Source organism: Dactylosporangium sp. NPDC006015 (assembly GCF_040614215.1).
GTDB lineage: Bacteria > Actinomycetota > Actinomycetes > Mycobacteriales > Micromonosporaceae > Dactylosporangium > Dactylosporangium maewongense.
In genome coordinates, this window is the sequence record NZ_JBEXUD010000001.1 from 649,184 (window position 1) to 706,854 (window position 57,671).

Sequence of the window (57,671 nt, forward strand, 5' to 3'; positions counted from 1 at the left end):
CGTTGGTGAGGACGGACTCGAGGAGGGCGGCGGCGGACTTCCAGCCGAGGGCCTCGATGTCCAGGGCGTTGCGGCTGGCGAGGGCAAAGAGGCGCTCGCGGAGCTGGCCCGGGCAGACCCGCGAGTTGGGGCAGCGGATGTCCTTGTCGCTCTCCTTCTCGGGAGCGAGGGCCGTGCCGCACGACGGGCAGTGCGTCGGCATGACGAAGGCGACCTCGGATCCGTCGCGGCGGTCGGCGACCGGACCGAGGACCTCGGGGATGACGTCGCCGGCGCGGCGGATGACGACGGTGTCGCCGATGAGGATGCCCTTGCGGACGACCTCCTGCGCGTTGTGCAACGTCGCCTGCGCGACCTTGACGCCGCCCACGGCGACGGGCTCCATCACGGCGAACGGGGTGACGCGGCCCGTGCGCCCGACGTTGACCTCGATGCCGAGCAGCTTGGTCATCGCCTCCTCGGGCGGATACTTGAAGGCGATCGCCCAGCGGGGCGCCTTGCTGGTGGAGCCGAGGCGGCGCTGGATGGACATCTGGTCGACCTTGACGACCACGCCGTCGATCTCGTGCTCGATGGTGTGGCGGCGCTTGCCGTAGTCGGCGATATAGGCGCGGACGCCGTCGAGGTCGTCGAGGACCTTCCATCGGGGTGAGGTCGGCAGCCCCCAGGCGTGCATCAGCTCATAGGCCTCGGACTGGGTGGCCGGATTGAACCCCTCGCGGGCGCCGAAGCCGTGGACCAGCATCTGCATCGGGCGGGACGCGGTGATCCGTGGATCCTTCTGGCGGAGGCTGCCGCTGGCCGCGTTGCGCGGGTTGGCGAACGGCGGCTCACCGGCGGCGACCTGGGCCGCATTGACCTCCTCGAAGCCGGCCAGGGTGAAGAACACCTCGCCGCGGACCTCCAGCAGATCGGGCAGGTCGGTGCCGGTGAGGTGCTCCGGGATGCCCGCGATGGTCCGCACGTTGAGCGTGATGTCCTCGCCGGTGCGGCCGTCGCCGCGGGTGGCGGCGCGCACCAGGCGCCCGCGCTCATACGTGAGGTTGACGGCGAGGCCGTCGATCTTCAGCTCGCACAGGTAGCGGGGAGCGCTGCCGGCGTCGCGCTCGATGCGCTGGACCCAGGCGGCGAGCGCCTCGTCGTTGAGCGCGTTGTCGAGGCTGAGCATGCGCTCGGCGTGCTGCACGGCCGCGAAGTCGGTGGAGAAGGTGCCGCCGACCCGCTGGCTGGGCGAGTCGGGCGTGACGAGCGCCGGGAACTCGGCCTCGATCGCCTCCAGCTCCCGCATCAGCGTGTCATAGACCGAGTCGTCGACGGCCGGCGACTGCAGGATGTAATACCGATACTGATGCTCGTCCAGCTCGCGGGACAGCTCGGTGTGCCGCTCGCGCGCTTCGAGGGTGGGCTCGGTCCCTGCGTCGTTCATGCCACGAACTTACCGCCCGGGTACGACAAAAAATGGCTACAGATGATCCGTGAGCCGCCGGCCGGCGTCGCGCAGCGACCGCAGCACCTTCACCGGCGGCGCCGAGATCCCGCACGGTGGCGTGACGACGACCTGCGCCGGCAGCGAGCTGAGCGGGAAGCCCAGCTTGCGCCACAGATCCGTCACGGTCGAAGCGGGCGACGGCCCGGACACGCCGGCGAAGAGCCCCGCGCCGCCGTCGAGGAGCTCGCCGAGCGCGTCCAGGTCGGCGACCAGCGACAGGTCCACGGCGACCGCCACCGCCCCGGCCTCGCGCAGGAGCGCGAAGGGGACGCCGGGGGCGCAGCAGTGCACGACCACCGGCACGCCGGCCGCCGAGACCACCGACGACAGCGCGGACCGCGCGACGGAGACGTCCACGGCGCGCAGCGTGCCGTACCCGCTCTCCGAGGGCACCCGGCCGGCCAGCACCGCGGGCAGGGACGGCTCGTCGACCTGCAGCAGGATCGTGGCGTGCGGCAGCCGGGCCCGCACCGACGCGACATGCGCGGCCACGCCGTCCGCGAGGGACCCGGCGAGGTCGCGCGCGGCACCGTGGTCGCGCAGGACCGCCCCGCCGATCGGCAGCTGCAGCGACGCCGCGAGCGTCCACGGGCCGGGCACCTGGACCTTGAACGTGCCGGCGAACGAGGACGCCTGCTCGGTCATCGTGTCGAGATCGCGCTCGAGGAAGTCCAGGGCCACCCGCAGGTCGTGGCCGGGCCGGGAGGCCACGCGCCAGCGCCCCGCGTACAGCTCGATCGGCAGCTCCGTCAGCAGCGCCCCGCCCCTGCCGATCATGTCGGCGCCGGGGCCGCGGCCGGGCAGCTCCGGCAGGTGGGGCAGGTCCGGCAGCTCGCCGAGCACGATCCTCTGCGCCTCGGCGATGTCGGTGCCCGGCATGGAGCCGATCCCGGTGGCGGACCCCACCGGCCAGGGAAATGTCATGAGGTTTCCGAAATAGTCGCCGAACCGAGCACGATGTCGCCTTCGTCAGATGGCTGGTAGCAGACGATCGCCTGCCCGGCGGCAACGCCACGGGCGGGCGAATGCAGTGCGGCCGTCAGGGACGAACCGTCGAGCACCACCGAGGCGGGGAACACGGACCCGTGCGCCCGGAGCTGTACGGAGCAGTCCAGGGCCGACGCCGATCCGTGCCACACCGGCCGCGCACCCACCACGGTGGACACCTCGAGCGCGGACGCCGGCCCCACCGTCACCGTGTTGGTGGCGGGCGTGATCGAGAGCACGTAGCGAGGGTTGCGGTCGGGCGCCGAGACCCGCAGGTCGAGCCCGCGGCGCTGGCCCACGGTGTACGCGAACGCCCCCTCGTGCCGCCCGACGACCGCCCCGGTGGTGGCCTCCACGATGTCGCCGGGCTGCGACCCCAGCCGGTCGGCGAGGAACTTCCGCGTGTCACCGTCGGCGATGAAGCAGATGTCGTGGCTGTCCGGCTTGTCCGCCACGGCCAGGCCGCGCGCGGCGGCCTCCTCGCGGACGGCGGCCTTCGTGGAGTCGCCCAGCGGGAACATCGCCCGGGACAGCTGCGCGGCCGTCAGCACCGCCAGCACGTAGGACTGGTCCTTCGCGTAGTCGACGCTGCGCCGCAGCAGCCCGTCGGCGCCGAGCCGCGCGTGGTGACCGGTGACGACCGCGTCGAACCCCAGCGCCACGGCCCGGTCCAGCACCGCCTCGAACTTGATCTTCTCGTTGCACCGCAGGCACGGGTTCGGCGTCCGCCCGGCCGCGTACTCGGCGACGAAGTCGTCCACGACCGAGTCGTGGAACTGCTCGGCCATGTCCCACACGTAGAACGGGATCCCGATCACGTCGGCGGCGCGCCGCGCGTCGCGGGCGTCCTCCAGGGTGCAGCAGCCGCGGGCGCCGCTGCGATACGTCTGCGGGTTGCGCGCCAGGGCGAGGTGGACCCCGGTCACGTCGTGACCGGCCTCGGCCGCCCGCGCGGCCGCGACCGCCGAGTCGACCCCACCTGACATCGCCGCGAGCACTCTCACAACGAAAGCCTACCTAGAGGCGCGACTTGACCGCGCCGGCCCGGCGCGCCCGCTCCACGACGGCGGGCAGCGCGGCGACGAGCGCGTCGACGTCGGCCTCGGTCGACGTGTGCCCGAGGGTGAACCGCAGCGACGAGCGGGCCTCGGCGTCACCGGCGCCCATCGCGATCAGTACATGCGACGGCTGCGCCACACCGGCGGAGCAGGCCGAGCCGGTCGAGCACGCGATGCCCTGCGCGTCGAGCAGGAGCAGCAGCGCGTCGCCCTCGCAGCCCGGGAACGAGAAGTGCGCGTTGCCCGGCAGCCGGTCCGCGGGGTCGCCGTTGAGGATCGCGCCGGGCACGGCGTCGCGGACCCGGGCGACGAGGTCGTCGCGCAGGCGCCCGATCCGCTCCGCGGTCTCGCGCTGGGTCTTGACCGACAGCTCGACCGCGACGGCGAGCGCGACGATCCCGGGCACGTCCAGGGTGCCGGAGCGCACGTCGCGCTCCTGGCCGCCGCCGTGCAGCAGCGGCGTGCAGGCGACCTCGCGGCCGAGCAGGAGCGCACCGACGCCGATCGGGCCGCCGAGCTTGTGCCCGCTGACCGTGAGCGCGGCGGCGCCGCTGGCGGCGAAGTCGACGGGGACCTGCCCGACGGCCTGCACCGCGTCGGTGTGGAACGGCACCCCCGCGGAGGCCGCGAGGGCCGCCAGCTCGGCGACCGGCTGGATCGTGCCGACCTCGTTGTTGGCCCACATCACGGTGGCAACCGCCACGTCGTCGCCGGACACGGCCTGCGCGAAGTCGTCGACCGAGACCCGGCCCGACGAGGAGACCGGCAGCCACGTGACCGCCGCGCCCTCGTGCCGCTCCAGCCAGGTGACCGCGTCGAGCACCGCGTGGTGCTCGACGGAGCTGGCCACGATCCGGTTGCGCCGCGGGTCCGCGGCCCGCCGGGCCCAGAAGATGCCCTTGGTGGCGAGGTTGTCGCTCTCGGTGCCGCCCCCGGTGAAGATCACCTCGGACGGCCTGGCGGCGAGCGCGGCGGCGATCTGCTCGCGCGACTCCTCCACCCGGCGGCGGGCCTGGCGGCCGGAAGCGTGCAGCGACGAGGCGTTGCCGACTGCACGCGCCGCGACGACGAAGGCGTCGAGCGCCTCCGGGAGCATCGGCGTAGTGGCGGCATGGTCGAGGTACGACATCGGACCCAAGCCTAACGGCCGTCCGCTCCTTACCGCGCCGCCGGTTGCGCGGTGATCACCACGGGGTCCCGGCGGTGGCGTCTTCGCGTCGGACCGGGCCACCGCACGTGATCAGGAGCCGCCGCCCCGCGCGGGGCATCGCTCCAGCGGGACGGCGGTCTCGACGGCGTGCACCCGTCGCGTCCCGTCACTGCCGGTGACGGTCAGCGGGTCGCGCGGAGCCAATTCGCGCAGTATGAAAAAACGCGCTCTTGCCCCTGCACTGCATCCAACACCCCCTCCCGCGCCGAACACGTAGACGGAAGTCCCCTGTGAGATGCGATAACTTCAGGACGTGCCTGTGCGACGGCGACAACCACGGCGAGCCCGGTGAGTGCCGGGCACCCGGCGGACGGCGAGGACGGCTTCGCCGAGCTGTTCCGCGCCGGTGACGAGCGCGCGCTGCGGCAGGCGTACGAGCGGTTCGGGCCGGCCGTGTTCCACCTCGCCGCCCGTGGGCTGGCGAGCACGACGGACGCCGAGGACGTCACGCAGGCCACGTTCGTGGCGGCGTGGCTGGGCCGGGAGAGCTTCGACCCCGCCCGCGGGTCGATGCTCGGCTGGCTGCTCGGGATCGCCCGGCGCAAGGTCGTCGACCAGATCCGGGCGGCGGCCCGCGACGACCGGATCGCCGACTCGGTCCGCCGGCTCGCGCCCGCCGTCGAGGTCGAGGCGCCGCCGGACCGGGTCGTCGACCGGCTGGTCGTCGCCGACGAGATGGCCCAGCTGCCCGGCGAGCAGCGGCGGGTGCTGGAGCTGGCGTTCTACGACGACCTGACCCACCCGCAGATCGCGGCGGTGACGGGCCTGCCGCTGGGCACGGTGAAGAGCCACCTGCGGCGCGGGATGGCGAGACTTCGCAGTCGATGGGAGGTGGACGGTGTCACATTTGGAGCCCGAGCGGCTGGTGCTTCTGGCGCTCGGTGAGGAGACCCTCGACCAGCACGAGACCGGCCACCTCGACACCTGCGGGCGGTGCCGCACCGAGGTGGACGAGCTGCGCGACGTCGCCGGCCTCGGCCGTCAGACGCAGCGGCTGCGCGACCTGCCGCCCCCGCCGGAGCACGTCTGGCAGCGGATCCGGGCGGAGCTGGCGACGACCGACCGGGCCACGCCCCCACCCGCCGTGACGCTGCACACCGACCCACCCCCGACCGCAACACGTCCTCGTGTCGCTTCAGCGGCTGCGGTACTGCCTGCTGACGTCACCGTCCGTCGTCGGCACGGCTGGCGGGTCACCGCCGCTGTCGCGGCGGCGGCGGCCGTCGTGGCCGCGATCGCCGCCGCGGCCGGGACCGCGCTGGTGCTGCGGGACGGGCCCGCGGCCCCCGCCGTCGCCTCCTGCCCGGCCGGCTCGCCCCGGGTGTCGCTGGAGGCGCTGCCGGGCGCGCCGGCCGGGGCGGGCGGCTACGCCTGCCTGGTCAGCGTCGACGGGGAACGGAAGCTGTTCGTGCACGCCGAGGGGATGCCGGACCAGCCGGACGGCGACTACGAGGCCTGGCTGCTCGACTCGACCAGCCTGGACGCCCCCGCGCTGCGCATGCAGGCCCTCGGCGTGATGGGCGCGAAGCCCGACCAGCAGCTGACCGTGCCCGGCACGCTCGACCTGCGCAAGTTCAACATCGTCGACATCTCCGCCGAGCCGCACGACGGCGACGCCACCCACTCCGGCAAGAGCCTGCTCCGCGGCACGCTCCCGTAGCTCCAGTACTCCGGAGCACGAAAAGCGCCGCCCGCCGGAGACGGCGGGCGGCGCATTCGTCGGCGCGGGGTTACTTGCGCTTGCGGATCTCCTCGGCGGCCTGCGGGACGACCTTGAACAGGTCGCCGACCACGCCGAAGTCGGCCAGCTCGAAGATCGGCGCCTCGGGGTCCTTGTTGACCGCGACGATCGTCTTCGACGTCTGCATGCCGGCCCGGTGCTGGATCGCGCCGGAGATGCCGAGCGCCACGTACAGCTGCGGCGACACCGTCTTGCCGGTCTGGCCGACCTGGAACTGGTGCGGGTAGAAGCCCGAGTCGACCGCCGCCCGGGACGCGCCCACGGCGGCGCCGAGCAGGTCGGCCAGCTCCTCGACGAGCTTGAAGTTGTCGGCGCTGCCGACGCCGCGACCGCCGGAGACGACGATCGAGGCCTCGGCGAGCTCCGGGCGGGCGCCCTTCGCCTCGACCTTGCGCTCGACGACCTGCGCCAGCTTGTCCTTGTCGGTCAGCGCGACCTCGACCTGCTCGACCGACGGGGTGGCCGGCGAGGGGGTGGGGGTGAGCGAGTTGGGCCGGACCGTGACGATCGGCAGGCCCTTGCTGACCTTCGACTTCACGATCGTCGAGCCGGCGAAGACGACCTGCGTGGCGACACCCTCGGCGTCGAGGGCGACGATGTCGGTGAGCAGCCCGTTGTCGAGCTTGACGGCGACCCGTCCGGCGATCTCCTTGCCCTCCTGGCTGGAGGCGACGAGCACCGCGGCGGGCGACACGCGCTGGATCAGCGACGCGAGGACGGTGGCCTTGCCGGCCACGAGGTAACCGTCGAGGTCCTCGCTCTCGGCGGCGTAGATCTTCGAGGCGCCGAACTCGCCGAGCTTGTCGGCGACCGCCGAGGCGGAGCCGCCGAGGACGACGGCGGACACGTCGCCGAGGGTCCGGGCCAGGGTCAGCATCTCGAGGGTGACCTTCTTGACGGCGCCCTGGGAGGCCTCGACGACGACCAGTACTTCAGCCATGGTTCCGAACTCCCTTAGACGAACTTCTCGGAGGCCAGGTACTCGACGAGCTTGCTGCCGCCGTCGTCACCCGCGTCGATCTTGTTGCCGGCCTGGCGGGGCGGGCGCTTGCTGTGCTCGACGACGGCGCTGGTCGCGCCCTCGAAGCCGACCTCGCCCGCGGCGATGCCCAGGTCGCCCAGCGACAGGGTCTGCAGCGGCTTCTTCTTGGCCGCCATGATGCCCTTGAACGACGGGTAGCGCGGGTCGTTGATCGTGTCCCACACGCTGACCAGGGCGGGGGTGGAAGCGGTGACGACCTCGTAGCCCTCGTCGGTCTGCCGCTCGATGGTGACCGAGGACTTCTCGACGGTGAGCTTGCGGGCACCGGTCAAGGCCGCGATCCCGAGCCGCTCGGCGATCATGTGCGGCATGACCTGCACGCGGCCGTCGGTCGACTCGGCGCCGCAGATGACCAGGTCGGCCTGCTGCTGCGCGATGGCGGCGGCGAGCACCTTCGAGGTGGCGACGGCACACGAGCCGTGCAGCGCGTCGTCGACGACGTGGACGGCGGAGTCCGGGCCCATCGACAGGGCCTTGCGGATCGACTCCGTGGCACGGTCGGGGCCGACGGTCAGGACGACCACCTCGCCGCCGTGCGCCTCCTGGAGCCTCAGCGCCTCCTCGATGGCGTATTCGTCCATCTCGTTGATCACGTTGCTGGCCGACGCGCGGTCGACGGTGTTGTCGTCACTGCGCAGGTTGCGGTCCGCGCCGGAGTCCGGCACCTGCTTGACGAGTACGACGATCTTCATCGTGGTCCGAGGTCCTCCTGCTTGACAGTCACCGCGCCATCGCGGCCGACTTGCGCCCCACGTTACGGCTCATCCTGGTCGCGAACAGGTTCGCCTCTCGTACGTTACTCAAGAGTAGGTTCGAAAGTGTCGTGAAAAGTGTCACCGGAGCGCTCACCCTGAATCGGGGGGTGGGTGAAATGTCACAGAACACCGCGCTTGTCGAGCCGGCGCGTGAGCTCTCCGCGGCGGTCGCCAAGCACGCTGCGGAAAAGGTCACACACCGTCGCTGCGAGCCACCGGATGAGCACCGGTGCACGTGCGGTCACCCCCGCGAACGCTGCGTGACCGAGACCATCCGTGCGCTCTGGCACATGCCGGTCTAGCCCTCCGGCCGGCGCCTTCCCGCGGCTTTAGTCGTCGACCATGACCGCTGCGACCTCGGTGCGCGCCGCCCGCCGGGCGGGCAGCAGCGCGGCCACCGCACCGGCGGCCGCGGCGATGACGACGTAGAGCAGCAGCTGGCCGTACGGCACGACGGGGTACCCATGGCCGAACTGCCGGATCAGCCCCACCGACGCGGCCACGCCGACCAGCACGCCGAACCCGACGCCGACCACCGCGCCGACGAAGGCCATGAGCATCGCCTCGAGCACCAGCATCCCGCGCAGTTGGCCGCGGGACAGCCCGAGCGCCCGCAGCAGGGCCGACTCCCGGGTGCGCTCCAGCACCGACAGGGCGAGGGTGTTGGCGATGCCCGTCAGGCCGATCACGATCGACATGCCCAGCAGCGCGGAGAACACGCCGAGCTGCTCGTCGAGCGTGCCGGTGATCCGGGCCCGCCACTCGGCCTGGCTGCTGACCTGGGTGAGCGGCGCCTCCTTCAGCGCCGCGTCGACCGCCGCCCGCGAGTCGACCGGCGCGACCCCCTCGGCGGCCTTGACCAGCACCTGGTCGGGGTCGCCGGCACCGAACACGGTCGCGTAGTCGCTCCAGTCCAGCAGCGCCTGCCCGTCGGTCGGCGCGTCGTCGTACAGTGCGGCGACGGTCAACGTGAGGGTGCGGACCTGCACGGAGGAGCCGACGCGGGCCCCGATCTCGTCGGCGAAGAACCGGTTGAGCGCGACCGTGCCGGGCTTGAGCGCGCCGGCCGAGCCCGCGGTGATCTCGGGGCGCAGGACGGTGTCGAGGGCGCCGGGCTCCATCGTCCAGATCTGGGTGAACCGGCCGCCGACGTCGCCCTCGCGGCTGCGGGACGCGGCGACCGCGGCCAGCTCGCCGTGCGAGCGCAGGGTCGTCGTCACGGCCAGGGGCACCTTGCGGCTCTGCCCGTTGGGCGTGTAGACGCCGCTGATGATGTAGTCGACCGCGAAGTTCTCGTCGAGCTCCTGCTCGGCCTGCGCCCGCGCGGTCGCCAGCAGCACGCTGAAGACGCTCATCAGCGCCAGGCCGACCATGAGGGCGCTCGTGGTGGCCGCGACCCGCTTCGGGTTGCGCAGGGCGTTGGTGACCGCGAGCCGGCCGGCGGCGCCGAACACCTTCGCCGGCGCCCAGCCCGCCCACGCCGTCAGCCGCGACACGATCAGCGGCGCCGCGATCACGATGCCGGTGAACACGAAGATGGCGCCCAGGAACACGATGGGCACGCCGCTGAACCCCGGCACCCTCGTGCCGGCGAGCATCAGCAGCGCACCGCCGGCCGCGGGCACCCCGGCCAGGACGATCCGCAGCAGCCGCCGGCCGGGCGCGACCTCGGCCAGGGCCGTGGTGCGCAGCGCCGCGATCGGCGGGATGCGGCTCGCGGTCGCGGCCGGCAGCAGCGACGCGATCACCGTGAAGAGCGTGCCGGCGAAGACGCCGACCAGCACGGTGGTGGGTGTGACGATCAGCCGGTCGACGCGGACCCCGCTGCCGACGGTGTTGCGCCCGATGAGCAGCCCCTCGCCGACGACGGTGCTCACCAGCAGGCCGCCGAGGGAGGCGACGACGCCGACGACCACCGCCTCCAGGATCACCGAGCCGAACAGCTGCCGCCTGGACGCGCCGACGCAGCGCAGCAGCGCCAGCTCCCGGATCCGCTGCGCGACCAGGATCGCGAACGTGTTGTAGATGACGAACACGGAGACGGCGAGCGCGATCAGTCCGAAGCCGAAGATCACGATCAGGAAGCCGTCGACGTACTTGGCGGCGGCCACGGCGTACTCGGCGCGCATCTGCGCACCCGTCATCACCCAGGCCCGGCCGCCGAGGGCCGACCCCAGGCGGCCGGCGAGCTCGTCCTGCGACACGCCCGGCTGCGCGGACACGACGACCTGCGCGTAGCCGTCGGCGCCGGTCAGCGTGCGCATGTCCGCCGGGGTGAGCGCGGCGACGGTGAAGCCCGCGAAGCGCTTGTTGGCGCCGAGATCCATGATGCCGACGAGGGTCAGCGCGACCGGCTTCTGGTCGAGGCCGACCACCGACACCTGCTCGCCGACCTTGAAGCCGTAGATCTCCGCGGTGGTGTCGTCGACCGCGATCTCGCCGGGCCGCTGCGGCTGCCGGCCGGTGCCGACGTCGTACATCGACAGGTGCTCGTCGCCGGGGGTCGACAGCGCCCAGCCGATCCGGCCCAGGTAGGAGATCAGTCGGCCGTTCCGGTCGAGCATGGGCAGCCGCTCGGCCATCCTGCCGTCGGCGTGCGCGACGCCGGGCACGGCCTTGACCTCCTCGACGATGCCGGTCTCGAAGCGCTGCCCCGACTCGCTGAACCCGGACGAGCCCACGGACGCGTCGACGTGCTTCGCGGCGCGCGCGAGATCGTCGTAGAAGGCGGCCTTGGCCGTGTCGCCATAGACCAGGGTGCCGGCGAGGAAACCGACACCGATCATGATGGCCGTAGCGGTCAGCAGTAGCCGGAGCTTGTGCGCCCGGAGCCCGGCGAGAGTTGTACGCAGCATCGGCCGCGACTGTACCCAGAGCAGCTGAGGGGAGTCTGACAATGGTGTCGATGTGGGCACTCATCCGGCGCTGGTTCGACCCCGACGAGGTGCGCTCGGTCGGCGCCACGCCCGACTACCGGTTCTCCCTGGCCAACGAGCGCACGTTCCTGGCCTGGCTGCGCACGGCGCTCGCGCTGGTCGGCGGCGGGCTGGCGGTCGCACAGTTCCTGCCCGGACACCGGCTGCGGATCGTCATCGCCGTGTCACTCTTCGCGCTCGGCGGGCTGGTCGCGATCCGCGCGGTCGACCACTGGGCCCGCAGCGAACGGGCGATGCGGCTGGGTGAGGCGCTGCCACCGTCGCGCTTCCCCGGCATCCTGGCGCTGATCGTCGCGGTGGGGGCGGTCGCGCTGCTGGTGGCGACGTTCCTGTGACGCCCTCCGGCCCGCCCGCGAGACCGCCCGAACCCTCCGACGACGGCCCACACACGGTGCAGCCCTCGGACGACGGGCCGCCGGGCGCGCAGCTGGAGCGCACCATGCTCTCGTGGCGCCGCACGACCGTGTCCTTCACCGCCGTGGCGCTGCTCCTGGCGAGGTTCGCCGTGATCGAGGCACCCCGGCCGGTCGCCCTCGCCGCGGTCGCCGCCGTCGGCCTCACCTGGGCCGTCGCGATTCACCTGATCAGGATGAGAATCGCCGGGCTCACCCGCCCTGTGCGCCGCACACTGCCCCTCGTCGTCACGCTCATCCTCCTGTACAGCCTGACGGGCACCCTCTTGCTGGTGTCATAGGGCGCCCCACTGCGTCATGATGGCGAAATGGGACGTGCGCTGCCCTTTCTCATCGTTCTCGTCGCGACGCTGGTCGCGTTGATCGACTGCCTGTCCACGGACCGCGACGACGTCCGGGGACTGCCCAAGACCGTCTGGTGTCTCGTCATCCTGCTGCTGCCCGTCGTGGGCGTGATCGCCTGGTTCTTCGCGGGCCGACCCTTCACGACCGAACAGCACGCCGGCGTCGCCGCCGCGGGCGGGACCCGTCGCCGGCCGTCGAGGCCCGTCGCCCCCGACGACGACCCCGACTTCCTGCGCAACATCGACACCACCCGGGCCCGCAACGACGCCGAGCTCCTGCGCCGCTGGGAGGAAGACCTCAAGCGCCGCGAGGACGAGTAACCCGCGCCGCCTCCGGTGCTGCCGGCGACTCCGGTGGCTCCGGCGGCGCGGGCGTCCTCGGTACACACAGTGTCAGCGCGGCGGGCGCGATCCGGGCCACGAGCATGCGGGCCGGCGCGACCACGTCGCCGTCCAGCTCGCGGGCCTGGTCCTGGCCGGTGTGCACCTCGACCTTCCGCGCCCGGAAGGTCTCCAGCTGCCGGGTCCCGCCCCGGCGCATGACCACGCCCCAGCCGAGCATGATCCAGTCGGTGAGGTCGCGCGGGGTCAGGACCGCCACGTCGAGCCAGCCGTCGTCCGGCCGCGCGTCCGGCAGCAGCGGGATCCCGCCCTGCAGGCGGCCCACGTTGGCGACGAGGACGCTGCGGGCCCGGCGGCGGATCCAGCGGCCGCCGTCCAGCCGGATCCGCATCAGGACCCGCTTGCGGCTCAGCCTCCGGGCGCCCGCCGCGACGTACGCCAGCCAGCCGAAGCGGCGCTTCGCGGTGTCGGGGGTGGCGTCGAGCATCTCCGCGTCGAAGCCCATGCCCGCCATGACGGTGAACGTGCCGGGGTGCCCGGTGCTGGTGTCGGCGCCGTCCACGATGCCGACGTCGATGCGGCGCCGGTCCCCGTGGATCGCGACCTCGACCGCGGCCCGCACGTCGCGGGTGATGCCCAGGTTGGTGGCGAGCAGGTTCCCGGTGCCGGACGGGACGAGCGCCAGGGCGACGTCCGTGCCGGCGAGCACCGAAGCGACCGCCATCACGGTGCCGTCGCCGCCGCAGACGAACGCCACGTCGACGCCGGCCTCCACCGCCTGGACCGCCATCCCGCAGCCGGGGTCCTCGGGGGTGGTGGTGAGCCACAGCGGCTCCGGCCAGCCCGCCTCGCCGAGCAGGTCGCAGATCTCCCTGCGCCGCTCGTCCAGGTCGAGGACCTTCGACGGGTTGACGATGACCGCGCTGCTGGTCACGCCGCCGCCTCCGCTGCGCTCCGGCGTCGGCCCGACCCGACCTGCAATACCGGTGAGCGGCCCGAGCCGCTCCGCTGGCCGCTCACGCCGCCACCCCCGCCGCGCTCCGCTGGCCGCTCACGTACCCACCTTGCGGAAGCGTGCCTGGAAGAAGCAGTACACCCCGAACGCCGCGACGCCGACAGCGACGGCGAGCAGGAGGAACTTGCCGAACGGCTGGGCGACGAGGGTGTGCAGCGCCGCGTCGAGCCCGCGGGACTTGGCGGGGTCGTTGGTGATCGCGGCCTGGAGCAGCAGGACACCCACGATGCCGAATGCGACCCCCTTGGCGATGTAGCCGATCTGGCCCGCCCTGGTCGCCGACTTGCGGGTCTTCGGGTTCGCCGCGCCGAAGTTCAGCTTCCGCTCGAACTTGCGCTTCCACCCGTACCAGAGCATCCCGGCACCGAAGGCGAGCACACCCAGCCCGATCAGCCCCACCAGCCAGACCCCGGCAGGCTTCGCCATGATCCCGGCGGTGAACTGCTGCTGCTGGCTGGCGCTGGAGGACGGCGCGCCGGTGATGACCTTGCCGGCGGTCCACGCGAGTGCGGCGTAGATCACGACCCGCCCGGCCGAGGCGACCCGCTCCCAGATCCGCTCCTTGCCCTGCACGTCGCGGTGACCCCAGATCGCGAGGGCGACCTGCCAGAGCGCGAGCGCGACCAGGCAGATGAGCACGAACCACAGCAGCAGCTTGCCGAACGGCTGCTCCGCGAGCTTCTGGAAGGCGCCGGACTGGTCGCCCTCCTGCCCGGCCTCGCCGAACGCGATCTGTGCCGCCACCCAGGCGAGCGCGAGGTGCAGCAGGCCGTACCCGACGAACCCGACCTTGGTCAAATTCTTGAACAGGTCACTCTGCGTGGCGCGGTGTGCTGTATCGGCGGGGGTCATGTTCTCGTTCTCCCCCGACTGGGCATGTTGGCAAACGTGAGGACGCAGAGATCCGCTCTTTGGCGCATGGCCGGCTTCGGTGCCGCCGCGCTGCTGTTCAGCTTCCTGATCATCGCCGTGCGCGTACGCTGGGTGCCGCTGGAGTCGGTCGACCGCGGCGTCGCCGAGAGCCTCAACGAGGCCGTCGCCCCGAGTGACTTCCTGGTGACGCTCATGGGCGGTATCAGCAGGATCGGCAGCTTCGGCGTGATGGCCTGGCTGGTCGCGATCGGCACGACGCTCGTGCTGGTCCGCAAGCAGTACAAGCTCGCCGCGTTCCTGGTGGCGACCACCGTCGGCGGGCTCATCCTCGACCCGACGCTGAAGCTGGCCGTCGGCCGGCTGCGGCCGGTCGTCGAGCAGCCCGTCGCGCACGGCGGCGGCAACAGCTTCCCCAGCGGCCACTCGCTCAACTCGCTGATCTGCTACACGGCGCTGCTGCTGGTGTTCCTGCCCGCGCTGCGGCCCCGCTGGCGCAGGCCGGCGGTCATCGCGGTGGGCTTCGTCGTCGCGCTCGTCGGGTTCAGCCGGCTGGCGCTCGGCGTGCACTTCCTGTCCGACGTGATCGGCGGCTGGTCGCTGGGCATCGCCTGGCTCGGGCTGTGCGCCACCGCGTTCGAGCTGATCCGGCACCACGAGGGCCTGCGGGTCACCGAGCCGCTCGAGGAGGGCCTGGAGCCGGAGGCCGCCGACGACCTGCGCCCCACGGAGCCGCACGTGCACCGGCCGGGCACCGCGCGGACCCTCGCCCTGGGCGCCGTCGCCTGGGTCTTCACGTTCGGCACGCTCGTCGCGCTCGGTCTGCCCCTCGCGCGGTACCGCGACGGCAACGGCAACGTCCTGTGGGACTCGACGATCCCGCACTGGTTCGCCGCGCACCGCAGCGACGTCCTCGGCCACGTGTCGATCGTCGGCAGCGAGGTCGGCAACACCCACGCGATCCTCGCGATCGGCCTCGTCATCGGCGCCGTGTCCCTCGCCGCGATCCGCCGCTGGCGGCCGGTGATCTTCCTGGTGGCGGTCATGTTCGGCGAGCTGAGCCTGTTCCTGGCCAGTGCCGCGATCGTCGGCCGGGCCCGGCCCGACGTGGAGAACATGGACGGGCCGATGCCGACGTCGAGCTTCCCGTCCGGGCACGTCGCCGCCACGATCATGATCTGGGCGACCGCGGCCCTGCTGGTCTTCCCGCGGACCCGCGCCTGGTGGCGGTGGGTGCTGCCGGTGCTGGCGGTCGCGATGCCGCTGTGGGTCGCGGTTTCTCGCATGTACCGCGGAATGCACCACCCGACCGACATCGTCGGCAGCGTCCTGCTGGCAGCGCTGTGGCTTTCGGCGATGTACTGGCTGGTCACGCCCAACTGCGACCTCGCCGAGCAGCCGTGCGAGGAGGACCTGGCGGAGCCGGCCGGCGACTTACAGGACGCTCCACCAGCCCGATCCGGCCCACCCGCTCCACCCGCTTCCGGCGCCTCCGTCTCCAAGGCGGCGGGTGCGTCACGATGAAGTCGGACTGGTTCCTCACGGAGGAGGAGCGGGGCAACCCGCACACCAGGATCACAGCGTGGACCGACGGCAACGCCGTCCGGCCGCTGATCGACGGCAAGGCGTACTTCGCCGAGCTGTACACCGCGATCGAACGGATGGAGCGCGGCGACCTGCTGCTGTTCACCGACTGGCGCGGCGACGTCAGCCAGAGGGTCACCAGGAACGGCCCGTCGATCGGCGACGTGCTGTGCGACGCCGCCCGCCGCGGCGTGCGCGTCAAGGGGCTCATCTGGCGCTCGCACTGGAACGCGCTGCAGTTCAGCGCGGCGGAGAACCGGCGCTTCGCCCGGAAGATCGAGGCCGCGGGCGGCGAGTGCCTGCGCGACATGCGGGTCCTCGTCGGCGGCTCGCACCACCAGAAGCTGGTCGTCCTGCGCCACCCCGGCCGGCCGGAGCTGGACCGCGCGTACGTCGGCGGCATCGACCTCTGCCATGGCCGCCGCGACACCCAGTCCCACGAGGGCGACCCGCAGGCGGTCGAGATCACCCCGAAGTACGGCAAGCGCCCACCGTGGCACGACGTGCAGCTGGAGCTGCGCGGCCCGGTGGTCGGCCAGGTCGAGGCCACGTTCCGGGAACGCTGGGAGGACCCGTCGGCGCTGTCGCGCAACCCGCTGCACTGGTTCCAGGGCAAGGTCGAGGACGAGAACCTGGACCCGGACCGGCTGCCGCCGCAGCTTCCCGACCCGCCGCCGGCCGGCTCGCTGAGCGTGCAGCTGCTCCGGACGTACCCCTACCGGCGCGGCGGCTACCCGTTCGCCCCCGAGGGCGAGTTCAGCGTCGCGCGCGGCTACGGCAAGGCGGTCCGGCGCGCGCGGCGGCTGATCTACCTGGAGGACCAGTACCTCTGGTCCCCGAAGGTCGCCAGCTGCTTCGCCGACGCACTGCGGGAGCACCCGGAGCTGCACCTGATCGCCGTCGTCCCGCGCCATCCGGACCGGCCCGACAAACTCGGCAGCATGCCGCAGCTGTACGGCCGGGAGCGCGCCCTCGCCATGCTCCGTGAGGCGGGCGGCGACCGGCTGCACGTCTTCAGCCCGGAGAACGCCGCCGGCACCCCCATCTACGTGCACGCCAAGGTCTGCGTCGTGGACGACACCTGGGCCACCACCGGCTCCGACAACGTGTCGCTGCGCTCCTGGACCCACGACTCGGAGCTGACCTGCGCGGTCCTCGACCCCGCCGGCAGCTACGCCCGGGACCTGCGCGAACGGCTGTGCCGGGAGCACCTGGAGCTCGACGAGCTGCCCGAGGGCCCGATCGAGGAGGTCTTCGACGCCTCCGCGAAGGCGCTGCAGGCGTGGCACGACAGCGGCCGGATCGGTCCCCGCCCACCCGGGCGGCTGCTGCCGTACCGCCCACCCACGGTTCCGCGCCGTACCGTCACCTGGGCGCGTGTGGTGTACAACACCATCCACGACCCGGATGGCAGGCCACGGCGGCTGCGCCGGGAGGGTGCCTTCTGAGCGTTTTGCGCCGTTCACCAAGCCGTCTTGTCGGCATGCTCATATTGCGCGATGACAGCGTGGCAGCTCGCCTGCATCGACATGGCGGGGACGACGGTGCGGGACGACGGCCTGGTCGAGCAGGCCTTCACGGTCGCCTTCGCGGGCGAGGGCGTGGCCCCCGGCACCCCGCAGCACGAGCGGATGCTCGCCGTCGTCCGCAAGACGATGGGCCAGAGCCGCATCGAGGTCTTCCGCCTGCTCCTCGACGGTGACGAGAAGCGCGCTCAGGCCGCCAACGAGACCTTCGAGGAGGCCTACGGCCTGCTCGTCGACGAAGGCGCCGTGCTGCCCATCCCCGGCGCGCTGGAGGCCATCAAGACGCTCCGCACGGCGGGGATCAAGGTCGCCCTGACCACCGGCTTCGCCCGCGCCACCCAGGAAGCCATCATGGACGCCCTGGGCTGGTGGGGCCAGGTCGACCTGGTCCTCTCCCCCGCCGACGCCGGCCGCGGCCGCCCCTTCCCAGACTTCATGCTGGTCGCCGCCCTGAAGCTCGGCGTCGAGGACGTCCGCCGCATGCTCGTCGTCGGCGACACCCCGCTCGACCTCATCGCCGGCCGCCGCGCCGGCGCCGGCCTCCTCGTGGGCGTCCTCACCGGCGCCGGCGACCGCCAGGCCCTCCAGTCCTCCGGCGCGGACGAGGTGATCGGCTCGATCGGCTCCCTCCCCCGCCTCCTAGGCCTGGAGTAACCCCACCCCTCGCTTCCCCCATGATCCGGAAGACTTTTCGACGCCAGAGCGACAAATCTCTTCCGGATCACGGGAACAGCGCCGATCGACGCCCGCCTCACATGATCCGGAAGACCTTGTGCACCTATGACTGCACGAAGTCTTCCGGATCACGAGAACGGCAGACAGCGACACCCGCACCGCGACCCGCAGTCCGAACAAGGCCGGCACGCGTCCAGGAACGCGCAGCAGCAGATGCCGCCGGCACCGCACACCGCGACCGGCCGTGACCGCGCTGATCGACGCCTCCCAAACCCGTGATCCGGAAGACTTATTGACGCCAGAGCGACAAGAACTCTTCCGGATCATGAGGACTGCGCTGATCGGACGCCGGCGCCACGCGTGATCCCGAAGACCTTGTGCACCTATGACTGCACAAGGTCTTCGGGATCATGGCGGGCGCTAGGCGAGGTTGGACGAGCGGGGGTAGGCGTCCTCCGGGTCAGTGAGGACGTTGACCAGGTACGGCACTCCTGAGGCGAACGCCCGCTCGAAGGCGCCCGCGAGGTCGGCCGGCTTCTCGACGGTCTCGCCGGCGCCGCCGAGGGCCTTGACCACGTCGTCGTAGCGGAGGCCGGGCTGCAGGTCGGCGGCGACGTCGTAGCCGTAGATGTTGCGCATCGGGTGCTTCTCCAGGCCCCAGATGCCGTTGTTGCCGACCACGATCACGACGGGCAGCTGCTGGCGGACCAGCGACTCGACGTCCATCAGCGAGAAGCCCGCGGCGCCGTCGCCCATCAGGACGCAGATCTGGCGGTCCGGGTACGTCACCCGGGCGCCCATGGCGTAGCCCATGCCGGTGCCGAGGCAGCCATACGGCCCCGGGTCCAGCCACGTGCCCGGCTGCGACGGCTCGAGGTACTTGCCCGCGTAGGAGACGAAGTCGCCGCCGTCGCCGATCGTGACGGCGTCGTCGGCAAGGACCTTGCGGAGCTCGCCGTAGACCCGGCTCGGCTTGATCGGATCGGTGTCCGCCTCCAGGGCCTGCTGCTCCTTGACCCGGCCGGCGTCCTCCGCGGCCCGCAGCGCCTCGATCCACTCCTCGTGGTCGGCGACCGGTCCACCGTGCGCCGCGAACGCCCCCAGAATCGCGCGCAGGTCGCCCGACGGAGCGGCCGCCGGGGTGACGTGCCCGGCCCGCTGCGACGGCGCGTCGGTGACGTGCACGACCTGCGCCCCGCCGAAGTCGCCGAACCCGAGCCGGAAGTCGAGCGGGGTGCCGACGACGGCGATCACGTCCGCGCCGCCGAACGCCGCCTTGCGCGCCCGCGAGAACGCCAGCGCGTGCGACGGCGGCAGCGTGCCCCGGCCCATACCGTTGGCGAACACGGGGATCCGCAGCGCCTCGGCCGCCTCCCGCAGCGCGGCGGTCGCGTGCCCGGCCCACACGTCAGAGCCCGCGATGATCACGGGCCGCTGCGCGGCGGCGAGCAGCTGGACCGCCCGCGCGACCTCGTCCGGATCCGGTTCTTCAGCCGGTACCGCCGGCGCGGGCGCCAACTCGACGCCGTCCGCCTGCGAGAACACCACCTCCAGCGGCAGGTCCACGAAGACCGGGCCGCGGTGCGGGGTCAGCGCGGCGAGCGCCGCCGCCTGCATGCGGGCGTAGACCTCGTCGGTGGCGAAGATGGTCTCCGCGTGCTTCGTGACCGCGCGGACGATCGGCAGGTGGTCCATCTCCTGCAGGCTGCCCGAGCCCCAGCGGAACTGCGGCGCCCTGCCCCCGATCACGACGACCGGAGCGCCGTTGAACGACGCGCTGGTCAGCCCGGACACGCCGTTGGTGACGCCGGGGCCGGCGGTCAGGACGGCAAGGCCCGGACGGCGCTGGAGCTTGGCGACGGCCTCCGCGGCGAACACGGCGGACTGCTCGTGCCGGACGTCGACGATGCGCACGCCGGTCTTGTGGGCGGCGTCGTACAGCGGGAACACGTGCGCACCGGAGAGCGTGAACAGCTCCTCGACCCCGAACCCCCGCAGTGCCGCGAGAGCCAGGTCCCCGCCGTGCCCGTCGATCTGCGTCATGCACCCTCCTCGATCAGCTCCGACCGACGCGAATGTTACTCACTTTCGCCCGCCGACGGGGGCTTCACCGCACACTCGGGTCGAGCCACCCGGCGACCGGCGGCGGCCAGTGGTCGGTGGTCAGGTAGTAGGAGACATACCCGGCGACGACCGGGGTCACGATCAGCAGCACGAGCACCAGCAGGGTGAGCATCGCACGCGCGAACGGACCCCGCCGCTCACGCTGGCGCGGCCGCCGATCGTCGCGCGGCGTGGGGCGTGACTGCGCCTGCCGCTCCTGCACCGGGCGCTGGCCGCCGGAAGCCTGGCGGATCGGGCCGCCGTGCTCGTCATAGCGCGTCGCGGGCTCGGCCGACGCTCCCCCGGACACGAAGATCTGGCCACCGGCCCTGTTCGGGGGCGCCGACACCGGCGGCCCGCCATAGTTGGCCGGCGGCCCAGACATCGGCTGGTTGTAGTTGGCCGGCGGCGCTGAGGACGGCTGGTTGCGCCCGTACGTCGCGGGCGGCCCAGACATCGGCTGGTTGAAGGCCTGCTGGCCGCCCGCCGGCTGCCCATAGGTCGCCGGCGGCGCGGAGGACGGCTGGTTGCGCCCATACGTCGCGGGCGGCCCAGACATCGGCTGGTTGGTGTTGGCCGGCGGAGCCGACGCGGGCTGACCGTAGCCGGCCGGGGGCGCGGACACCGGCGGCCCGTAGTTGACCGGGGGCGCCGAGGCAGGCACGCCATAGCCGCCCTGCGTGCCCGTGGCCTGCCCACCCGCGTAGTTGCCCGGCGGCGCCGACGCCGGATACGCCGGATACCCACCACCGCCGGCCCCGGGCGGCGCCGAAACAGGCGGCGCCGACATCGGCACGCCAGACATCGGCGCGTTGCTCCCGGCCGGCTCCGTGGCGAACGTCCCCACCTCGGGCCACAACGGCGCATCCGCCCCCTGCAACCCACCGCCGCCCTGCCCACCGCCGGCCCCGCCGCCCTGACCGCTGCCGGCACCAGGCTGAACCCCACCGCCTTGACCCGGACCGCCCTGACCCGAACCGCCCTGGCCCGCACCGAACTGGCTGGCACCAGGCCCCCCGCCGGCAGGCTGCCCCGCACCGAACTGCCCCGCCCCGGCCGCACCCGACAGGCCCGCCGCGCCGAACTGCCCCGCGCCCGACGGCCCACCCGCCGCGCCGAACTGGCCCGCACCCGAGGGCCCGCCCGCCGCGCCGAACTGCGCACCCGCCTGCGGGCCGCCGGACGTCGGCGCCGGAGACTGCCAGTCGACGCCCTGCACCTGCGGGAACCTCCCGGTCGCCGGGCCGGGCGCGGGCGCCGCCGTCGCCTGGATCTCCGTCGAGCCGGTCAGCATGCTGCCCTCGGCGACCACCAGCTCGGGCTGCTCGATCACCACTGGGGCCGTGCCCAGCGCGCGGTGCAGCAGCGTGCCGACCAGGGGCATCCTGCTGGACCCGCCGACCAGGAACACGCCCGCGATGCTGCCCTCGCTCAGCTGGGCCCAGCGCATGACGCCCTGCGTGACGCGGACCGTCTGCTCGAGCAGCGGCTGCGCGAGGCGCTCCAGCTCGTCGCGGGTGAGGTGGACGTCGATGTTGAGCAGCGGCACCGTCAGGTCCGAGGCGGGCTGGCGGGACAGCCGCTCCTTCGCCACCCGCGCGTCGTCGAAGAGCAGCCGCCGGGCCCGGCGGTCCTCGACCGTCTGCGGGCTCATCAGCCGCTGCCACTCCTGCGGCGCCTGCGGCTCGCAGATGGAGGCGATGTGCGCCACGATCGCGTTGTCGACGTCGATGCCGCCGATGTCGTCGCGGCCGTCGACGGCGAGCACCTCGAAGCCACCCTGGGTGCGGGCGACGACGCTGGCGTCGAACGTGCCGGCGCCGAAGTCGTGCACGACGACGACCGAGCCGACGGGCACGTCCTTGCCGAGCACCTGGGTGAAGTAGGCCGCGGCCGCGACCGGCTCGGGCACCAGCCGCACCCGGCCCAGCCCCGCGGCCTGGGCGGCGTCGGAGACGGCGAGCCGGCGGGTGGCGCCCCACGACGCCGGGAAGGTCACGGTCACCTCGGACGCGACGTCGCCGACCGTGCGGGTCCACTCGTCGCGGACGCGCCGCAGGACGGTGGCGACGAGTTCGTTGACGGGGATCTCCCGGTCGCCGAGCAGGACCGTGCCCTCGTCGATGCGACGCTTCGGGTTGGGCTCGAACCGGGCCGGCTCCAGGCGGGCGCTGTGCACCGCGTCGCGACCGACGATGACGGTGCCGCCAGGCTCGGCATAGACGGCGGAGGGCAGCAGCGGAGAGCCGTCGAAGAGCAGCGCACGGGACCGGCCGTCTGGCCACCGCACCACGGCGACGGTGTTGGAGGTGCCGAAGTCGACACCGAGCCGAATCCCTGGCGTTGGCATGCCCCGAAGTCTAGGCGCCGGGTACGACGGTTCTCACTCCTCGGCGTCTGCCGTCGCGTTGCCGACTGAAGGCGCTGGTGGACGCAGCGGACGGACCCAGGTACGGGCGCTCGGCAGCAGGAGCAGCAGCGCCGATCCCAGGTACACACCAGTGACCGCCAGCCAGGCGGGCTGGTGCGCCCCCGAGGCGGTGTACGCGCCACCGAACGCGAGCAGCACGCACAGCGCGATCGGATACCACAGGTGCCCGTTGCTGCCGCGGCGCAGCCGCCGCGCGCCGTGCGTGTACAGGATCGCGAACGCGAGCGAGCCCAGCCCGGCGTACAGGCCTGCCTGCCAGCCCGCGGCCGTCAGCTCCTCCGTGTCGCTCACCTTGTAGACGACCAGCACGAGGGCGACCAGGCCGGTCGAGATGTACATGAGCACGCCGTACAGGGTCAGGAAGCCCGCGGGCCAGCGGATCGCACCGGGCGCGATCCGACGCGGCGGTGGCGGCACGGGCGGCATGACGTACTGCGGCACGTAGACGACCTGCGGCGGAGGCGGCTGGTAGAACACGGGCCGCGGCGGATACACCTGTTGCGGCGGCATCCGGTGTACCGGCGGTGCGGGGCTGAACGGCACGGCACCCGGCGAGACCGGCCCACTCGCACCCGAGACCGGCGCGACGCCCGGCCCGGCACCGGCCGGCGACACCGGCATCACGACCGGCGACCCAGCCGGCGGCAGCACGCCCGGAGGCGTCACGGCCGGCGTCACGGCCGGCGGGAGCAACCCAGAAGGCGGCGGCACCGGCGACCCGACCGGCGGCAGCGGCCCACGCGGCACGGGTGGCACGGACGGGGTCACCGGCGACCCCGGGGGCGGGACCACGACGGCGGGCGACGGCGCCGGCCGTACCGGCGAAACAACCGCGACAGGAGGCTGCGACGGCGACGCGACGGACGCCGAACCCCTGGGGCGGGCGGCCGGGACCACGGCGGCGGACGGCTTGTCGATCCGCGCGCCGACCAGGACGCTGCCCTCGGCGACCACCATCTCCGGCTGCTCGATCGTCACCGGCGGCTTGCCGAACGCGCGGTGCAGCTCGGTGGCGACCAGCGGGATCTGGCTCGCCCCGCCGACCAGGAAGATGCCCGCGACCTGCCCGGCCGTGACCCGTGACAGCCGGACGGTCTCGGTCAGCACCCGCACCGAGCGCTCCACCAGCGGCCGCGCCGCCGCCTCGAACTCGTCGCGGGTGAGCTGCACGTCGACGTCCAGCAGCGGGACCAGGACCGTGACGGAGGAGGCGCGAGACAGTCGCTCCTTCGCCTCCCGGACCTCGTCGCGCAGCAGCCGGGCGGCCCGCGCCTCCTCGATCGTCGACGGCGCGACCAGCCGCTGCCAGCGCTCCGGCGGCAGGTCCGGCCGATCATCGCGAGGACGACCTCGTCGAAGTCGAGCCCGCCGAGGTCGTCGCGGCCGTCGACGGCGAGCACCTCGAAGCCGTCCGCGGTGCGCGCGACGACGCTGCCGTCGAACGTGCCGGCGCCCAGGTCGTAGACCACGACGGCGGAGCCGACGGGCACCATGTGGCGCAGCACCCGCACGAAGTAGGTGGCGGCGGCGACCGGCTCGGGGACCAGGGTCGCGGCCGGGAGGTCCGCCGCCCGCACCGCGGCCGCCAACGCCTTGCGACGGGTGGACGCCCAGTTGGCGGGGTGCGTCACGGTGACCGCCCCGGGCGGACCACCGGCCGTGCGGGCGAACTCGGCGCGCACCCGCCGGAAGACGGCGACCAGCAGGTCGTGGACCGGCACCTCCTGCTCGCCCAGGAAGACGTGACCGTCGTCGATGCGGCGCTTCGGGTTGGGCTCGAAGCTGGCCGGGGCGCGCCGGGCGCTGTGCAGTGCGTCGCGGCCGACGACGAGCTCGCCGTCCTCCCAGAACGTCGCCGACGGCAGCAGCGGGGTGCCGTCGAAGAGCAGCGGCCGGGCCCGGCCGTCGGGCCAGCGGGCCACGGCGACGGTGTGCGACGTGCCGAAGTCCACGCCCAGGGCCACCATGCCCGGAATCCTAAGGGTTACGCGGACTGCTCCACTGCCCGCTGCAAGGCGCGGTAGATCTGCCCGAACTTCGGCGAGTCCGTGGTCGAGTAGATCATCGACTCGCCCTGCCGGGTGCGCACCCAGATCTCGTGCACGCCCTTGCCGTGGTCGTGCGCCCGGTCGAGCAGGTCCAGCAGCCCCTCCACGCTGAAGGCCACGATCCCGCCGATGACGATGATCCCGAGGATGCCGCCCGCGATGTACATCGTGGAGTCCGGCCCGTTGAAGTCGATCCGGCGCGCGGCCGTGCCGGCGGCGATGAGCAGCCCGATGATCAGCAACACCGCCCCGCCACGGGTCGCGAGCATGTACGCGCCCTGCACCAACCGCCCGGATCGCCGGTGCCAGATGTACGTCAGCGTCTCCAGCGGATACCAGGCGGCGTCGACCTGCACACCGGCGGAGCTGATGTGCACCTCGTGATCGCGGTAGAACGTCGTCGCCATGGCACATCTGACGGTACGCCGGAATACGCTGCGGGCAACGACAACGACGTTGAGGAGACACAGTGGGCGACACCAGGCTGGTCCAGCTGGAGATCGAAGACGGTATCGGCACCATCCGCCTCTCCAGGCCGCCGGTCAACGCGCTGAACATCCAGATCCAGGAGGAGCTGCGCGAGGCCGCTGCGGCCGCGACCACCGATCCTTCGGTGCGGGCGGTCATCCTGTACGGGGGAGACAAGGTCTTCGCGGCCGGCGTCGACATCAAGGAGATGGCCGGAATGGGCTACTCCGAGATGGCCGCCAGGGCCACCGCGCTCACCGGGGCCTTCGACGCCGTCGCGCGCATCCCGAAGCCCGTCGTCGCGGCCGTCAACGGGTACGCCCTGGGCGGCGGCTGCGAGCTCGCCCTGACCGCGGACTGGCGCGTCGCCGCCGAGGACGCGACCCTGGGCCAGCCGGAGATCACTCTCGGCGTCATCCCCGGCGCGGGCGGCACACAACGCCTGGCCCGCCTCATCGGCCCTGCCCGCGCCAAGGACCTCATCATGACCGGACGCTTCGTGAAGGCCCCCGAGGCGCTGACGATCGGCCTGGTCGACAAGGTCGTCCCCGCCGCCGAGGTGTACGCGACGGCGAAGGCCATGGTCGAGCCGTTCGTCCACGGCCCGGCCCTCGCCCTGCGCGCCGCGAAGCTCGCCGTCGACAACGGCCTGGACATGGACCTCGCCTCCGGCCTGGCCTGGGAGAGCCAGCTGTTCGCCGCCCTGTTCAGCACCGACGACAAGAACGAGGGCATGACCGCCTTCATCGAGAAGCGCAAGCCCAACTTCGCCTGACCCTCACTTCATGATCCCGTGCGATTCAGGTAGCCAGGACCACCAGAACCGCACGGGATCACGAGGCGAACCGCGATCACGGCACGCACGGCACCCACGAGCGCCGCCCGCCACCATGATCGAAGGACGACCCTGGCCGCCCGCACAGCCACCCCGCGACATCGATCACGGCGCCCCCACGGCGCTGGACCATGTGAGGACGGCGGCCGGGAACGTCACGCGACCGCAGCACGGACCGCAACCACGAGAACCGACCGCCACCATGATCGAAGAACAGCCCTGGCCGCCCGGACAGCCACCACGCGACTTCGATCACGGTCGACACGGCGACGACCGCCTCACAGAGAAAGACCGCAGCGGCGGCCAAGTCCGCGGTCAGGGTGCGTTGCGCTGGTCGTGAAGCCCAGGGCGCGAGTGCGACATCGGCGGTCGGTGCGACGTGCACGGGTCGTGAAACCAACGACGGCAGGTGCTGCGGCGGCGGTCGGTGGGATGTGGACTGGTTGTGAAGACAACGACGGCGTGGAAGCACCGAGCGACGCCCTCGACGGATCGGGCGAACCCGCACGTGGACAGCGACCACCAAGACCGTCAACCCAGCGGGAAGGCGCGACCGGCACGGAGGGGTAGGTCAGCGGCGGCCCTCGCAGCGGGGGTCGGGCGGGGTGGGCCGGCGGGCCGGGGCGATCCAGCTCAGCGCCGTCTGCTCCACCGACCAGCCGTGCGCGTCGACGGTGCTGGCCGGCGGCCGGTCGCCCGCGTCGCAGAGGACCTTCGCCTGGACGCTGTCGTTGAGGACGAAGTGGACGGTGCCGCTCGTGTCGAGCAGCGTCGTCATCCGGTCGTCGACGGTGATCACCGAGCCGACGAGCAGCCCGTCGTCGGTGTCGACGGCGACCGTCGGCAGGATCGGGGCGCGCAGGAACACGACCCCGACCAGGAACGGCGCCGCGAACGCGGCCACCACGGCCGGCCAGTGCGTCACGGCCCGCGCCGCCCACGCCGGCACCGGCCCGGTCAGCAGCGGCGTCACCAGCGGCGGCAGCGCCAGCAGCACGAACGTGACCGGCTCACCCTCCCGCAGCGCCGCGACGATCGCCGGGCCGAGGAACGCGTACTCCAGCACGGCCGCGACGAACGGCAGCACCACGCCCGTGGCGGCCGCCGCCGCGCCCACGCCGGCCGCCCGCTGCCGCACGACCAGGCCGAGGATCGACAGCGCGACCATGACCAGCAGCGGCAGGAACCGCAGCTGCCAGGTCAGCCCGCCGATCACCAGCGCCACGACGACCACCCAGTCGGGGATCCGCCGGGCGGCAGCGGCCAGCCGGGACGTCGCCGCGGCGGCCGGGTCGCTGAGCTCCAGCAGCGCGCCCAGCACCCGGGTCAGCAGCAGCATCGCCGGAAACACCCACAGCAGCGCGATCACCAGCGTGCTCAGCAGGCCCAGCGGGCTCACGTACTGCACGAAGAGCAGCATGGTCTGCACGTTCTGCCGGCTGAGATACCACAGCCGCAGCACCAGCAGGACGATCGGGAACGTGGGCAGCAACGGCAGCAGCCACTGCCGGTCGCCTACCTCTCCCACGGCCACTGACGGACGTCCACCTTCGGCACCTCGGGCTGGTGGTCGATCGCCACCTGCTGATTCGGGCTGAACCGCTGCTCGCTGCGCAGGTACTTGTCATACGCCTGCTCCCACCGCCGGTCGGTGGCGTCGTGCGCCGAGCGGTACAGGTACAGGTTCACCAGGGTTTGTAAGGCCTCGTTGTCACCGCAGTTGATCCCCCACCGCTCGTCGCCGGTGAGCCCGACGTCGTGGTGCACGAGGGTCTGCCCGCCGTCCTCCGCGACGAAGCCGGCGAGGATCGCCGCGTCGGTCGTGACCGCGTCGAACTCACCCGCCTTGAGCCCGGCGACGCAGGCGCTGATCTCGTTCTTGCCCGAGAGGGTCACGCCGGCGGACCTGGCGACCTCGCTGGAGGTGGAGGTGGCCAGGGTGCAGACCCGCTCGCCACGCAGGTCCTCGAGGCTGCTGACCGGCTTGTGCGCCTTGAGCGTCACCACCGACTGCTGGGTGCTCAGATACGGCCCGGCGAAGCGCACCCCCGGCTGCTCGGACCGCTCCTTGGTGATGCTGAAGCTGGCCACGACCAGGTCGACGGTGACGAACCTGCCGTCGCCCGACCGGGCCTGCATCCTGGCCCGGTCCTCGGTCTCGATCGACAGGAACTTGACCTGGTCGGGGCGGAACCCGAGATCGCCCGCGACGAGATAGGCGATGTCGATGTCGAAGCCGGCATACTCGCCGGTGGTCCTGTCGCGCAGGCTCACGCCCGGGGTGTCGTCCTTGACCCCGATCAGCAGCTCGCTGCGCCCGCCGATGGCCCGCTGGCGCAGGTCGGCCTCCGACGGCGGCCCGACGTCGACGACCACGACGACCGCGACGACGATGACCGCCACGAGCACCACGACCCACGCGACCAGCCGCGCGACCCGGGTCCGGCGCACCGGCGCAGGGTCCGGGCCAGGGCCAGGATCATCGGGTGGATCAACAACTGGATCAGCCACCGTCGAACCCCCCGTTCAGTTACATCGAACGGTACCGCTGGGGTACGACAGTTTTCTAGGCCGCCTGAGCGTGGTAGCGACCGTCCACGATCGACAGTCGCAGCGGCAGGCCGAACGCCGCGGAGAGGTTCTCGGCGGTCACCGTCTCGTGCAGCAGGCCCTGCGCCACGACACCGCCGTCGCGCATCAGCAGCGCGTGCGTGAACTCCGGCGGGATCTCCTCGACGTGGTGCGTGACCAGCACGATCGCCGGCGAGTCGGGGTCGGCGGCCAGCTCCGACAGGCGCCGCACGAGGTCCTCGCGGGCGCCGAGGTCCAGGCCGGCGGTCGGCTCGTCGAGCAGCAGCAGCTCCGGGTCGACCATCAGCGACCGGGCGATCTGCACCCGCTTGCGCTCGCCCTCCGACAGGGTGCCGTAGAGCCGGTCGGCCAGCGCGCCGACGCCGAACTGCTCCAGCAGCGCCTGCGCCCGTGCCTCGTCCATGCGGTCGTACCGCTCGGTGAAGCGCCCGACGACCGCCCACGACGCGGTCACGACCACGTCACGCACCGTCTCGTCGGGCGGCAGCTGCAGCCCGGACGAGGAGAACCCGAGGCGGGTCTTGAGCTCGTTGATGTTGGTGCGACCGAGCCGCTCGCCGAGCACGGTCACCGTGCCACGGGTCGGGTACAGCCGCGCACCAGCGAGATTCAGCAGCGTGGTCTTGCCCGCGCCGTTGGGGCCGAGCACCACCCAGCGCTCGTCGAGCTCCACCTGCCAGCTCACCGATCGGATGAGATCGGACCGGTTGCGGGTCACCGTCGCTTTGTCCACCGCGATGACAAGGTCATCTGACACGGCCCAATCCAACCACGTGCCCGAAGCGCGGAAGGTCCGGCCCCCCACGCTCAGGGCAAAAGCCGTATCGTGCGCGGGGATGAGTGCCGTACTGGAAATCGCCGGTCTGGTGAAGACCTACCAGACACTGTTCGGCAAGCCGCGCGTCGCACTGGACCACCTCGACATGGAGGTCCACCAGGGCCAGATCCACGGGTTCCTCGGACCCAACGGATCCGGCAAGAGCACCACGCTCAAGACGCTGCTCGGGCTGCTGCACGCCGAGTCCGGTCACATGCGCATCCTCGGCCAGCCGGTGCCGAGGGCACTGCCGCAGGTCGTGTCGCGGGTCGGCGCGATCGTCGAGGCGCCGGCCTTCTTCGGCAACTTCACCGGCCACAAGACGCTGAGCGTGTTGGCGAAGGCGGGTGGCGTACCGAAGCAGCGCGTCGACGTGGTGCTGGACCAGGTCGGTCTCGCCAACCGTGCCGAGGACCAGGTCAAGTCCTACTCCCTCGGCATGCGGCAGCGCCTCGCGGTGGCCTCCGCCCTGCTGAAGGACCCCGAGCTGCTGATCCTCGACGAGCCGAACAACGGCCTCGACCCGGCCGGCATCCGGGAGATGCGCGACCTGCTCCGCGAGCAGGCGGACCGCGGCACGACCGTGGTGATCTCCAGCCACATCCTCGCCGAGATCCAGCAGATCTGCGACTCGGTCACGATCATCTCCCGCGGCCGGCGGGTCGCGGCCGGGCCGGTGTCGGAGGTGCTCGCCGCCAACGACCGCGGCACGTACCGGGTCCGCGTCGACGACACCGAGCGGGCCGCGCAGGTGCTCGCCGACGCCGGCGCGCAGGTCACGCTGTCCGGCGACCAGATCATCGTGCACGACCTCGCTGACCCGGCCTGGGTCTCGCGGGCCCTGGGCGTCAACGACCTGTGGGTCCGCGAGCTCGCCCCGGTCCAGCAGCTGGAGGACGCGTTCCTGCAGCTCACCGGGGGCGGGCCCCGGCGCGGGCAGTTCCGCCCCGTCGACAACTCCGACTGGCCTGAGCAGGACATACCCGTACAACACCCGCAAAACGACAACGGTCAGATCATCGAGAACGGACGGCCCGCATGAACCAGCTGCTGCGGGCCGAGTGGACCCGACTGTTCAGCCGCCGGGTCACGCTGGTGACTCTCGTGCTCATCGCCGGCCTGCTCGCCTTCCTGACGTTCGGGTTCTCGCTGACCCGCAGCAACCCGTCCAGCGAGGAGTACCGCACCGCCACCGAGCGCGCCGCGTCCGCCGCGGCGATCTACGACGAGAACGTCGCGCTGTGCGAGGACGTGCAGAGCGGCGTGCGCACCGGCCCGGCCGGCATGAAGTTCCCGCGTAACTGCGACTACGGCCCCCGCCCCACCGCCGACTCGATGCTCGACTACGGCTTCTCGTTCGCCCGCCAGTGGCCGGAGCTGTTCACGACCGCGGCGATCGTGCTGACGGTGGCCGGCTTCGTGCTCGGCGCGTCGTTCGTGGGCGTCGAGTGGAGCTCCGGCGGCATGCTCAACCTGCTGCTCTGGGCCCCCCGCCGCGGGGCCGTCCTGGGCAGCAAGCTGATCGCGGCCTGTGCCGGCATGGCGCTGGTGGCGGTGGTGTACCTCGCGGTCTGGACGGGCGCGTTCGTCGCCGTGGCCGCCACGAACGACACCGTCAGCACCATGGGCCTGGCGGACTGGTCGTCGCTGCTGATCACGGCCCTGCGGGTGATCCTGCTGACGATGGCCGGCACGGCGCTCGGCTTCGCGATCGCCTCCATCGGGCGGCACACGTCCGCGGCGCTCGGCGTCGGCATCGCGTACCTGCTGATCTACGAGCTCGGAGCGATCATCATCTTCGGGTTGATCGGCGGCACCGACCACTCCGAGAAGTACCGCCTCTCCAGCTACGTCTCCGCCTGGCTGAACAAGTCCTACACGTTCCAGGGCACGTCGGGGTACTGCACCGAGTCGGGCTGCGTGGTGCCACAGGACACCTTCTGGGGCAGCTGGCAGCAGGGCGGCCTGGTGATCGGCGCGGTCGTGGCGGTCGTGCTGGCCGGCGCCTTCGCCTCGATGCGCCGGCGCGACACCAACTGAGGCGCCGGCCGGCGATCAGGCGGCGTCGCCGAAGACCGCGTCGAGGGCGGTCAGGCCGTGTCGCCGAAGACCTCTTCGCGGACCGCGTCGAGGCCGGTCAGGATGGCGCCGTTGAGGACCGGCTCGCTGGACACCTCGGTGGCGACCACCCGCGGCGACACCACGGCGATCGCGGCGACCTCGTGCTGCACCCGCTGCGCGAGGTCCGCGCCGCCCGCCTGGCCGATCTCGCCGGCGAGGACGACCAGCTCAGGGTCGAGCACCAGCCCCACCGAGGCCACCCCGAGGGAGATCCGGCGGGCCAGCTCGTCGAGGAAGGGGCTGCCGTCGGTACCGGCGGCGATCGCGGCTCTGATGGCGTCGCCCGCACCGGCGGCCTTGAACCCGTGGGACTTGGCGACCGTCTTGACCGCCGCCGCGTCGGTGAGCATGCGGAAGCCGCTCTTCGCCCGGCGGGTCGCGTCGCGGCTGACCTGCGTGCCCGACACGGGCAGGTAGCCGATCTCGCCGGCCGCGCCGACGCTGCCGCGGTGCAGCCGCCCGCCGAGCACGACGGCGGTGCCGACGCCGCGGTCCAGCCAGACCAGCACGAAGTCCTTCGCCCCGATCGCGGCGCCGCTGTGCTGCTCGGCGATGGCGGCGAGGTTCACGTCGTTCTCGAACGCGACGGGCCGGCCGAGGTCCTCCCGCAGGGCCGTGAGCAGCCCCCGGTGCCAGCGCGGCAGGTCCCACGCGAACGTGATCTCGCCGCTCTTCGGGTCGACCAGGCCGGGCGTGCCGAGCACGATGCGGCGGATGCGCTCGATCGGCGCACCGGCCTCGGCGGCCGCCTCGACCACGGCGGCGTGGACGACCTTGACCGGGTCGTCCCCCTCGCCGATGGAGACGTCGGTCCGCCCGACGATTTTGCCCGTGATGTCCGCCACGCCGGCGACCACGTGCTGCGGGCCGGCCTCGACGCCGACGACGTACGCGGTCGAGGGCACCACGGCGTACATCTGGGCGTTCGGCCCGCGGCCGCCCGCCTGCTCGCCGACGCGCGCCACCAGGCCGCGCTCCTCCAGCCGCTCCACCAGCTGCGATGCGGTGACCTTGGACAGCCCGGTCAGCTCCCCGAGCTGCGCGCGGGTCAGTGGTCCCTTGCTCAGCAGCAGCTCGAGGGCGGCGCGGTCGTTGAGCGCGCGCAGCAACCTCGGGGTGCCTGGAAGGCGAGCAGAACTCATGGTGACGAACACCCCTAGTATTTAAGAAACTTTCCTATTAGATTGCCTCGGGCAACCTATACCGGAAAGCGTACGGTCACACCACCCGCACGGCCTACGCACATCTGGTCAAGATGCTCCTACGATCGTGGAAAGCGCATCAGTCTCGCACTGGTTCGCGTTGAGGGGGAACACCGTGGCGAACGATCCAGGACTCCGCAGGCTGGCGCTGGGCACGCTGCTCGGCGCGTTCCCGGGCGCACAGGCCCCGGCCTGGGCCGTCGACCTGCTCGGCGAGGGCATGGCCGGCCACCTGCTGTTCGGTTACAACATCGTCGACCGCGACCAGGTCGCCGCGCTGACCGCCCAGCTGCACGCGGCCCGCGACGGCGTGCTCATCGCGATCGACGAGGAGGGCGGCGACGTCACCCGCTTGGCGCACCGGCTCGGCAGCCCGTACCCGGGCAACGCCGCACTCGGCGCGCTGGGCGACCCGGCGATCACCCGCCGCGTGTACCGCACCATCGGCGCCGAGCTCGACCAGCTGGGCCTCAACCTGAACCTGGCGCCCACCGTCGACGTCAACACCGCCGACGACAACCCGATCATCGGCACCCGCAGCTTCGGCGCCGACCCGCACCTGGTCGCGGCGCACACCGCCGCCGCCGTGCTGGGCCTGCAGAGCGCCCGCGTCGCCGCCTGCGCCAAGCACTTCCCGGGCCACGGCGCCACCCTCGCCGACTCGCACCTCGAGCTGCCGACCGTCGACATCACCCTCGACGAGCTGCGCGGCCGCGAGCTGCCCCCGTTCGTCGCCGCCGTCGAGGCCGGCGCCAAGTCGATCATGAGCGCGCACATCCGCGTGCCCGCCCTCACCGGCGACGCCCCGGCCACCTTCAGCCGCGCCGTCCTCGTCGACCTGCTGCGCACCGAGCTCGGCTTCACCGGCGTCGTCGTCACCGACGCCCTGGAGATGCTCGGCGCCGCCCGGTTTGCCGGCAGCACCCAGGCGGGCGCCGTCCTCGCCCTCGCCGCCGGCGCCGACCTGCTCTGCATCGGCGCCGAGGTCGACGAGAAGCTGACCCTCGCCTGCGTCGACGAGATCGTCACCGCCGTCCAGGACGGCCGCCTGCCCCTGGCCCGCCTGGAGGAGGCCGTCGCCCGGGTCCAGGCCCTGTCCGACTGGACCCGTCAGGGCGACCGGACCGACCGGGAGGAGCCCGGCCTCGGGTACCCGGCGGCGCTCAGCGCCGTCCGCATCGAGGGCTCCGTGGACCGCTCCGACGCCCCGCTGATCGTCCAGCTGGAGTCGGAGTCGTCGATCGCCGCCGGCCGCGTCCCGTGGGGCCTCGGCCCGCACGTCAACGGCACCGAGCAGATCCGCGTCGTGGCCGAGCAGACCGCCCCCGAGGAGCTGCGCGCCAGGGCCGGCGCCCGCCCGATCGTCGTCGTGGGCCGCAACGTCCACCGCCTGCCGGGCGCCCGCACCCTGGTCGACACCCTGGCCGCCGCCCACCCCGTCACCGTCGTCGAGATGGGCTGGCCGTCCTCCTGGCGCCCAGCGCACGCCCGCGCCTTCATCACCACCTGGGGTGCCAGCCACGCCAACGGCCGCGCCGCCGCCGAAACCCTGGGCCTCGCCGCCTAACCCTCCCCCCATGATCCGGAAGACTTGTGGTCGCCCTGGCGACAAAAAGTCTTCCGGATCATGAGAATGGGCGGCGACGAGTAGTGCGGCGCACCGGGCAGTCGGGGCGGCGGCACGGCTGGAGCCTGCCCCGCCAGCCGCCGGCGCGGAGCGCCCGCGCGACCTGGATCGCGGTCACACAGGGCGCCACCACGTCCGCCCAGCCGTAGCGGAGCGTTCGCTGCCCGTCGGAGGCCGTCGTGTTGTCACGCCGCTGGTCGCGCCGGCGGTGCTCGTCGGGGTGATAGGCGCGGCCGTCGAGTTCGACGACAGTGGCGAATGCTCTGTACTCGACGTCCCGGTACTGCGTCGCGCCCGCCTGCCGTCGACGGACCTGCCGCCGGCCGGTGGGCAGGCGGTGCCCCCGCTCCACGTCCTTCAGGTAGCGCAGCTCCAGCACGGAGCGGGCGCCCACGGCGGCGTCGTCGACCGTCGCCTCCAGCAGCCGCCGCCAGCGCATCTTCTTGCGACGGCGCAGTGTGGCCGCCAGCCGATCAGGCGTGGTCAGGCCGCGGCTGCACGCCGCGGTGAGCCATCCGATCGCCGATGCGAGGAGTCGCTCCTGCTCGGCCAGGTCGAGCGCCGTGTCCTCGACCCTGGTGCGCCGGAGAGCCGGACCAGGGTGGACCGTGCCAACGAGCCGGACCCGGTGATGCACGACCACGCCTGGCAGCGGCCGGATCCGACGGTTGCCCGGAATGGTGACGTGGATCGGGTCGGACTGGCCGTCCACGAGTCCGTGCAGCTCGGCGGCCGAGCGGTGGCTCAGCGCGGCGCCCGGGCCGGCACCGAGCACCGCCGCCCAGAGCGAGGCGCGGCGGGGCATCTCGCCGGTGAAAGTCCGGTAGACCCCGTGGTGGACCGTCAGCCAGCGTCCCGCGTCCAGATGCGCGCGGATCGCGGACGGGGTCCAGCCCGCCGCCAGCGCCTGGCTGCGGGTCACGACCCCCGCCTGCGCCTCGACCAGCTCATCCCACACCTACCCCAGCCTGCGACCACCCCACCGCCGCGGGAAGCCTCAGCTGGCGCCTGTGGATAACTCTCCCGATGATCCGGAAGACTTCTTGCTGCTAGAGCGACAAAAAGTCTTCCGGATCATGAGGCGGGTCAGGCGGCGGAGGCGCGGACCAGGGTGCGGATCTGGCGGAGGAGGACGGAGAGGGCGGCGAGGTCGCCAGGGGACTCGGCGAACTCGCCGATGGCGTTGCGGGTGCGGGCGATCGACGTCGCGTTGCTCTGCTCCCACTCGTCGACCCGGGCCTCCGCGTCGTCGGAGGGGGCGGTGCCGTTGAGGACCTCCGCGGTCAGGGCCGCCAGCGCCGCGTACAGGTCATAGCGCAGCGCCATGCGGGCCAGGGTCTGCCAGCGGTCCTCGCGCGGCAGGTTGGAGATCTTCGACAGCAGGTTGTCGATGCGGAAGCGCTCGGAGAGCACGTAGTAGACCGTCGCGACCTCGTTGACCTCGCGGCCGGTCTGCGAGGCGACCTCCACGATGTCGAGCAGGCCGAACCCGTACATGATGCGGGTGGTCTGCTCGGCCAGCTCCTCGGGCACGCCGAGGTCGCGCAGCCGGGCAGTGTTGGCCGTCAGGACGTCGCGCTCGCGCCCCCGGAAGAGGGTGTCGAGCTCGCCGAGCAGGCGCGAGATGCCGGGCCGCAGCCGGGCGATCTCGCCGGGCACGTCGATCGGCAGGCGCCGGTTGGAGACCAGCCAGCGCACGGCGCGGTCGAGCAGCCGGCGGATCTCCAGATAGACCTCGGTCTGCGACTCGGTCGGGATCTGGTTGTCGAGGTCCTCGACGGCGGCGCGCAGGGCGTTCAGCCCATACACCTCGCGGATCACGACGGAGGCCCGCAGCACGTCGGCCGAGCCGGCGCCGGTCTCCTCCGAGGCGCGGTGGAAGAAGGACGTCCCGCCGCGGTTGACCGCCTCGTTGACGACGGCGGTGGTGACGATCTCGCGGCGCAGCGGGTGCTCCGCCATCGACTCGACGAAGCGCTCGCGGAGCGCGGTCGGGAAGTAGCCGACGAGCACCTCGTTGGTCCACTCCTCGTCGGGCAGCCCGGAGTCGAGGATCTCGTGCTCGAGCACGATCTTCACGTACGAGAGCATGACGGCGAACTCGGGTGAGGTCAGGCCGACGCCGAGCGCCGCCCTGGAGTCGAGCTCCTCGTCGGTCGGCAGCCCTTCCAGGGCCCGGTCGAGCTGGCCGCGGCGCTCCAGGTCGGCGATGAGCCGCTTGTGGACCGGCAGCAGCGACCGGGACTGGGCGCGGGCGTTGCCCAGCGCGGTGGCCTGGTCGTAGTTGTCGCGCAGGACCAGCTCGCCGACCTCGTCGGTCATCTGGGCCAGCAGCGGGTTGCGCTCGGCCTTGTCGAGCTCGCCGGCGGCGACCGCGCGGTCGAGCAGGATCTTGATGTTGACCTCGTGGTCGGAGCAGTCGACGCCGGCGGAGTTGTCGATGAAGTCGGTGGCGATGCTGCCGCCGCCGAGCGCGAACTCGATCCTGCCCCGCTGGGTCAGGCCGAGGTTGCCGCCCTCGCCGACGACCTTGACCCGCAGCTCCCGGCCGTTGACCCGCAGGTAGTCGTTGGCCTTGTCACCGACGTCGGCGTGCGACTCGCCGGTGGCCTTGACGTAGGTGCCGATCCCACCGTTCCAGAACAGGTCGACGGGGGCGGCGAGGATGGCGTGCATCAGCTCGTTGGGCGTCATGGAGGTCAGCGATGGCGGGATACCCAGCGCCTCCTTCGCCTCCGCGGTGAGCTGGATCGACTTCGCGGTGCGCGGGTAGACCCCGCCGCCGGCGGAGATGATCGACTTGTCGTAGTCGCCCCAGGACGAGCGGGGCAGTTCGAACAGCCGCTGCCGCTCCGCGAACGACGTCGCGGCGTCGGGCGTGGGGTCGATGAAGATGTGCCGGTGGTCGAACGCGGCCATGAGCCGGATGTGCCGGGACAGCAGCATCCCGTTGCCGAAGACGTCGCCGGACATGTCGCCGACGCCGACGACCGTGAAGTCGGTGGTCTGGGTGTCGACGCCGAGCTCGCGGAAGTGCCGCTTGACCGACTCCCAGGCGCCCCGGGCGGTGATGCCCATCTTCTTGTGGTCATAGCCGGCGGAGCCGCCCGAGGCGAACGCGTCGCCCAGCCAGAACCCGTACTTCACCGAGATCTCGTTGGCGATGTCGGAGAACGTGGCGGTGCCCTTGTCCGCGGCGACCACGAGATACGGGTCGTCGGGGTCGTGGCGGACCACGTCGGCCGGGGCCACGACCTTGCCGCCGTCGAGGTTGTCGGTGACGTCGAGCAGGGCGGAGATGAACAGCTGGTAGCAGGCGACGGCCTCGTCGCGGTCGCCCGGGTTCTGCTTCAGGACGAAGCCGCCCTTGGCGCCGGTCGGCACGATGACCGCGTTCTTCACCATCTGGGCCTTGACCAGGCCGAGGATCTCGGTGCGGAAGTCCTCGCGCCGGTCGGACCAGCGCAGGCCACCGCGGGCGACCGAGCCGAAGCGCAGGTGCACACCCTCGAACCTGGGCGAGTAGACGAAGATCTCGAACTTCGGCCGGGGCGCCGGCAGGTCGGGGATCGACTGCGGGTCGAGCTTGAACGCCGTGTAGGACTTCGGCCGGCCCGCCTCGCCGCGCTGGAAGAACGACGTGCGCAGCGTCGCCTGGATCAGGGTCAGGAGCGAGCGCAGGATGCGGTCCTGGTCGAGGCTGGTCACCTCGTCGAGGTCGGCGTGGATCGCCGAGACCAGCTCCTTGGACTGCACGGCGCGGCTCTCCTCCGAAAGCTGCAGCCGCGGGTCGAAGCGGGCCGCGAAGAGCGCCACCAGCTTGGAGGCGATCGCCGGGTACTGCAGCAGCGTGGTCTCCATGTAGTCCTGCGAGAAGACCGTGCCGGCCTGGCGCAGGTACTTGGCGTAGGCGCGGAGGACGACGACCTCGCGCCAGGTGAGGCCGGCCTTGATGACGAGGGTGTTGAAGTTGTCGACCTCGGCCTCGCCGCGCCAGGTGGCGGAGAACGCGTTCTCCAGGTGGGGCCGCACCTCGGTGATCGCCCGCGAGTCGGCGGGCAGCTGCAGCCCGAAGTCGTAGAGGTAGATGGTGCCGTCGGAGCGGACGACCTCGTAGGGCCGCTCGTCGGTGACCCGCACGCCGAGGGAGTGCAGCACCGGCAGGACGGCGGACAGGATCATGGGCTCGCCGTAGCGGTACACCTTGAACCGGATGTCGCTCTCGTCCTGGCGGCGCCGGTAGACGTGCATGACGAGCTGGCCCGGCTCGTCGAGCAGCTCCAGCTTCGCGACGTCCTTCACCGCCTCAAACGGCGTGTGCTCGTCCTTGTAGGTCTCCGAGATCGCCGTGCCGTAGCGCTGGTAGAGCTCCTTCGCCTGGTGCTCGTCGTCGAGCTTGCGCTCCAGCACGAGCCGGAAGTCGTCGTCCCACAGGCGGGTCGCCTCCGACAGCCGCTCGGTCAGGTCGTCGACGTCGATGTCGCCGGGCGGGTTGCCGGGCTCGGTGCGCACGATGAAGTGGACCCGCGCGAACTTCGACTCGCCGACCCGGGTGGCGTAGTCGACGCCGATGCCGTTGAGCTCGGCGAGCAGGATCTGCTGGATGCGCAGCCGGTTGGCGGTGGTGAACCGGTCCCGGGGCAGGTAGACCAGGCAGGAGATGAACCGGCCGTAGGCGTCGCGGCGCAGGAACAGCCGCAGCTGCCGCCGGCCGGCGAGGCGCAGCACGCTCATCGCGGAGCGGTAGAGCTCATCGGTGGTGATCTGGAAGAGCTCGTCGCGCGGGTAGGTCTCCAGCGTCTCCATGAGGTCCTTGCCGGAGTGGGAGCGCGGCGAGAGGCCCGAGCGCTCCACCACCTCGGCGACCTTGCGCTTGACCACCGGCAGGTCCTGCACGCTGGTGCGGTACGCCGCCGAGGAGAACAGCCCCAGGAAGCGCTTCTCGCCGGTCACGTTGCCGTCGGCGTCGAAGAGCTTGAAGCCGACGTAGTCCAGATACGCCGAGCGGTGCACGGTCGCCCTGGAGTTGGCCTTGGTGATGATCAGCAGGCGCTTCTCCAGTGCCTTGGCGTAGGCCTCGGCGGTCATGGAGCTCAGCACCCGCGGGTGCGGCTGGTCGGCGCGCAGGATGCCCAGGCCGGAGCCGAGGACGGCCTGCAGCAGGTCCTCCCCGTGCTCGCCCTTCACCAGCTTGTACTGCCGGAAGCCCAGGAACGTGAAGTGGTCGTCGGCGAGCCAGCGCAGCAGCTCCACCGAGTCGGTGATGTCCTTGTCGGGCACCGGCAGCTGCGCGCTGCCGAGCTCGTCGGCGAGCGTGAGCGCCTGGGTGCGCATCTTCGGCCAGTCCTCGACCGCTTCGCGCACGTCGTTGAGCACGCGGGCCAGGTCTGTGCGCACGATCTCGAGGTCTTGCTCGTCGCGGATGCGGTCGATCTCGATGCGGATCCAGCTCTCGACGATGTCGCCGGGGGCGGCGTCCTCGGGCTCCACCCCGCCCCGGATCTCCTCCAGGGCGCCCAGCGGCTGGCGGCGCACCACGACGAGCGGGTGGACGAGCAGGTTGACGTCGAGGTTGCGGGCCGACAGCGCGCTGGTGACGGAGTCGACCAGGAACGGCATGTCGTCGGTCACGATCTCCAGCGATGTGCCGCCGGTCACACTGAGCCCAATGCGGAGCTTCAGCTCGCCGGGCACCCGCTGCTGGGCGAGCTCGAGGTGCGACCGGGTGGCCGCCACCATCTTCGCCACCTGGCAGCTGGCCAGCTCCTCGTCGGGGACGAGTCGCCAGTAGTGCGCGACGAGTGTGGGATCGGTGTCCTGCGCTGCCGCGAGGACCACCGCCTCGGCGACGAGGTGCTCAGCGTTGGGCACTGGCTGCTCTAACTCGTCGTCTTCGATCGTTGGCTCGGCGACCGCAGTGCGCACCGTTGCCGTGGGCCGGTTCATCGGTCTGTTCTCCCCTCACCCACGACGCTGTGGGTTGTCCCGCACAGCCTAAGACGTACCCCCGACAATTCTGATCGGCCCAGCGTCGGTTAGCCGATCGACCAGTACGCCCCATACCAATTGTCCAACTTTTCCGATCTTGGGGCGTGCGGATCGTGGCTTTCATGACGCAGAATCGCCCCCATGGCCGTTTCATTTCGTCGCATGATCGCCCTCCTCGCCGGGCTGGCGATGCTCGGCGCCCTGCCCGCCTGCTCCAGCAAGCCGCCGGACGACGCGCTGAAGACGTTCCTCGCGGCGTGGGAGAAGGGCAACATCGCCGGGATGAAGTTCGTGGGCACGGACGGCAAAGCGCTCAGCGGTGACGCGGCGCAGAAGCTGTGGACCACCGTCGCCGGCGACCTCGCCGCCACCCCGCCCAAGCTGACGATCAAGGGTGCGCCCGCGGTCAAGAAGGACGAGGCCAGCGCCGTCGTGACGGTGAAGTGGCCGGTCGCCGAGTCGACGTGGGAGTACGACACCACCGTCCAGGCCAAGCGCGTCGACAAGCAGTGGACCGTGGTCTGGGGCGCCAAGACCATCAACCCGGAGCTGGAGCCCACCGACAAGCTCACCGTGAAGAAGTCGGCCGGTCCGCGCGGCAGCATCCTCGACGGCTCCGGCCAGCCGATCGTGAGCAGCAAGCCCGTGGTCATCATCGGTGTCCAGCCACGCTCCGTCACCGATATCAACATCGTGACGAAGAACCTCACCGACGCGTTCGCCGCGGCCAAGGTGCAGGTCGACCTGTCGACCCTGCCCAACAAGGTGAAGAACGCCAAGCCCGACGCGTTCGTCGAGGTCGTGACGCTGCGCAAGGAGATCTACGACACGATCTCCAACAAGCTCAACTCGACGCCGGGCATCGTCACCCGCAACTCGACGCAGACCCTGGGGCCCTCGGCGCAGTTCGCCCGCGCGCTGATCGGCACGTCCGGCGAGGTGACCAAGGAGATCATGGACAAGAACCCGGGCAAGTACAAAGTCGGCGACGTCGTCGGACTGTCCGGGATCCAACAGAAGTACGACACGGCGCTGCAGGGCAAGCCCGGCGTCTCCGTCATCGTCCCGATGCCGACCGGCACCCCGGACAAGAAGCTCTTCACCACCGAAGCGGCGCCCGGGGCGGCGATCAAGATCACCCTCGACGTCAACATGCAGAACGCGGCCGAGGCGGCCCTCGCCCTCGACACCCGCCGGTCCGCCCTCGTCGCGATCCGCATCAGCGACAACTCGATCGTCGCGGTCGCCAACGGACCCGGCGCGGCCGGCAACAACTTCGCGCTCGTCGGGCAGACCCCGCCCGGCTCGACGTTCAAGACGATCACCGCGCTCGGCGTGCTGAACAAGGGCACGACCGGCGAGACGGTGGTCCCGTGCCCGAAGACCCTCACCGTCGACGGCCGCACGTTCAAGAACTCCCACGACATGGAGCTCGGCAACGTGCCGCTGCGGACCGACTTCGCGAAGTCGTGCAACACCGCGTTCGCGTCCCTCGCCCCGCAGCTCGCGCCCGACGGCCTGGCGCAGACCGCGCAGAGCGTCGGCATCGGCATCCCGTGGGACCTCGGCGTCGACGTCTTCACCGGCAAGGTCTCCGCGAACGGCTCCAAGTCCGAGCAGGCCGCGGCCGCGTTCGGGCAGGGCACCACGCTGTCCTCGCCGGTCGCCCTGGCCGGCGCGGCCGCCGCGATCGCCCGCGGCCAGTGGAAGCAGCCGCAGCTCGTGCTCGACCCCGCGCCGAAGAACCCCGCACAGGACGGCCCGCAGCTCAGCCAGGCCGCGCTGGACCCGCTGCGGCAGATGATGCGCGAGGTCGTCACCGTCGGCACCGCCGACCAGCTCAAGAACCTGCCCGGCGACCTGCGGGGCAAGACCGGCACCGCGGAGTACGACAACGACCCCGCCCACACGCACTCGTGGTTCATGGGGTACCGCGGCGACATCGCCTTCTGCGTCTTCGTGGAAAACGGTGGCGCGAGCACCGCGGCGGCCGTCCCGATCGCCGGGAAGTTCTTCCAGACCATCGGCTGACAACCGACCGGCCCCACTCGCCGCCGCGGGTGGGGCCGCGTCGTGTCAATGCTGCTTCGGTGTCGGTTCTTCCTCGGGTGTACGAGCTGCAGGCACCACATCGGTCAGCGGCCCTTCGGGCCCCTCGACGGGCGTCCTGGACTGCGCCGGCACGAACGGCACGACGGCGCCATGGCCGGCGGGCGCGGCGGCGTCCTCGGGCTGGTCGGCGCGCCGGGCGAGCCGCCCCGACACGGGCGGCGCGGAGATCGGCGCGAGGGTCAGGGCCAGCCGGGGAGCCCGGCGCCCCTTGCGCCCCGGACGCCCGAACGGCAGCGCACCGCCCTGCTCGACCGGCTCCTCGGCGGGCTGCTCGACGGGCTCGCCCGCGACCTCGGTGACCTCTGTGACCTCTGTGACCTCCGCCGCCTCGGCCGCACCGCCGACGGCCACCCAGTCGTCGTCCACCTCGCCGAGCGCCGCCTCGGCATCCACGTCGATCGGCTTGCGGGTGGTGATCCCGATCACGGCGCCGCGACTGTACGCCGGAAGCAACGGCGCGTCGGCCTTCCCCTCCTCCGCACGCCCGGCCCTCCGGCCCACGGCCAGGTCGACCACCGCCCCGGTCCGCACGTCCACCCAGCCGAGGGGCGGCAGCTCGACCCCGACCGTCGCGGTGTCGCCGGGCTCCGGGGAGGCCGGCTCCAACCCCGCGGCATCCGACGGCTCGCCGTTCTCATCCAAGTGGATGAACTTGATCGGGGGGAGGAGCCCGGCTTCCGGCCCGAGCTCCAGGTCCGGCTCCGGCTCGAACTGCAGCTCCGGCCCGAACTCCACGTCCGGCTCCGGCTCGGTGGCTGGCTCGGGCTCTGCGTCGGACTCGAACTCCGGCTCCGCCCCGTCCTCGGCGACGTCGTGGGGCAGCGCGGCGCCGACCGGCTCGACATCCTGGTCCGGCTCCTGGTCCAGGTCCGGCTCCTGGTCCACATCCAGGCCCAGGTCCAGGTCCACATCCAGGTCCAGCGCTGGCTCCAGGTCCGGCTCCTGGTCCAGCTCCGGGTCTGGCTCCGGGTCTGGCTCCGGGGCGGCGGGCGGCGGCGGGGTGGGGAGTGCCGGGGTGAGCAGGTCCGTGTGCAGCGGCGGAGCCGACACCACCGGGGTGAGGTCGGTGGCGGCCAGGGCCGACGACGTGACGAGGGGCTCCAGGCCGGCGACGAGGACGTCGGTGACCTCGCGGGCGTACTGGCCGTCGGGGTCGTAGTCCGGGTCGAAGACGGTGACCTGCACGCCCACGCAGCGTGGGTCGGAGACCAGGCCGCTGAGCAGGATCTCCAGCTCCCGGTAGGCGATCCCGCCCACGTCGGGCGCGTCGACGGCCGGCATCACCGCCGGGTCCAGGACGTCGACGTCGACGTGCACCCAGAAGCCCGCGCAGTCGCGCAGCTGGTCGCGGGCCCACTGGGCGGAGCGGGCCGCGCCGTGCGAGCGCAGCTCCGGCACCGCCCGGGCGACGATCCCCGCGGCCTGCAGATCCAGGCGATACTCGTCGTGGGTGCGGATGCCCAGCAGGACGACGTCGACGTCGCGGAAGTACGGCCGGCGCTGCTCGATCGAGGCGAGGTTGCTCTGCCCGCGGCCGGTCGCCAGGGCGAGCGCCTCACCCGCGGCGGCGCCGACGTAGGAGGCGTTGCCCTCGTGGCGGAAGTCGGAGTGGCCGTCGACGTAGACCAGGCCGATCCGGCCGGCGAGGTCGGCCGAGTATCGCCGCATCGCCAGTCCCGCGCCGAGCAGGATCGAGCAGTCGCCGCCGAGGACGACCGGGAAGTCGCCGGAGGCGAGGATGGCGCCGATCCGGTCGGCCAGCCGGCGGACGAAGACGGCGATCTCGTCGGCCTGCGCGACGCCGTCGCCGGGCTGCCAGCCGGCCGGGTCATACCGCGAGGGGGTGATGCACCCCGCGTCGCGGGCGCCCAGCCGGGCCAGCAGGCCGCTGTCGCGCAGCGCGCCGGGAGCTTTCGCGCAGCCGGGGACCGAGGTTGCGGTCGGTGGCCGCAACCCCAGGTTGCTCGGTGCGTCGACGACGGCGATCCGGCGCATCCCGCCCCGGCTCAGAACAGCGCGCTCGCCAGCGCCCGGCGGGCTTTGGCGACCGCGGGGTCGTCGGGCCCCGCGACGGTGAACAGCGAGACGAGGTGCTTGCGCACCGTCTCGCGGTCGTCGCCGGGGGTGCGGCGGACAAGGTCGATGAGGCGCTTGTAGGCCAGGTCGGCCTGGCCGGTGAGCACCTCGATGTCGGCGGCGAGCAGCTGGGAGGGGATGTCCTCACCCGCCGCCGCCAGGACCGCCGCCGGGTCGAGCCCGGAGGTGCGGCGCAGCAGGGCGACCTGGGCCAGGCCCGACTCGGCGATCGGGTCGGCCGGCGTGTCGGCGAGGATGGCGCGGTAGGCCCCCTCGGCACCGTCGAGGTCGCCGTCCATGAGGGCGTCGTCCGCGGCGAGCAGGCGCGGGTCGTCGCCGCGCTGGACCTCGATGCCGGCGGCCTTGAGCACCGCGTCGATCCACTGGCGGAGGTGGGTCTCGGGCAGCATCTGGTTGAACGCGTCGACGGGCTGCCCGCCGACGATCGCGACGACGAACGGGATGCCCTGGATGCGGAACATCTGGGCGAGCCGCGGGTTGGCCTCGATGTCGACGCGGCCGAGCAGCCAGGTGCCATCACCTTCGGCGGCGAGCTTCTCCAGCAGCGGGGAGAACTGCTGGTGCGGCTGGCTGCCGGCGACGTAGAAGTCCAGGACGACCGGGGTCGTGACCGAACGCTGCAGGGCGGCGTCCTGGAAATTGGCCTCGGTGACGTCGAACACGAACGCCGAGCTCGGCGCGGCGGAGGGTTGGGCAGATCGCTGCGCCGCGGCCTGATTGCTCCGGGCCAGGGCTCCGAGGTCCACCGCCCCGCGGGTGAAGATCGACTGGGTCTGCCTTGGGTCGCTCATGGAGCTAGTTTTGCACGTGCCCCAAGTGGTCCGCCGCAAGTGACCGGTCGGATCCCCCTGCCACCAGTGTGACGGCGCCGTCGATGTGCTCCACGGTGAAGAGGGTGCCGGGCGGGAAGTCGCCGAGGACCTCCGGCGGCAGCTGGACGGTGCCGTCCCCGGCGACGACGGCGAAGTCCTGCCCGTCGCGGCCTTCGGCGCCGACGCGGCCGTCGCGGATGGTGACGGCGCGGCCGAGGCGGGTGCCCACGTCACCGTCGTGGGTGACGACGACGATGGTCGTGTTGCGCTCCTGGTTGACGGTCTCCAGGGCCTCGAGGACCTCGTCGCGGCCGGCGGTGTCGAGCTGGCTGGTGGGCTCGTCGACGAGCAGGAGGCCGGGCCCGGCGGCGATGCCGACGGCGAGTGCCGCGCGCTGGCGGGCGCCGGGCGCGAGCTCGTCGATGCGGGCGCGGCCGAGGCCGGGCAGGCCGACGAGGTCCAGGATGCGGTCCGGGTCGTCGAGCTTGATGCCCTCGGTGCGGGCCGCGCGGCGCTGGGCGAGCCAGATGTTGCGGTGCAGCGTCGCGTAGGGCAGCAGGTTGCGGGCGGCGCCCTGCAGCACCACGCCGATCTCGGTGCCGCGGAGGCGGGCGATCTCGCCGTCGGAGAGCTTGCCCATGTCGTACGTGCCGATGTTGACCCTGCCGGCGGAGGGCCGCATGAGCCCGGCGAGCAGCGCGATCAGTGTCGACTTGCCGGAGCCGGACGGCCCGACGAGGGCGAGGGTCTCCCCCGGCCCGATCGACAGGTCGACGCCGGCGAGGGCCACCACGTCGCCCGCCTCGGCCCGGTAGATGTGCACGACCCGCCGGCAGGCCACCGCCAACCCGTTCATGAGCAGTCCCCTTATCGCTGTCTGGTCGCGGCACGGAGCCGGGCGCCGGCGAGGAGCGCCACGCCGGCGAGGATGAGCACGGCCGCCGCCCAGGCGACGGCGACCGGAAGTGGTGACGGCCAGATCGGCACCGGGAAGGTGCCGGGGTCGTCGGTGAACACCGGAAGATGTTCGCGCACCAGCAGCCAGCTTGCCAGAGCGGCGAACGGCCCGATGACCGCCGCGGTGCCGACCAGCGTCAGGTAGCCGTTGGCGGACGCGTCGCGGCGGGCGACGCCCTGCGCCCGCAGCGCCCGCAGCTCGCCGCGGCGGCGCTGCCGGTCCAGGGCGGTGACCAGCCAGAGCGCACCGCCGGCCAGGACGACGGCGAGGCCGGCGGCGAGCTCGTGGAAGCGCAGCGCGACGGCCGGCCCCTGCTCGTCGAGGGCGTCCCGCAGCGGGCCGATGCGCTGGTCCTTCATCACCTTCAGACCCTGCGCCTGCACCCGGTCGAGGACGTCGGCCGGGGCGTTGGCGTTGAGCCAGACCTGCGGGGTGATGGTGTCGACGGGCTCGGTGGAGAGCCGCTCGGCGTAGTCGAGGTCGACGATGCCGCCGCGCGAGCCGAGGCGGGGCACCTGGACGACCTCGCCGGCGACCTGCACGGCGGTCTGGGACCCGTCGAAGGTCGCCATGTGGTCGCCCATGCCCGCGGTGCGGGCCATGACGACCGGCATCGGCGACGGCACGTCCGCCGGCATGAGCCGGTAGGCGACGTCGGCGCCCTTGTAGTTGGCCACCTCCAGGCGCAGCCCGCCGTCGGCGAGGGACACCTGCGGCACGAGCAGCTTGGGGCCGGGGGTCTCCGGGACCCGCCACTCGTCGGCCTGGCTGAAGTCGGTGACGGTCTGGCCGCGCTGGGCCATGGAGTGCAGGGTGATCGTGGCGTCGAAGCCGCGGTCCTCCGGCTGGTCGATGCGCAGCGCGGCGAGGCGGCACTTGTTGACGCACATCGGGAGGTTCTTGACGTACGTGTGGCGCCCCAGCTGCGGCGCTCCGAAGTCGACGGCGCCGGCGGCGCCCCCGTCCAGGGGCACCACGGCCAGGATGAACCTGACCCGGAACGCGTCGGCGAGCTTGTCGACGGTGATGTCGAGGCTCACGTCCTTGTTGTCCAGGATGATGCTCTCCCGCGGGACGTCGGGGCGCAGCACGGCGGCGGCCTCGGCGGCGGTGAGATGGGCGTCGTTCCACAGCGCGATCTTGGCGAGGCGGGTGGAGTCGACGGCGAGCACCGGCGGGACCGCCGAGTCCTCCGACTTCGGCAGCATCGCCGCCGCCATCGCGAAGTCGCCGGCCGGGTCCAGCGCCCGGACCTTCGTGAGCAGCTCGGTGCGGCTGACGGGCTCGACGGTGAGCACCCGGTCGGCGCCCTGCTCGACCCTGATCCGCAGGTCACGGTTGTCGTCGGAGGCGGTCGCCGCGGTCGCCGCGAAGCAGGCCAGGGCGATCGCGACCACGAACAGGGCGAGGATGCGCTGGCTGCCGGGGCGGCGGGCCATCGCGTACGCGGCGAGGGTCGGGCCGATCCTGCCGCGGCGCAGGGCGCGCCGGCCGCTGCGCTCAGCGAGGGGCAGCACGCCGCGGGCGGCGAGCAGGCCCGCCGCGATGACGACCAGCGAGGGGCCGAACGTCGCGAAGCCGGTCAGGCCGTTGTCGCCCTCGCGCAGCTGCAGCACGGCGACGACGGCGAGCACCACCACCGCGACCTCGAAGACCGGGGCGCCCCAGCGCGACAGCCGGCTCGGCACGTTGCGCAGCAGGTCGATGGTCTTCTTGGCCAGCTCCGCCCGCTGGGCGAGCACCGCCGCGAACAGGGCGCCGACGACGGCGACCAGCGCCCACGCGCTGGCTCCCTCGGACAGCGGCACGTCGCCGCTGGCGCCCAGCAGCAGCCAGGCGGCGAGCCGGACGAGGTAGTTGCCGGCGATGAAGCCGGCGGCGGCGCCGAACAGGATCGGCACGATGCTCTCGCCGGCGGCGAGCCACCAGCGGCGCGGGAAGGTGACCCCGCGCAGGGCCATCAGGCCGAGCTCGAGCCGGCGTTCGGCGGTCGCGGACGCGACGGCGACGAAGAGCACGAACCAGCACAGCAGCACGAGCGGCACCGCGGCGACCGGCACGACCTGGGCGACCAGGCCGCGGTCGCGCTCGATCCTGGTCAGCAGGTGCGGCAGGTCCGCCTTGACCGTCGGCGACCCGGACAGGCCCTGCAGCTGGGAACGGCCGCTCTCGACGGCGCCGTTGACCGCGGCGAGGCTCTCGCCGGTGATCGCGTCGTGGTCGATGACGACATCGAGGGCCTGACGCTCAGTCAGGCGCTCGATCGACTCCAGCGAGAGCCGGCTGGCGAAGATCGGTGCGGTGACGCGCCGGGCGGACTCCCGGCTGTCGAAGTAGCCGAAGTCGGCCCAGTACTGCTCGGTCACGTCGACCGGCTCGTACGCGCCGACGACCGACATGGCCGTGGGCTTGCCGGACGGCACCCACTCCTGGCCCTCGGCGTCGAACGTGGACCAGTCGACGTCCAGCACCGTCCCGATGCCGACCTTGAGCAGGTCGAGCGTCGGCTTGCTGAGGATGATCTCGCTCGGGCTGATGAAGCAGCGACCCTCGACGATCCGCACGTGCTCGCAGGTGCCGTCGCGGTACACGAACCGGGGCGCGACCGGCTCGACGCCGGGCACCGGGCCGGTCACGTACGTATTGGTCTCGGCGCTGAACACGGTCGAGAACCCGGGGAAGACGAAGACCTTGGGCGCCAGGTCCTCGAAGGCGCGGTCACCGGCCTTCGTCTCCCGGCGGGCCTGCACGACCAGCTCGTTGACGGGCGCGGCGGCGACCTCGCTCGCCACCACCGCCCGGTCGGCGGTGGTGATGTAGACCGGCGCGCTCACCGCGGCCGCCATGGCGAACATGGCCATCACGAACGCGGTCACGGCCTGCCCGGGCCGTGCCCTGATCATCGACAGCACAAGCCCGATCACGCCGCCACCTCCGCTTCGCTCCGGCGTCGGCCTGATCCAGACACTGCGCCCATGGTTCGCGACCCTCCGCTGCGCTCCGGCTCGGTCATGCCGCCGCCTCCGCTTCGCTGCGGCGCCGGCCTGACTCCAGCACTGCGCCTATGGTTCGCGACCCTCCGCTGCGCTCCGGCTCGCTCACGGAGTGCTCCATCCGTCGGCGAAGTAGGGCAGGACGTCACCGATGTAGGTGCGGATGAGCACGACGAGCAGCAACCCGGTGAGGAGGGAGGCGCCGACGAGGATCAGGTAGCCCTCGACGGCGACGCGCTGCACGAGCCGGGCCGGTGCGCCCTGGTTGCGCAGCGCGCTGAGCTCCGCGGACCGCGGCCGGCGCTCGACCGCGGCGACGACGGTGGCCGAGCCGATCGCCAGCGCGACCCCGACGATCGCCGACAGCAGCATGAACTGCAGGGTCAGCGGCGGGCCGAAGGACGCGTAGCGGGCGGCGGTGCCGTCGATCGTCTCCTCGCCCTGCACGATCAGCCCCTGCGCCTCGAGCCGCCCCACGACGTCGCGCGGCGCGTCGGAGGCGAGCCAGACCTGCATCGACTCGCCGGCGCCGAAGTCGGCGCCGAGCCGGTCGGCGTATTCGAGGTCGACGAGCACGCCCTGGTCGCCGATGCGTGGCAGCCGGGTCGCGGAGCCGGCGATCCGCTCGGAGATGGACGCCGAGCCGTACGTGACCCGCTGGTCGCCGGCGATGCGCTGCTGGAGCCGCTTGGCCCGGATGGAGGCGATCGGCGCCGGCGTGTCGATCGGGTAGACGCCGGGGTCGGTCGCCGGACCGGGCCTGATCGGCGCCACCCGCAGCACCAGGCCGGCGGCGGCCGGCGCGACGATCAGGTTGGGCGGCGCCGGCGAGACGGACAGGCGCCATCGGGTCCGGTCGCTCAGGGTCTCCTTGCCGAGCACGGACGACCCGGCCGACAGGCCGCGGACGGTGACCTCGATGCCGGGGCGGGCGGCGAAGAACACCTTCTGGTCGAGGGTGCTCTGGGTGATCGCCAGCGAGCTCAGCCGGCAGCCCGGCGCCTTGGCGCAGGCGGGCACCTGGGCCTTCAGCGTCGCGGGGCCCGCCACGAGCGGGCCGACCCTGGCGACCAGCCGGGCACCGGCCGGGTCGGCGAGCACGGCCTCGAAGAAGAGCGTCCGGCCCCGCTCGGGCGCGGTCATGGCCACGTCCAGGTCGAACGTCAGCTCCCCGCCGGTGACCATGACGGGGTCGGGCGCCTGCGGGTGCAGGGTGGCCGCGGCCTGCTCGGCGGTCATCCCGTATTCGGGGCGCCAGGCCGCCACGGCCGGCAGCCGCGGGCTGTCCACGAGCAGGACCCGGTCCTGGGCGGAGCGCAGCGACTGCACGACCGCCATCGCCTGCTTGCCCGACGGGTCGGCGGCGCGGACCGCGTGGAGCAGGGCGAGCCGGTTCTCGGCGCGGACGATGAGCACGCGGTCGGCGCCGACCTCCAGCTCGGCCCGGTCGCGCCCGGCATCGACGCCCGCGCTCCAGGTGATGTACGAGGTGCCGAGCAGCGCGACCGTGACGATCATGAGCGCGGCCAGCCGGTGGACGCCGGGCCGGCGCGCCAGGTAGATGGCGGTGAGCGCGCGGGCCGGGCGGCCGTGCCGCAGCGCGCCCTCGACCATCCGGCCGGCGATCGCCGTGATCGCGCGGGACGCGACCAGGGCGCAGGCGAGGGCGGCGAGGCCGGGCGCCAGCAACGCGAGCCCCGCGGCGTCCCCGGAGGCGCGGTGCTTCACCTGGTACACGGCGATCCCGGCGACGATGACCAGCACCAGGTCGAACAGGTCCCGCCAGGCGCGGGCCCGGCCCGGGGCCTGGCGCAGCAGCTCGGCGACGGTCGAGCCGAGCGCGCGACGCTCCGCGAGCAGCGCGGCCAGCAGCGCGCCGAGGACGGCGACGACCACCGCGCCGACGGACAGCGACGCGGCCTGCGAGACGACCGCGGGCTCCTGGATCGCGCCGGTGACGGCGGTGGCCACCAGATACCCCAGCGGCAGCCCGATCAGCGCCCCGGCGATCATCGGCACCGCGCTCTGCCCGCCGACGAGGGCCCAGGTGCGGCCGCGGGTGGCGCCGCGCAGCTTGACCAGGCCGACGTCCGGGCGGCGCTCCTCACCGGTGTACTTGACCGCCAGGTACAGGGCGAACCAGCAGAGCAGGAGCAGCTGGAACGCGCCGACGGGGACGCCGAGGCTGAGCAGCTGCCGGTCCCGCTCGACCCGGTCGGCCGTGACGGTGAGGCTGGTGTACATGCTGAGCCGGTTGTTGGCCGCCTTGACCGTCGCCGCGGCGAGGAACGCGCGGACCTCCGACGGGGTGTTCTCGACGAAGAGCTTCGGCTCGGCGACCATGTCGACGACGAAGCGCAGCTTCGCCGGCTGGATCTTGTCGAACACGGCCCCGCCGACAAGCGCCGCGTCGTCGACCGGCTCCGTGATCTCCGGCGGCGCGCCGGCGGGCAGGTCGACCGCGATCAGCTGGGCGTTGCTGCTCCAGAACGGGTCGACCGGGTCGATCGGCCGGTAGATCCCGGTGACGGTGAGCTGGAGCGCGTCGTGGACGTCGACCGCCTCGTAGCTGACCTGGTCGCCGGGCTTGACGCCCAGCCAGTGAGCGGTGCGGTAGCTGAGCATCACCTCGCCCGCGCCGGTGGCGCACCGGCCCTCGACGGTGGCGCGGTCGCACCCGCCGGTGCGCAGGGTCAGCGGCGAGTCGGTCTCGCGCTTCACGCCCAGGGCGCTGCCGCCGTCCTGCGGCGCGGCGGAGACCAGCGAGCCCGTCAGGTAGGCCCCGGTGTAGGTGGTGAACCCGCCCAGCTCCACGACCGACTGTGTCAGCTGCGCGTTGGCCTCCAGGTGCGCCGCGACGGAGCCGCCCTCGATCTGGCCCTCACCGACGGTTTCGAGGGACCGCTCGGTGATCGGCGCCGACTCGACGTGACGGGTCGCGATGCGCTCCGTGGACGCGAGGACATACCAGGGTGCGGCCGCCGCGGCGGCCGCGGCGAGCGTGCTCAGCAGGAGCAGCGTCAGCGCCTGTGTCCGCCTGGCCCGCAACGCTGCGAGCACGAGTGCCAGCAAGGCCCCTCCCCCGTCGGTCAAGGTCGTTCGTAAGAAGACCAACCGGGAGAGGGGCCGGTTGCATTGCGATTAGGTAACTGCCAGCTCAGAACCGCGCGGGCTCGCGGTAGATGCCCCATTCGTCCTTGAGCGCCCCGCAGATCTCGCCGAGGGTCGCCTCGGCACGGCACGCGTCCAGCATCGCCGGGATCATGTTCCCGCCGGTACGAGCCGCCGCCACCATCTCCTGAATCCGCCGCTCCACGAGGGCGTTGTCCCGCTCGGCCCGGCGGGCGCCGAGGAGCTTGTTCTGCTCGGTCTCGACCTCGTGCGAGACCCGCAGGATGTCCAGGTCCCGGGTCAGCGAGCCGGTGTGCACGTTGACGCCGACGACCCGCTTGTCGCCCTTCTCGAGGGCCTGCTGGTAGACGAAGGCACTGTCGGCGATCTCCGACATGAACCAGCCGTCCTCGATGCCGCGCAGGATGCCGGCGGTGATGGTGCCGTCGCCGCCCATATCGCGGATGCGCTGGAAGATCGCCTCCGCCTCGGCCTCGATGCGGTCGGTCAGCGCCTCGACATACCAGGAGCCGCCGAGCGGGTCGGCGACGTTGGTGACGCCGGTCTCCTCCATCAGCACCTGCTGGGTGCGCAGGGCGATCTCGGCGGCCTCGTCGGTGGGCAGCGCCAGGGTCTCGTCCAGCGCGTTGGTGTGCAGCGACTGGGTGCCGCCGAGGACCGCGCTGAGCGCCTCGACCGCCGTGCGCACGACGTTGTTGTACGGCTGCTGGGCGGTCAGCGAGACGCCGGCCGTCTGCGTGTGGAACTTGAGCCACAGGGCCTTCTCGCTGGTGGCGCCATACACGTCGCGCAGCCAGCGGGCCCAGATCCGCCGGGCCGCGCGGAACTTCGCGATCTCCTCGAAGAAGTCGATGTGCGCGTCGAAGAAGAAGCTCAGACCGGGCGCGAACCTGTTGACGTCCAGCCCCCGGTACTGGCCGAGCTCCACGTACCCGAAGCCGTCGGCGAGGGTGTATGCCAGCTCCTGCGCGGCCGTCGAGCCGGCCTCACGGATGTGGTAGCCGGAGACGGACAGCGGCTTGTAGCGCGGGATCTCCTTGCCGCAGAACTCCATCAGGTCGCCGATGAGGCGCAGGTGCGGCTCGGGCGGGAAGAGCCACTCCTTCTGCGCGATGTACTCCTTGAAGATGTCGGTCTGCAGGGTGCCGTCGAGGACGCCGAGGTCGGCGCCCTGCCGCTCGGCCGCCACCAGGTACATGCAGAAGACGGGCACCGCCGGCCCGGAGATGGTCATGCTGGTGGTGACGTCGGCGAGGGGGATGCCGTCGAAGAGCACGTCCATGTCGGCGGCGGAGTCGATCGCGACCCCGCAGTGGCCGACCTCGCCGAGCGACTGCGGGTCGTCGGAGTCGCGGCCCATCAGCGTCGGCATGTCGAAGGCGACGGAGAGCCCGCCGCCGCCCGCGCCGAGCAGCATCTTGTAGCGGGCGTTGGTCTGCTGCGCGTTGCCGAAGCCGGAGAACTGCCGGATGGTCCACGTGCGGCCGCGGTACCCCGTGGGGTGCAGCCCTCGCGTGTACGGATACTCACCAGGCCAGCCGATGCGCTCGAAGCCGGGCACGTCGGCACCCTCCGGCGGCCCGTAGACCGGATCGACCCGGGTCCCGGACAGGGTGGTGAAGTCGGCGTCGCGCTTGCGGGCCTCGTCGTAACGGCGCTGCCAGCGGGCGCGGCCCTCGGCGATGTCGTGGGCGTCCATGGGGTGTCGGCGCTCCTCGAGAAACTCGGCGTGATCGGGTTGTCCGTCTCACCGTCGATGGTATGCGCTCCCTGAACGATCGCTAAGGAGGGTGGGACAAGTCCCACCCTCCGTTCACGACGACGTTACGCGGCGGAGGCGGCCTCAGACTCCGGAAGCGTGTCGCTCACGTGGACGTCGTCCACGACGATGTCGACGGAGGTGACCTCGAGTCCGAGCAGGTTCTCGATCGCGCCGATGACGTTGGCGCGGACCTTCTCGGCGACGGAGTAGAGCACGAAGCCGTACTCGATCACGAGCGTGACCCGCACGGCGGCGCTGCGGCCCTCCAGGCGGACGTGCACGCCACGGTTGCCGTTCTCCCGCTCCTCGCCGTCGCCGAGGCCGATGCGGTCGCGGACCGAGGCGAAGACCCGGGCGACGTCGCCGCCGAGGTCGTACACGCCGGGGACCTCACGGGTGGCGATGCCGGCGATCTTCTCGACCACCTCGTCGGCGATGGTCGTGGTGCCCCGCTCGGCGGCGAGCTCGGCGGAGTTGCGCAGCCGGTCGACGACCTGCGAGGCGATCCGCCCCGACGCGGCGGCGGTCGTCGTGGCGAGCTCACCGACCCGGTCGGCGGTGGTGGTGGCGAACTCGCCGACCCGCTCGGCGGCGTCGGACGCGAAGGCGCTGACCCGCTCGCCGGTGGAGGCGGCGGTGCCCGCGACAGAGCCCGGAGCCGCCGGCTCGATGGAGAGCGCGTCGCCGGTCATGTCGGGATCGTCCACGTCATTGCGCTGCGCGGGGATGCCCGCGGTCACCTCGGTCATTGCTGCTCCTCCCCTGGGTCCGTCGGCCGAGCGCGAGCGTACTCGCGCCCGGCGAACGCGGGCAGAGGCTTAACGGACCAGTTGGGCAACTCCGTCGGACAGGTGGAGCTCGCGGTCGCAGGCGGCCGCGGCCTCCGGGTCGTGGGTGGCGAAGACGACCGCCGCGCCGCGGCGGGCCTCCTCATGCAGGAGCTCCATGACCTTCTGCCGGTTGGTGGAGTCCAGCTCGCTGGTCACCTCGTCGGCGAGCACCACGGCGCCGTGCAGGGCCAGGCCCCGGGCGATCGCGGTGCGCTGCTGCTGGCCGCCGGAGAGCTCCTCGACCAGCTGGTCGGCCTGGCTGCCGAGGCCCAGGCGCTCCAGCGACGCCACGGTCGCCCGCCGGGCGTCGGCCGGTGCCGCACCGCCGGCGATCATCGCCACCTGGATGTTCTCCTGTGCGGTGAGGATCGCGGCGAGGCCGTTGTCCTGCGGGATCAGCACGACCTTCTCGGACACGGCGTGGTCGCGGTCGCGCAGCGGCGTGCTGTCGACGGCCACCGTCCCGGCCGCCGGCTTCAGCAGCCCGGCCATCGCCCACAGCAGCGTCGTCTTGCCGGCCCCGGACGGCCCGGTCACGGCGAGGATCTGCCCCGGTGAGACGACCACGGACACGTCGCGCAGCACGGGGTGGTCGCGCTCGTACGCGACCGTGACACCGTCGACCGTCAACGTCTTCACTGCATGTCCTCCAACAACGTGTGAGACCGGGCGGGCACCAGCAGCACCGTGCCGTCGGGCTGCGGCTCCACCCCGACCAGGGTGCCGGGCGGCAGCATGCGCAGCACCTCCTGCGGCAGGTGCACCGTACCGTCGCGACCGACCACCGCGTAGTCCTCTCCGCGACGTCCCTCGGCGCCGACCCGCCCGTCGCGGATCGTGACGGTGCGGCCCATCCGCAGGCCGACGTCCGGGTCGTGCGTCACGACGACGACGGTCGTACCGGCCCGGCGGACCGCGTCCAGGGCGAGGAGCACCTCGTCGCGGGCGTGGGTGTCGAGCTGGCTGGTCGGCTCGTCGGCGAGCAGCAGTCCCGGCCGGGCGGCCAGCCCGACGGCGAGCGCCAACCGTTGACGCTCACCAGGAGAGAGTCGCTGCGGCAGCTGCCGGTTGCGTCCCCGCCCGCTGAGGCCGACCATCGCGAGCACCTCGCGGGGATCGGCCAGCTGCCGGGAGCTGCCGGAAGGGCGTGACACCCGGCGCCGGTCACCGGGGACGCCGCGCTGGGCGAAGCGCACGTTCTGCTCCGCGGTCAGGTACGGCAGCAGGTTGCGCGACGCGCCCTGCAGCACGACGCCGACGTCGGTGGCCCGCAGCTGCTGCAGCTCGGCGGGCGTGGCGCGGGCGAGGTCGTGCTCGCCGACGCTGACCCGGCCCGCCGACGGTGGCAGGAGCCCGGCGAGCAGCGACAGCAGGGTCGATTTGCCCGACCCGGACGGCCCGAGCAGCGCGACCGACTCCCCGGCGGAGATGTCGAGGTCGACCCCCGACAACGCCACGACGTCGTAGCCCTCGAGGCGGTAGATGTAGACCAGCCCACGGCAGGTCACAGCAAGCCCGCTCATGCCGTCGCCTCCGCTACGCTCCGGCGCCGGTCTGACCCAAGCACTGCACCCATGGTTCGCAGCCCTCCGCTCCGCTCCGGCCCGGTCATGCCGTCGCCTCCGCTACGCTCCGGCGCCGGCCTGACCCAAGCACTGCACCCATGGTTCGCAGCCCTCCGCTCCGCTCCGGCCCGCTCACGCCGCACCGTCCCGCAGTCGTTCGGGCGTGGCGCGACCCATCAGCCGCAGCGCCATCAGTACAGCGGCCGCCAACGCCAACACGATGGCGGCGACGGCAACGGGCAGGGCGCCCATGCCGAGCTCCCACGTGATCGGCGACGCGACCCCGACGGTCACGAGCGGGATCCCCGGCAGCATCACCATCGCGCCGAGCAGTCCGGCGCCGAGACCGACGACGAGCGGGACGCCGAGCAGCGCCCGGTACTCCCGGAACACCGCCCTGCGCAGCTGCCCCGACCGCACCCCGGCGACCCGCAGCGCGGCGAGCTCGTAGAGGCGGGCGCGGACCCCGACGTAGGCGGTCAGCAGCACCACGCCGATCGCGAGGAGGATCGCGACCCCGCCGGCCAGCAGATAGAGCCACAGCCCGAGCGCCGGTGCGCGGCGGGCGAGCTGCTCCAGCTGCCCGTCGATCGTCTCCGTCCGCAGCACCTGCACCCCGGCGGACGCGAGCCGCCGGTCGAGGTCCGCGGGCGCGGCCGAGGAGGCCCACACCTCGTAGCGCAGGGTCGCGTTGTCGGCGAGGCTCGCACCGCGCTCGGCCATCCGCGTCGCGTAGTCGAGGTCGAACAGCACCCCGCGCCGGCCGGCCCTGGGCAGGCTGCCGGCGTGCGCCGCGACCGTGAACGGCTGCGGCTGGTCGGAGAAGCCGGGCAGCTTGAACGTCGCCGCCGCCGCGTCGTCGGTGGGCGCGCCACCGGCGAGGACGGCGGGCAGCGCCTCCGGGGTGTCGAAGTGCTCGACGACGGCGTCGGAGGGGTCACTGCCGGAGACGTCGACGCCGAGCGCCACGCCCGTCCGGACGACGACCTGTGCGGCGCCCGGCCGGGCCCGCCAGCGCCCGGGGAGGTCGAAGCCGGGCGCGAGGGGAGCGCCGTCGCTGCTCAGCCCGCGGACGGCCACGCTGACGGCGAAGGGCTCGCTGCCGCCGGCCGCGCGGCCGATCGCGAGGCCGACGAGCCGGCAGCCGCTCCCGCAGCCGGGGAGGCTCGCATGGTACGAACGGGTCCCCTT

41 protein-coding genes and 2 pseudogenes (2 of these 43 running past the window's edge) are annotated in these 57,671 nt (G+C 72.5%); 13 read left to right on the forward strand and 30 right to left on the reverse strand.

The window, feature by feature from the left end:
• The 4 genes in view from ligA to ABZ321_RS02975 are tightly spaced (at most 36 nt apart) and all read right to left on the reverse strand, a layout consistent with a single transcriptional unit that may run on beyond the window.
• A protein-coding gene (ligA, locus tag ABZ321_RS02960; RefSeq protein WP_354888881.1) for an NAD-dependent DNA ligase LigA crosses the window boundary here: on the reverse strand, positions 1 to 1,426 show its 5' portion. The gene continues 686 nt to the left of window position 1, outside the view; only the first 1,426 of its 2,112 coding nucleotides appear in the window; the start codon lies at positions 1,424 to 1,426; its stop codon lies beyond the left edge, outside the window.
• A 36-nt stretch (positions 1,427 to 1,462) separates the two neighbouring features.
• On the reverse strand, positions 1,463 to 2,413 hold the full coding sequence (locus ABZ321_RS02965; RefSeq protein ID WP_354888883.1) for a methionine synthase: 951 nt from the start codon (positions 2,411 to 2,413) through the stop codon (positions 1,463 to 1,465).
• Positions 2,410 to 3,480, reverse strand: a complete 1,071-nt coding sequence (gene mnmA, locus ABZ321_RS02970; protein ID WP_344508152.1) for a tRNA 2-thiouridine(34) synthase MnmA — start codon at positions 3,478 to 3,480, stop codon at positions 2,410 to 2,412. The genes ABZ321_RS02965 and mnmA overlap by 4 nt, the downstream gene beginning before the upstream one ends.
• A 13-nt stretch (positions 3,481 to 3,493) precedes the next feature.
• Positions 3,494 to 4,663 carry a cysteine desulfurase family protein gene (locus ABZ321_RS02975; protein ID WP_354888886.1) on the reverse strand — a complete coding sequence of 390 codons (1,170 nt, stop codon included), beginning with the start codon at positions 4,661 to 4,663 and terminating at the stop codon, positions 3,494 to 3,496.
• A 369-nt stretch (positions 4,664 to 5,032) separates the two neighbouring features.
• Here ABZ321_RS02975 and ABZ321_RS02980 point away from each other — a divergent pair, with 369 nt between their 5' ends.
• Both ABZ321_RS02980 and ABZ321_RS02985 read left to right on the forward strand, forming a co-directional pair.
• Positions 5,033 to 5,629: a sigma-70 family RNA polymerase sigma factor gene (locus tag ABZ321_RS02980; RefSeq protein ID WP_344508156.1), complete on the forward strand. Its 597-nt coding sequence runs from the start codon at positions 5,033 to 5,035 to the stop codon at positions 5,627 to 5,629.
• On the forward strand, positions 5,583 to 6,404 hold the full coding sequence (locus ABZ321_RS02985) for an anti-sigma factor (RefSeq protein WP_354888889.1): 822 nt from the start codon (positions 5,583 to 5,585) through the stop codon (positions 6,402 to 6,404). Before ABZ321_RS02980 ends, ABZ321_RS02985 begins: the two co-directional genes overlap by 47 nt.
• A gap of 70 nt (positions 6,405 to 6,474) precedes the next feature.
• Here the strand turns inward: ABZ321_RS02985 and ABZ321_RS02990 are convergent, their stop codons facing one another.
• From ABZ321_RS02990 to ABZ321_RS03000, 3 genes are all read right to left on the reverse strand, one after another.
• Positions 6,475 to 7,425, reverse strand: coding sequence for an electron transfer flavoprotein subunit alpha/FixB family protein (locus ABZ321_RS02990; protein ID WP_354888892.1), 951 nt, complete (start codon positions 7,423 to 7,425; stop codon positions 6,475 to 6,477).
• Positions 7,426 to 7,439: 14 nt separating this feature from the next.
• Positions 7,440 to 8,219: an electron transfer flavoprotein subunit beta/FixA family protein gene (locus tag ABZ321_RS02995; protein WP_344508161.1), complete on the reverse strand. Its 780-nt coding sequence runs from the start codon at positions 8,217 to 8,219 to the stop codon at positions 7,440 to 7,442.
• Positions 8,220 to 8,611: 392 nt separating this feature from the next.
• Positions 8,612 to 11,137 (reverse strand): FtsX-like permease family protein, encoded by a 2,526-nt coding sequence (locus tag ABZ321_RS03000; RefSeq protein WP_354888895.1) that lies wholly within the window; start codon positions 11,135 to 11,137, stop codon positions 8,612 to 8,614.
• A gap of 50 nt (positions 11,138 to 11,187) precedes the next feature.
• On the opposite strand from ABZ321_RS03000, the gene ABZ321_RS03005 reads away from it, so the two are divergent.
• From ABZ321_RS03005 to ABZ321_RS03015, 3 genes are read left to right on the forward strand one after another with little or no spacing between them, the layout of a single operon-like run.
• Positions 11,188 to 11,553, forward strand: a complete 366-nt coding sequence (locus ABZ321_RS03005) for a DUF202 domain-containing protein (protein ID WP_344510149.1) — start codon at positions 11,188 to 11,190, stop codon at positions 11,551 to 11,553.
• A gap of 56 nt (positions 11,554 to 11,609) precedes the next feature.
• Entirely contained in the window at positions 11,610 to 11,912 is a 303-nt protein-coding gene (locus tag ABZ321_RS03010) for a DUF202 domain-containing protein (protein ID WP_344510151.1), read from the forward strand.
• A gap of 27 nt (positions 11,913 to 11,939) precedes the next feature.
• Positions 11,940 to 12,296, forward strand: a complete 357-nt coding sequence (locus tag ABZ321_RS03015) for a PLD nuclease N-terminal domain-containing protein (protein WP_344510154.1) — start codon at positions 11,940 to 11,942, stop codon at positions 12,294 to 12,296.
• Here the strand turns inward: ABZ321_RS03015 and ABZ321_RS03020 are convergent.
• The gene (locus ABZ321_RS03020) at positions 12,274 to 13,251 is read right to left on the reverse strand and encodes a diacylglycerol kinase family protein (protein ID WP_354888900.1); all 978 of its coding nucleotides are present in this window, start codon (positions 13,249 to 13,251) and stop codon (positions 12,274 to 12,276) included. The two genes, ABZ321_RS03015 and ABZ321_RS03020, sit on opposite strands and share 23 nt — an antisense overlap.
• A gap of 117 nt (positions 13,252 to 13,368) precedes the next feature.
• Positions 13,369 to 14,184, reverse strand: a complete 816-nt coding sequence (locus ABZ321_RS03025) for a DUF1206 domain-containing protein (RefSeq protein ID WP_354888903.1) — start codon at positions 14,182 to 14,184, stop codon at positions 13,369 to 13,371.
• Positions 14,185 to 14,220: 36 nt separating this feature from the next.
• On the opposite strand from ABZ321_RS03025, the gene ABZ321_RS03030 reads away from it, so the two are divergent.
• Genes ABZ321_RS03030 through ABZ321_RS03040 form a run of 3 tightly spaced genes read left to right on the forward strand, consistent with a single transcriptional unit; the run spans position 14,221 to position 17,966 of the window.
• Complete coding sequence (locus tag ABZ321_RS03030; protein WP_354888906.1) at positions 14,221 to 15,726, forward strand: phosphatase PAP2 family protein; 1,506 nt, start codon at positions 14,221 to 14,223, stop codon at positions 15,724 to 15,726.
• Positions 15,723 to 17,234 carry a phospholipase D-like domain-containing protein gene (locus ABZ321_RS03035; protein ID WP_344510162.1) on the forward strand — a complete coding sequence of 504 codons (1,512 nt, stop codon included), beginning with the start codon at positions 15,723 to 15,725 and terminating at the stop codon, positions 17,232 to 17,234. Before ABZ321_RS03030 ends, ABZ321_RS03035 begins: the two co-directional genes overlap by 4 nt.
• Positions 17,235 to 17,285: 51 nt before the next feature.
• Positions 17,286 to 17,966 (forward strand): phosphonatase-like hydrolase, encoded by a 681-nt coding sequence (locus ABZ321_RS03040; protein ID WP_344510163.1) that lies wholly within the window; start codon positions 17,286 to 17,288, stop codon positions 17,964 to 17,966.
• A gap of 441 nt (positions 17,967 to 18,407) precedes the next feature.
• Here the strand turns inward: ABZ321_RS03040 and ABZ321_RS03045 are convergent, their stop codons facing one another.
• The 5 genes and pseudogenes from ABZ321_RS03045 to ABZ321_RS03065 form a co-directional block, all read right to left on the reverse strand.
• Entirely contained in the window at positions 18,408 to 20,030 is a 1,623-nt protein-coding gene (locus tag ABZ321_RS03045) for an acetolactate synthase (RefSeq protein WP_344510165.1), read from the reverse strand.
• 64 nt (positions 20,031 to 20,094) lie between these two features.
• A complete protein-coding gene (locus ABZ321_RS03050; protein ID WP_354888910.1) occupies positions 20,095 to 22,440 on the reverse strand; it encodes an Hsp70 family protein in 2,346 nt (781 codons plus the stop codon).
• A gap of 33 nt (positions 22,441 to 22,473) precedes the next feature.
• Positions 22,474 to 23,844 carry an Hsp70 family protein gene (locus ABZ321_RS03055; protein ID WP_354889000.1) on the reverse strand — a complete coding sequence of 457 codons (1,371 nt, stop codon included), beginning with the start codon at positions 23,842 to 23,844 and terminating at the stop codon, positions 22,474 to 22,476.
• Positions 23,835 to 24,488: pseudogene (locus ABZ321_RS03060) on the reverse strand (Hsp70 family protein); the annotation flags it as partial. The gene ABZ321_RS03055 and the pseudogene ABZ321_RS03060, both read right to left, overlap by 10 nt.
• Before the next feature lie 17 nt (positions 24,489 to 24,505).
• Entirely contained in the window at positions 24,506 to 24,976 is a 471-nt protein-coding gene (locus tag ABZ321_RS03065) for a DUF6232 family protein (RefSeq protein WP_344510171.1), read from the reverse strand.
• Between the two features lie 62 nt (positions 24,977 to 25,038).
• Between ABZ321_RS03065 and ABZ321_RS03070 the strand changes: the two genes are divergently transcribed.
• Positions 25,039 to 25,812 (forward strand): enoyl-CoA hydratase-related protein, encoded by a 774-nt coding sequence (locus ABZ321_RS03070; RefSeq protein ID WP_344510173.1) that lies wholly within the window; start codon positions 25,039 to 25,041, stop codon positions 25,810 to 25,812.
• 631 nt (positions 25,813 to 26,443) lie between these two features.
• On the opposite strand, the gene ABZ321_RS03075 is transcribed toward ABZ321_RS03070, so the two are convergent.
• The 3 genes from ABZ321_RS03075 to ABZ321_RS03085 all read right to left on the reverse strand — a co-directional run bounded on the left by ABZ321_RS03075 (position 26,444) and on the right by ABZ321_RS03085 (position 29,221).
• The gene (locus ABZ321_RS03075) at positions 26,444 to 27,406 is read right to left on the reverse strand and encodes a hypothetical protein (protein ID WP_344510175.1); all 963 of its coding nucleotides are present in this window, start codon (positions 27,404 to 27,406) and stop codon (positions 26,444 to 26,446) included.
• Positions 27,388 to 28,323 (reverse strand): transporter substrate-binding domain-containing protein, encoded by a 936-nt coding sequence (locus ABZ321_RS03080; RefSeq protein WP_354888914.1) that lies wholly within the window; start codon positions 28,321 to 28,323, stop codon positions 27,388 to 27,390. The genes ABZ321_RS03075 and ABZ321_RS03080 overlap by 19 nt, the downstream gene beginning before the upstream one ends.
• Positions 28,324 to 28,438: 115 nt before the next feature.
• Positions 28,439 to 29,221: an ABC transporter ATP-binding protein gene (locus tag ABZ321_RS03085; RefSeq protein ID WP_344510179.1), complete on the reverse strand. Its 783-nt coding sequence runs from the start codon at positions 29,219 to 29,221 to the stop codon at positions 28,439 to 28,441.
• A gap of 79 nt (positions 29,222 to 29,300) precedes the next feature.
• Here ABZ321_RS03085 and ABZ321_RS03090 point away from each other — a divergent pair, with 79 nt between their 5' ends.
• Together ABZ321_RS03090 and ABZ321_RS03095 are read left to right on the forward strand one after the other, a co-directional pair.
• The gene (locus ABZ321_RS03090) at positions 29,301 to 30,323 is read left to right on the forward strand and encodes an ATP-binding cassette domain-containing protein (RefSeq protein ID WP_354888917.1); all 1,023 of its coding nucleotides are present in this window, start codon (positions 29,301 to 29,303) and stop codon (positions 30,321 to 30,323) included.
• On the forward strand, positions 30,320 to 31,321 hold the full coding sequence (locus ABZ321_RS03095) for an ABC transporter permease subunit (protein WP_344510183.1): 1,002 nt from the start codon (positions 30,320 to 30,322) through the stop codon (positions 31,319 to 31,321). The genes ABZ321_RS03090 and ABZ321_RS03095 overlap by 4 nt, the downstream gene beginning before the upstream one ends.
• 50 nt (positions 31,322 to 31,371) lie before the next feature.
• Here the strand turns inward: ABZ321_RS03095 and ABZ321_RS03100 are convergent, their stop codons facing one another.
• Entirely contained in the window at positions 31,372 to 32,544 is a 1,173-nt protein-coding gene (locus ABZ321_RS03100) for an ROK family transcriptional regulator (protein WP_344510185.1), read from the reverse strand.
• A 175-nt stretch (positions 32,545 to 32,719) separates the two neighbouring features.
• On the opposite strand from ABZ321_RS03100, the gene ABZ321_RS03105 reads away from it, so the two are divergent.
• Positions 32,720 to 34,171: a glycoside hydrolase family 3 N-terminal domain-containing protein gene (locus ABZ321_RS03105; RefSeq protein ID WP_344510187.1), complete on the forward strand. Its 1,452-nt coding sequence runs from the start codon at positions 32,720 to 32,722 to the stop codon at positions 34,169 to 34,171.
• Positions 34,172 to 34,229: 58 nt separating this feature from the next.
• Here the strand turns inward: ABZ321_RS03105 and ABZ321_RS03110 are convergent, their stop codons facing one another.
• Positions 34,230 to 35,189, reverse strand: a complete 960-nt coding sequence (locus ABZ321_RS03110; RefSeq protein WP_354888921.1) for a type IV toxin-antitoxin system AbiEi family antitoxin domain-containing protein — start codon at positions 35,187 to 35,189, stop codon at positions 34,230 to 34,232.
• 128 nt (positions 35,190 to 35,317) lie between these two features.
• Complete coding sequence (locus ABZ321_RS03115) at positions 35,318 to 40,177, reverse strand: NAD-glutamate dehydrogenase (protein ID WP_354888924.1); 4,860 nt, start codon at positions 40,175 to 40,177, stop codon at positions 35,318 to 35,320.
• Between the two features lie 204 nt (positions 40,178 to 40,381).
• On the opposite strand from ABZ321_RS03115, the gene ABZ321_RS03120 reads away from it, so the two are divergent.
• A complete protein-coding gene (locus ABZ321_RS03120) occupies positions 40,382 to 42,250 on the forward strand; it encodes a penicillin-binding transpeptidase domain-containing protein (protein ID WP_354888926.1) in 1,869 nt (622 codons plus the stop codon).
• Positions 42,251 to 43,423: 1,173 nt separating this feature from the next.
• Here ABZ321_RS03120 and ABZ321_RS03125 read toward each other — a convergent pair.
• From ABZ321_RS03125 to ABZ321_RS03170, 10 genes and pseudogenes are all read right to left on the reverse strand, one after another.
• Positions 43,424 to 44,326, reverse strand: a pseudogene (locus tag ABZ321_RS03125) (arginase family protein); the annotation flags it as partial.
• Between the two features lie 11 nt (positions 44,327 to 44,337).
• On the reverse strand, positions 44,338 to 45,219 hold the full coding sequence (locus ABZ321_RS03130; RefSeq protein ID WP_354888928.1) for a tetratricopeptide repeat protein: 882 nt from the start codon (positions 45,217 to 45,219) through the stop codon (positions 44,338 to 44,340).
• Between the two features lie 4 nt (positions 45,220 to 45,223).
• On the reverse strand, positions 45,224 to 46,096 hold the full coding sequence (locus ABZ321_RS03135) for an ATP-binding cassette domain-containing protein (protein ID WP_052387520.1): 873 nt from the start codon (positions 46,094 to 46,096) through the stop codon (positions 45,224 to 45,226).
• A gap of 11 nt (positions 46,097 to 46,107) precedes the next feature.
• Positions 46,108 to 49,122, reverse strand: coding sequence for an FtsX-like permease family protein (locus ABZ321_RS03140; RefSeq protein ID WP_354888931.1), 3,015 nt, complete (start codon positions 49,120 to 49,122; stop codon positions 46,108 to 46,110).
• 174 nt (positions 49,123 to 49,296) lie between these two features.
• Entirely contained in the window at positions 49,297 to 52,263 is a 2,967-nt protein-coding gene (locus tag ABZ321_RS03145; protein WP_354888934.1) for an FtsX-like permease family protein, read from the reverse strand.
• A gap of 85 nt (positions 52,264 to 52,348) precedes the next feature.
• On the reverse strand, positions 52,349 to 54,022 hold the full coding sequence (locus tag ABZ321_RS03150; RefSeq protein ID WP_354888937.1) for a methylmalonyl-CoA mutase family protein: 1,674 nt from the start codon (positions 54,020 to 54,022) through the stop codon (positions 52,349 to 52,351).
• Positions 54,023 to 54,147: 125 nt separating this feature from the next.
• A complete protein-coding gene (locus tag ABZ321_RS03155) occupies positions 54,148 to 54,834 on the reverse strand; it encodes an Asp23/Gls24 family envelope stress response protein (protein ID WP_344510203.1) in 687 nt (228 codons plus the stop codon).
• Positions 54,835 to 54,903: 69 nt separating this feature from the next.
• On the reverse strand, positions 54,904 to 55,554 hold the full coding sequence (locus ABZ321_RS03160) for an ATP-binding cassette domain-containing protein (RefSeq protein ID WP_344510205.1): 651 nt from the start codon (positions 55,552 to 55,554) through the stop codon (positions 54,904 to 54,906).
• Positions 55,551 to 56,438: an ATP-binding cassette domain-containing protein gene (locus ABZ321_RS03165; RefSeq protein ID WP_354888941.1), complete on the reverse strand. Its 888-nt coding sequence runs from the start codon at positions 56,436 to 56,438 to the stop codon at positions 55,551 to 55,553. Before ABZ321_RS03165 ends, ABZ321_RS03160 begins: the two co-directional genes overlap by 4 nt.
• A gap of 174 nt (positions 56,439 to 56,612) precedes the next feature.
• Positions 56,613 to 57,671 carry part of the coding region annotated (locus ABZ321_RS03170) for an FtsX-like permease family protein (protein ID WP_354888944.1) on the reverse strand (this coding region is incomplete at its 5' end). 702 nt of the annotated region lie beyond the right edge of the window, so 1,059 of the 1,761 annotated nt are shown.

Bases quoted from the DNA above. Each gene is read 5' to 3' on its own strand.
- ABZ321_RS03050 (WP_354888910.1), bottom strand. From the start codon at position 22,440: ATGCCAACGCCAGGGATTCGGCTCGGTGTCGACTTCGGCACCTCCAAC.
- ABZ321_RS02990 (WP_354888892.1), bottom strand. From the start codon at position 7,425: ATGGCTGAAGTACTGGTCGTCGTCGAGGCCTCCCAGGGCGCCGTCAAG.
- ABZ321_RS02995 (WP_344508161.1), bottom strand. From the start codon at position 8,219: ATGAAGATCGTCGTACTCGTCAAGCAGGTGCCGGACTCCGGCGCGGAC.
- ABZ321_RS03015 (WP_344510154.1), top strand. From the start codon at position 11,940: ATGGGACGTGCGCTGCCCTTTCTCATCGTTCTCGTCGCGACGCTGGTC.
- ABZ321_RS03040 (WP_344510163.1), top strand. From the start codon at position 17,286: ATGACAGCGTGGCAGCTCGCCTGCATCGACATGGCGGGGACGACGGTG.
- ABZ321_RS03130 (WP_354888928.1), bottom strand. From the start codon at position 45,219: ATGAGCGACCCAAGGCAGACCCAGTCGATCTTCACCCGCGGGGCGGTG.
- ABZ321_RS03120 (WP_354888926.1), top strand. From the start codon at position 40,382: ATGATCGCCCTCCTCGCCGGGCTGGCGATGCTCGGCGCCCTGCCCGCC.
- ABZ321_RS03000 (WP_354888895.1), bottom strand. From the start codon at position 11,137: ATGCTGCGTACAACTCTCGCCGGGCTCCGGGCGCACAAGCTCCGGCTA.
- ABZ321_RS02965 (WP_354888883.1), bottom strand. From the start codon at position 2,413: ATGACATTTCCCTGGCCGGTGGGGTCCGCCACCGGGATCGGCTCCATG.
- ABZ321_RS03135 (WP_052387520.1), bottom strand. From the start codon at position 46,096: ATGAACGGGTTGGCGGTGGCCTGCCGGCGGGTCGTGCACATCTACCGG.
- ABZ321_RS03005 (WP_344510149.1), top strand. From the start codon at position 11,188: ATGTGGGCACTCATCCGGCGCTGGTTCGACCCCGACGAGGTGCGCTCG.
- ABZ321_RS03155 (WP_344510203.1), bottom strand. From the start codon at position 54,834: ATGACCGAGGTGACCGCGGGCATCCCCGCGCAGCGCAATGACGTGGAC.
- ABZ321_RS02975 (WP_354888886.1), bottom strand. From the start codon at position 4,663: ATGTCGTACCTCGACCATGCCGCCACTACGCCGATGCTCCCGGAGGCG.
- ABZ321_RS03150 (WP_354888937.1), bottom strand. From the start codon at position 54,022: ATGGACGCCCACGACATCGCCGAGGGCCGCGCCCGCTGGCAGCGCCGT.
- ABZ321_RS03090 (WP_354888917.1), top strand. From the start codon at position 29,301: ATGAGTGCCGTACTGGAAATCGCCGGTCTGGTGAAGACCTACCAGACA.
- ABZ321_RS03065 (WP_344510171.1), bottom strand. From the start codon at position 24,976: ATGGCGACGACGTTCTACCGCGATCACGAGGTGCACATCAGCTCCGCC.
- ABZ321_RS03025 (WP_354888903.1), bottom strand. From the start codon at position 14,184: ATGACCCCCGCCGATACAGCACACCGCGCCACGCAGAGTGACCTGTTC.
- ABZ321_RS03115 (WP_354888924.1), bottom strand. From the start codon at position 40,177: ATGAACCGGCCCACGGCAACGGTGCGCACTGCGGTCGCCGAGCCAACG.
- ABZ321_RS03035 (WP_344510162.1), top strand. From the start codon at position 15,723: ATGAAGTCGGACTGGTTCCTCACGGAGGAGGAGCGGGGCAACCCGCAC.
- ABZ321_RS03100 (WP_344510185.1), bottom strand. From the start codon at position 32,544: ATGAGTTCTGCTCGCCTTCCAGGCACCCCGAGGTTGCTGCGCGCGCTC.
- ABZ321_RS03045 (WP_344510165.1), bottom strand. From the start codon at position 20,030: ATGACGCAGATCGACGGGCACGGCGGGGACCTGGCTCTCGCGGCACTG.
- ABZ321_RS03165 (WP_354888941.1), bottom strand. From the start codon at position 56,438: ATGAGCGGGCTTGCTGTGACCTGCCGTGGGCTGGTCTACATCTACCGC.
- ABZ321_RS03095 (WP_344510183.1), top strand. From the start codon at position 30,320: ATGAACCAGCTGCTGCGGGCCGAGTGGACCCGACTGTTCAGCCGCCGG.